At 60.3% G+C, this 56,799-nt stretch carries 53 protein-coding genes and 1 pseudogene (1 of these 54 running past the window's edge); 29 read left to right on the forward strand and 25 right to left on the reverse strand.

What is annotated here, in order from left to right:
- Positions 1–19: 19 nt before the first annotated feature.
- Positions 20–670, reverse strand: a complete 651-nt coding sequence (locus BT204_RS03115) for a dual specificity protein phosphatase family protein (RefSeq protein WP_072445698.1) — start codon at positions 668–670, stop codon at positions 20–22.
- Positions 671–945: 275 nt separating this feature from the next.
- Between BT204_RS03115 and BT204_RS03120 the strand changes: the two genes are divergently transcribed.
- The 6 genes from BT204_RS03120 (at position 946) to BT204_RS03145 (ending at position 8,524) form a co-directional block, all read left to right on the forward strand.
- Positions 946–1,698 carry a gluconate 2-dehydrogenase subunit 3 family protein gene (locus tag BT204_RS03120; RefSeq protein ID WP_072445699.1) on the forward strand — a complete coding sequence of 251 codons (753 nt, stop codon included), beginning with the start codon at positions 946–948 and terminating at the stop codon, positions 1,696–1,698.
- Positions 1,699–1,700: 2 nt separating this feature from the next.
- Positions 1,701–3,485, forward strand: a complete 1,785-nt coding sequence (locus tag BT204_RS03125) for a GMC family oxidoreductase (RefSeq protein WP_032894333.1) — start codon at positions 1,701–1,703, stop codon at positions 3,483–3,485.
- A gap of 12 nt (positions 3,486–3,497) precedes the next feature.
- Positions 3,498–4,796: a cytochrome c gene (locus tag BT204_RS03130; RefSeq protein WP_072445700.1), complete on the forward strand. Its 1,299-nt coding sequence runs from the start codon at positions 3,498–3,500 to the stop codon at positions 4,794–4,796.
- Positions 4,797–4,878: 82 nt separating this feature from the next.
- Positions 4,879–5,937, forward strand: coding sequence for a PA0069 family radical SAM protein (locus tag BT204_RS03135; protein ID WP_034129221.1), 1,059 nt, complete (start codon positions 4,879–4,881; stop codon positions 5,935–5,937).
- Between the two features lie 228 nt (positions 5,938–6,165).
- Positions 6,166–6,897 (forward strand): carbonic anhydrase, encoded by a 732-nt coding sequence (locus tag BT204_RS03140; protein ID WP_003187331.1) that lies wholly within the window; start codon positions 6,166–6,168, stop codon positions 6,895–6,897.
- A gap of 85 nt (positions 6,898–6,982) precedes the next feature.
- The gene (locus tag BT204_RS03145; RefSeq protein ID WP_034129222.1) at positions 6,983–8,524 is read left to right on the forward strand and encodes a SulP family inorganic anion transporter; all 1,542 of its coding nucleotides are present in this window, start codon (positions 6,983–6,985) and stop codon (positions 8,522–8,524) included.
- Positions 8,525–8,654: 130 nt separating this feature from the next.
- Here BT204_RS03145 and BT204_RS03150 read toward each other — a convergent pair whose 3' ends face one another.
- Positions 8,655–9,302 (reverse strand): hypothetical protein, encoded by a 648-nt coding sequence (locus BT204_RS03150; RefSeq protein ID WP_003187334.1) that lies wholly within the window; start codon positions 9,300–9,302, stop codon positions 8,655–8,657.
- Positions 9,303–9,671: 369 nt separating this feature from the next.
- On the opposite strand from BT204_RS03150, the gene coxB reads away from it, so the two are divergent.
- The 4 genes from coxB (at position 9,672) to BT204_RS03170 (ending at position 14,051) form a co-directional block, all read left to right on the forward strand.
- Positions 9,672–10,799, forward strand: coding sequence for a cytochrome c oxidase subunit II (gene coxB / locus BT204_RS03155; RefSeq protein WP_032894328.1), 1,128 nt, complete (start codon positions 9,672–9,674; stop codon positions 10,797–10,799).
- A gap of 58 nt (positions 10,800–10,857) precedes the next feature.
- Positions 10,858–12,441 (forward strand): cytochrome c oxidase subunit I, encoded by a 1,584-nt coding sequence (gene ctaD / locus BT204_RS03160; protein WP_003187339.1) that lies wholly within the window; start codon positions 10,858–10,860, stop codon positions 12,439–12,441.
- Positions 12,442–12,576: 135 nt separating this feature from the next.
- A complete protein-coding gene (locus BT204_RS03165; RefSeq protein ID WP_054897242.1) occupies positions 12,577–13,128 on the forward strand; it encodes a cytochrome c oxidase assembly protein in 552 nt (183 codons plus the stop codon).
- A gap of 35 nt (positions 13,129–13,163) precedes the next feature.
- Entirely contained in the window at positions 13,164–14,051 is an 888-nt protein-coding gene (locus BT204_RS03170) for a cytochrome c oxidase subunit 3 (RefSeq protein ID WP_003187344.1), read from the forward strand.
- A gap of 6 nt (positions 14,052–14,057) precedes the next feature.
- Here the strand turns inward: BT204_RS03170 and BT204_RS03175 are convergent, their stop codons facing one another.
- Positions 14,058–14,261, reverse strand: coding sequence for a twin transmembrane helix small protein (locus BT204_RS03175; protein ID WP_003187345.1), 204 nt, complete (start codon positions 14,259–14,261; stop codon positions 14,058–14,060).
- A gap of 31 nt (positions 14,262–14,292) precedes the next feature.
- Here BT204_RS03175 and BT204_RS03180 point away from each other — a divergent pair, with 31 nt between their 5' ends.
- Genes BT204_RS03180 through BT204_RS03200 form a run of 5 tightly spaced genes read left to right on the forward strand, consistent with a single transcriptional unit; the run spans position 14,293 to position 18,216 of the window.
- Positions 14,293–15,057: an SURF1 family protein gene (locus BT204_RS03180; RefSeq protein WP_072445701.1), complete on the forward strand. Its 765-nt coding sequence runs from the start codon at positions 14,293–14,295 to the stop codon at positions 15,055–15,057.
- Positions 15,023–15,607, forward strand: coding sequence for a hypothetical protein (locus BT204_RS03185; RefSeq protein WP_034129225.1), 585 nt, complete (start codon positions 15,023–15,025; stop codon positions 15,605–15,607). The genes BT204_RS03180 and BT204_RS03185 overlap by 35 nt, the downstream gene beginning before the upstream one ends.
- Before the next feature lie 10 nt (positions 15,608–15,617).
- Positions 15,618–16,697, forward strand: a complete 1,080-nt coding sequence (locus tag BT204_RS03190) for a COX15/CtaA family protein (RefSeq protein ID WP_054897239.1) — start codon at positions 15,618–15,620, stop codon at positions 16,695–16,697.
- Complete coding sequence (cyoE, locus tag BT204_RS03195) at positions 16,685–17,584, forward strand: heme o synthase (protein WP_054920928.1); 900 nt, start codon at positions 16,685–16,687, stop codon at positions 17,582–17,584. The genes BT204_RS03190 and cyoE overlap by 13 nt, the downstream gene beginning before the upstream one ends.
- On the forward strand, positions 17,581–18,216 hold the full coding sequence (locus BT204_RS03200) for an SCO family protein (protein WP_054897237.1): 636 nt from the start codon (positions 17,581–17,583) through the stop codon (positions 18,214–18,216). Before cyoE ends, BT204_RS03200 begins: the two co-directional genes overlap by 4 nt.
- 129 nt (positions 18,217–18,345) lie before the next feature.
- On the opposite strand, the gene BT204_RS03205 is transcribed toward BT204_RS03200, so the two are convergent.
- Genes BT204_RS03205 through BT204_RS03215 form a run of 3 tightly spaced genes read right to left on the reverse strand, consistent with a single transcriptional unit; the run spans position 18,346 to position 20,849 of the window.
- On the reverse strand, positions 18,346–19,116 hold the full coding sequence (locus tag BT204_RS03205; RefSeq protein WP_003187353.1) for a MetQ/NlpA family ABC transporter substrate-binding protein: 771 nt from the start codon (positions 19,114–19,116) through the stop codon (positions 18,346–18,348).
- A gap of 51 nt (positions 19,117–19,167) precedes the next feature.
- Positions 19,168–19,842 (reverse strand): methionine ABC transporter permease, encoded by a 675-nt coding sequence (locus BT204_RS03210; RefSeq protein WP_003187354.1) that lies wholly within the window; start codon positions 19,840–19,842, stop codon positions 19,168–19,170.
- Positions 19,842–20,849 (reverse strand): methionine ABC transporter ATP-binding protein, encoded by a 1,008-nt coding sequence (locus tag BT204_RS03215; RefSeq protein ID WP_034129230.1) that lies wholly within the window; start codon positions 20,847–20,849, stop codon positions 19,842–19,844. The genes BT204_RS03210 and BT204_RS03215 overlap by 1 nt, the downstream gene beginning before the upstream one ends.
- A gap of 265 nt (positions 20,850–21,114) precedes the next feature.
- On the opposite strand from BT204_RS03215, the gene katE reads away from it, so the two are divergent.
- Complete coding sequence (katE, locus tag BT204_RS03220) at positions 21,115–23,256, forward strand: catalase HPII (RefSeq protein ID WP_054897236.1); 2,142 nt, start codon at positions 21,115–21,117, stop codon at positions 23,254–23,256.
- An 86-nt stretch (positions 23,257–23,342) separates the two neighbouring features.
- Here katE and BT204_RS03225 read toward each other — a convergent pair whose 3' ends face one another.
- From BT204_RS03225 to BT204_RS03240, 4 genes are read right to left on the reverse strand one after another with little or no spacing between them, the layout of a single operon-like run.
- A complete protein-coding gene (locus BT204_RS03225; RefSeq protein ID WP_014716334.1) occupies positions 23,343–24,062 on the reverse strand; it encodes a PA5502 family lipoprotein in 720 nt (239 codons plus the stop codon).
- A gap of 37 nt (positions 24,063–24,099) precedes the next feature.
- Positions 24,100–24,888, reverse strand: a complete 789-nt coding sequence (gene znuB, locus BT204_RS03230) for a zinc ABC transporter permease subunit ZnuB (protein ID WP_034129232.1) — start codon at positions 24,886–24,888, stop codon at positions 24,100–24,102.
- Positions 24,881–25,651, reverse strand: a complete 771-nt coding sequence (gene znuC, locus BT204_RS03235; protein WP_003187361.1) for a zinc ABC transporter ATP-binding protein ZnuC — start codon at positions 25,649–25,651, stop codon at positions 24,881–24,883. The genes znuB and znuC overlap by 8 nt, the downstream gene beginning before the upstream one ends.
- Positions 25,651–26,145, reverse strand: a complete 495-nt coding sequence (locus BT204_RS03240) for a Fur family transcriptional regulator (RefSeq protein ID WP_169921969.1) — start codon at positions 26,143–26,145, stop codon at positions 25,651–25,653. Before BT204_RS03240 ends, znuC begins: the two co-directional genes overlap by 1 nt.
- A 46-nt stretch (positions 26,146–26,191) precedes the next feature.
- Between BT204_RS03240 and BT204_RS03245 the strand changes: the two genes are divergently transcribed.
- Positions 26,192–27,121 carry a zinc ABC transporter substrate-binding protein gene (locus BT204_RS03245; RefSeq protein ID WP_034129234.1) on the forward strand — a complete coding sequence of 310 codons (930 nt, stop codon included), beginning with the start codon at positions 26,192–26,194 and terminating at the stop codon, positions 27,119–27,121.
- A 107-nt stretch (positions 27,122–27,228) separates the two neighbouring features.
- Here BT204_RS03245 and BT204_RS03250 read toward each other — a convergent pair whose 3' ends face one another.
- A complete protein-coding gene (locus BT204_RS03250) occupies positions 27,229–28,182 on the reverse strand; it encodes a homoserine kinase (protein ID WP_054920916.1) in 954 nt (317 codons plus the stop codon).
- Positions 28,183–28,238: 56 nt separating this feature from the next.
- Positions 28,239–28,529, reverse strand: coding sequence for a DUF2782 domain-containing protein (locus tag BT204_RS03255; protein ID WP_016978788.1), 291 nt, complete (start codon positions 28,527–28,529; stop codon positions 28,239–28,241).
- Between the two features lie 74 nt (positions 28,530–28,603).
- Between BT204_RS03255 and polA the strand changes: the two genes are divergently transcribed.
- Entirely contained in the window at positions 28,604–31,399 is a 2,796-nt protein-coding gene (gene polA / locus BT204_RS03260; RefSeq protein WP_072445702.1) for a DNA polymerase I, read from the forward strand.
- A gap of 271 nt (positions 31,400–31,670) precedes the next feature.
- Here polA and yihA read toward each other — a convergent pair whose 3' ends face one another.
- Positions 31,671–32,312 (reverse strand): ribosome biogenesis GTP-binding protein YihA/YsxC, encoded by a 642-nt coding sequence (gene yihA / locus BT204_RS03265; protein WP_003187369.1) that lies wholly within the window; start codon positions 32,310–32,312, stop codon positions 31,671–31,673.
- Positions 32,313–32,504: 192 nt separating this feature from the next.
- Here yihA and BT204_RS28035 point away from each other — a divergent pair.
- The 6 genes and pseudogenes from BT204_RS28035 to BT204_RS03295 all read left to right on the forward strand — a co-directional run bounded on the left by BT204_RS28035 (position 32,505) and on the right by BT204_RS03295 (position 37,984).
- Positions 32,505–32,712: pseudogene (locus BT204_RS28035) on the forward strand (cytochrome).
- 33 nt (positions 32,713–32,745) lie between these two features.
- Positions 32,746–33,372, forward strand: coding sequence for a c-type cytochrome (locus BT204_RS03275; RefSeq protein WP_014716340.1), 627 nt, complete (start codon positions 32,746–32,748; stop codon positions 33,370–33,372).
- A 167-nt stretch (positions 33,373–33,539) separates the two neighbouring features.
- Positions 33,540–34,175, forward strand: a complete 636-nt coding sequence (gene dsbA / locus BT204_RS03280) for a thiol:disulfide interchange protein DsbA (RefSeq protein ID WP_003187375.1) — start codon at positions 33,540–33,542, stop codon at positions 34,173–34,175.
- Positions 34,176–34,185: 10 nt separating this feature from the next.
- Entirely contained in the window at positions 34,186–35,064 is an 879-nt protein-coding gene (locus tag BT204_RS03285) for an endonuclease/exonuclease/phosphatase family protein (RefSeq protein WP_003187377.1), read from the forward strand.
- On the forward strand, positions 35,061–37,118 hold the full coding sequence (locus tag BT204_RS03290) for a GGDEF domain-containing protein (protein WP_072445704.1): 2,058 nt from the start codon (positions 35,061–35,063) through the stop codon (positions 37,116–37,118). Before BT204_RS03285 ends, BT204_RS03290 begins: the two co-directional genes overlap by 4 nt.
- 89 nt (positions 37,119–37,207) lie before the next feature.
- On the forward strand, positions 37,208–37,984 hold the full coding sequence (locus BT204_RS03295; RefSeq protein WP_072445705.1) for an N-acetylmuramoyl-L-alanine amidase: 777 nt from the start codon (positions 37,208–37,210) through the stop codon (positions 37,982–37,984).
- Between the two features lie 32 nt (positions 37,985–38,016).
- On the opposite strand, the gene BT204_RS03300 is transcribed toward BT204_RS03295, so the two are convergent.
- Both BT204_RS03300 and algB read right to left on the reverse strand, forming a co-directional pair.
- Complete coding sequence (locus BT204_RS03300) at positions 38,017–39,804, reverse strand: ATP-binding protein (RefSeq protein WP_054897229.1); 1,788 nt, start codon at positions 39,802–39,804, stop codon at positions 38,017–38,019.
- A gap of 10 nt (positions 39,805–39,814) precedes the next feature.
- A complete protein-coding gene (algB, locus tag BT204_RS03305) occupies positions 39,815–41,161 on the reverse strand; it encodes a sigma-54-dependent response regulator transcription factor AlgB (RefSeq protein WP_034129241.1) in 1,347 nt (448 codons plus the stop codon).
- A gap of 389 nt (positions 41,162–41,550) precedes the next feature.
- Here algB and BT204_RS03310 point away from each other — a divergent pair, with 389 nt between their 5' ends.
- From BT204_RS03310 to BT204_RS03330, 5 genes are all read left to right on the forward strand, one after another.
- Positions 41,551–41,835 carry a hypothetical protein gene (locus BT204_RS03310; RefSeq protein ID WP_020301400.1) on the forward strand — a complete coding sequence of 95 codons (285 nt, stop codon included), beginning with the start codon at positions 41,551–41,553 and terminating at the stop codon, positions 41,833–41,835.
- Between the two features lie 77 nt (positions 41,836–41,912).
- Complete coding sequence (locus BT204_RS03315; protein WP_003187386.1) at positions 41,913–42,077, forward strand: DUF1328 domain-containing protein; 165 nt, start codon at positions 41,913–41,915, stop codon at positions 42,075–42,077.
- 2 nt (positions 42,078–42,079) lie between these two features.
- Complete coding sequence (locus tag BT204_RS03320) at positions 42,080–42,547, forward strand: inhibitor of vertebrate lysozyme family protein (protein WP_054897228.1); 468 nt, start codon at positions 42,080–42,082, stop codon at positions 42,545–42,547.
- A 713-nt stretch (positions 42,548–43,260) separates the two neighbouring features.
- Entirely contained in the window at positions 43,261–44,592 is a 1,332-nt protein-coding gene (gltP, locus tag BT204_RS03325; RefSeq protein ID WP_003187390.1) for a glutamate/aspartate:proton symporter GltP, read from the forward strand.
- 97 nt (positions 44,593–44,689) lie between these two features.
- Positions 44,690–45,919 (forward strand): nucleoside recognition domain-containing protein, encoded by a 1,230-nt coding sequence (locus BT204_RS03330; protein WP_054897227.1) that lies wholly within the window; start codon positions 44,690–44,692, stop codon positions 45,917–45,919.
- Positions 45,920–46,011: 92 nt separating this feature from the next.
- Here the strand turns inward: BT204_RS03330 and lptE are convergent, their stop codons facing one another.
- The 10 genes from lptE to BT204_RS03385 all read right to left on the reverse strand — a co-directional run.
- Positions 46,012–46,623, reverse strand: coding sequence for an ABC-type transport auxiliary lipoprotein family protein (lptE, locus tag BT204_RS03335; RefSeq protein ID WP_070415401.1), 612 nt, complete (start codon positions 46,621–46,623; stop codon positions 46,012–46,014).
- The gene (locus BT204_RS03340) at positions 46,620–47,558 is read right to left on the reverse strand and encodes an MlaD family protein (RefSeq protein ID WP_003187394.1); all 939 of its coding nucleotides are present in this window, start codon (positions 47,556–47,558) and stop codon (positions 46,620–46,622) included. Before BT204_RS03340 ends, lptE begins: the two co-directional genes overlap by 4 nt.
- 1 nt (position 47,559) lies before the next feature.
- Positions 47,560–48,363 carry an ABC transporter ATP-binding protein gene (locus tag BT204_RS03345; RefSeq protein ID WP_014716351.1) on the reverse strand — a complete coding sequence of 268 codons (804 nt, stop codon included), beginning with the start codon at positions 48,361–48,363 and terminating at the stop codon, positions 47,560–47,562.
- A complete protein-coding gene (locus tag BT204_RS03350; protein ID WP_072445706.1) occupies positions 48,360–49,508 on the reverse strand; it encodes an ABC transporter permease in 1,149 nt (382 codons plus the stop codon). Before BT204_RS03350 ends, BT204_RS03345 begins: the two co-directional genes overlap by 4 nt.
- 54 nt (positions 49,509–49,562) lie before the next feature.
- On the reverse strand, positions 49,563–50,594 hold the full coding sequence (locus tag BT204_RS03355) for a DUF5924 family protein (RefSeq protein WP_003187399.1): 1,032 nt from the start codon (positions 50,592–50,594) through the stop codon (positions 49,563–49,565).
- A gap of 68 nt (positions 50,595–50,662) precedes the next feature.
- Positions 50,663–52,045 carry a M16 family metallopeptidase gene (locus tag BT204_RS03360; protein ID WP_072445707.1) on the reverse strand — a complete coding sequence of 461 codons (1,383 nt, stop codon included), beginning with the start codon at positions 52,043–52,045 and terminating at the stop codon, positions 50,663–50,665.
- Between the two features lie 58 nt (positions 52,046–52,103).
- Complete coding sequence (locus BT204_RS03365) at positions 52,104–53,762, reverse strand: Na/Pi cotransporter family protein (protein WP_003187402.1); 1,659 nt, start codon at positions 53,760–53,762, stop codon at positions 52,104–52,106.
- A gap of 272 nt (positions 53,763–54,034) precedes the next feature.
- A complete protein-coding gene (locus tag BT204_RS03370; RefSeq protein WP_003187403.1) occupies positions 54,035–54,802 on the reverse strand; it encodes a TerC family protein in 768 nt (255 codons plus the stop codon).
- Positions 54,803–54,869: 67 nt separating this feature from the next.
- Positions 54,870–56,177, reverse strand: coding sequence for a CitMHS family transporter (locus BT204_RS03375; protein WP_003187405.1), 1,308 nt, complete (start codon positions 56,175–56,177; stop codon positions 54,870–54,872).
- A 379-nt stretch (positions 56,178–56,556) separates the two neighbouring features.
- Positions 56,557–56,799 carry the 3' end of a DUF7844 domain-containing protein gene (locus BT204_RS03385; protein WP_057975168.1) on the reverse strand. Its footprint extends 1,719 nt past the window's final position, so only the last 243 of its 1,962 coding nucleotides appear in the window; the start codon falls outside the window, past its right edge; its stop codon occupies positions 56,557–56,559.

The raw sequence follows: 56,799 nt of genomic DNA on the forward strand, positions 1-56,799 counted from the left end.
TTCGCGAGCAAGCTCGCTCCTACAATTTTTTTTCTTCCTTACCCGTTGTGGTGATCCAGCCTTTCATTGAGCACAACGCAAAGGCGCTGGTGCTGCAATCCCCATTCGCCAAAGCTGTGCGCAACTTGTCGACATCGGCTTTCATCATGTAGCGAACGCCATCCTTTAAACCATTGCTGCTGCCAAAGCCGCCCAAGGTCATTTCGTTCAGCGCGTCCTCCTTGCTCCACCCTTGAACCACCACCCGATACATCGCTGCCATCAGGCCGGTGCGGTCGGCGCCGTGCTTGCAATGCATCAACACAGGGCCATCGGCCTCTGCTGCCTGAATCGCTCTGATTGCCGCCAGCACGTCGGCATCGTCGACGTGGTTGGTTCGATAGCTCAACTGCACCTGTTTGATATCAGAGGACTGGAGCCACTGCGTATCAGATTCTGGCAAGAAGTTGATGACCGTAACGATCTTGAGTTTTTGCAATAACGGCAGCGCATGTCCATCCGGCAATGCGCTGCGATAGAGCGTGGGTGTCATCTGGTGCAGGTTGTATTGGTTACCCACCGGCTGGGCCCACTCCGGCGAGCGGATCGACGCAGCCTCATCGGCTTGTACGGTGCTGAACAGGCTCGTGAGCGCCAGGCCGAGAACGAGGAGTAAGCGTGTGTTGAACATGAACGTTGTGACCGAGCTAGGAAGTGGCTGATGGGCCGCAGATTCACTCAAAGCGGGTCAATACGGCGTGAGGTCCGTGTCAAAGAATCGTGATGCCTGGGATCTGATCCGGTGTTTTTGTCACCGAATCGACGCCTCTGAATTCTTAGCCTGCTATCATTTGTAACTAATGTTTGCCATTGTGCTGTGTCTGCTTGGATCCAATTAGCGGCAAAGCCTTCACGCTGCTCCCAGAAGCGGCGGATAAACCCGTGACCACATGATGAGGTGTACCTATGTCTGATCAAGATCAAGACAACCCCCGGCGTGACTTTTTACGCAAATCCTTGACCTTGATCCCGGTGGTCACGGTTGCCAGCAGCGGCCTTGGCGGTTCGATGTTGATGGCCACGCCGGAACCGGCCCAGGCCGAGCCGGCCAAACCCGCGGTCAGCGACAAAGCCTACGAGCCAAGTTATTTCACGGCCGAGGAATGGGCGTTTATCAACGCCGCCGTCGAGCGCTTGATTCCCGCTGACGCCCAAGGCCCAGGTGCCTTGGAAGCTGGCGCGCCGGAATACATCGACCGCCAGATGAACACCCCTTACGCCAGTGGCGCCCTGTGGTTCATGCAAGGCCCGTTCAACGCTGATGCGGCGCCGGAGATGGGCTGGCAAAGTAAATTGGTACCCAAGGAGATCTATCGCCTCGGCATTGCTGCTACGGATGCGTGGTCGAAAGCGTTCAACGGTAAGGCTTTTGCTGCGCAAGACAGCGCTACCCGAGACGATATGCTGCGACGCCTGGAGGCTGGCGGCAGTGAAGTCGCTGCGCACTTCGACGCGGTGCCGCCCAAGATGTTCTTCAACCTTTTGCTGCAAAACACCAAGGAAGGCTTCTTCTGCGACCCTATCCACGGCGGTAATAAAGGCATGGTCGGCTGGACCATGATCGGCTTCCCCGGCGCCCGCGCCGATTTCATGGATTGGGTGGAACGCAACGAGCAATACCCCTTCCCGGCTGTTTCCATTCGCGGCGAGAGGGCGTAAACGTGGCGACCATCATGAAGAAAGTGGATGCTGTGATTGTGGGCTTCGGCTGGACGGGCGCGATCATGGCCAAAGAGCTGACAGAAGCGGGCCTCAACGTGGTAGCGCTGGAGCGCGGCCCGATGCAGGACACTTATCCAGACGGCAACTATCCCCAGGTCATCGACGAATTGACCTACAGCGTGCGTAAGAAGCTGTTCCAAGACATCTCCAAAGAAACGGTGACAATTCGCCACAGCGTGAATGACGTCGCCCTGCCCAATCGTCAGTTGGGCGCGTTCTTGCCGGGCAATGGCGTTGGTGGTGCGGGGCTGCACTGGTCCGGCGTGCATTTTCGCGTTGATCCAATTGAGCTGCGCATGCGCAGCCATTACGAAGAGCGCTACGGGAAGAACTTCATTCCCAAGGACATGACCATCCAGGACTTCGGCGTCAGCTACGAAGAGCTGGAGCCGTTTTTCGACTATGCGGAAAAAGTCTTTGGCACCTCCGGCCAAGCCTGGACGGTCAAGGGCCAACTGGTCGGTGAAGGCCGTGGCGGCAACCCCTACGCGCCGGATCGCTCCAACCCGTTCCCGCTGGAGGCGCAGAAAAATACCGTCTCCGCCCAGCTGTTTCAGAAAGCGGCGACCGACGTAGGTTACAAACCTTACAACCTGCCTTCGGCCAACACGTCGGGGCCGTACACCAACCCCTACGGTGCGCAGATGGGCCCGTGCAACTTCTGCGGCTTTTGCAGTGGCTACGTGTGCTACATGTATTCCAAAGCCTCGCCGAACGTGAACATCCTGCCGGCCTTGCGCCAGGTGCCCAACTTCGAGCTGCGGCCCAATTCCCACGTGCTCAAGGTCAACCTCGACAGCACCAAGAAGAAAGCCACCGGCGTGACCTACATCGACGCCCAGGGCCGCGAGTGTGAACAACCGGCCGACCTGGTGATTCTTGGCGCCTTCCAGTTCCATAACGTGCGCCTGATGCTGCTGTCCGGCATCGGCAAACCCTACGACCCGATTACCAACGAGGGTGTGGTAGGCCGCAACTTCGCCTACCAGAACATGGGCACCATCAAGGCGTTCTTCGACAAGGACACCCACACCAACAACTTTATCGGCGCGGGCGGCAATGGCGTGGCCATCGACGACTTCAACGCCGACAACTTTGACCATGGCCCCCACGGCTTCGTGGGTGGTTCGCCGATGTGGGTCAACCAGGCGGGCAGCCGGCCGATTGCCGGTACGTCCAACCCGCCGGGTACGCCAGCCTGGGGCAGTGCCTGGAAGCGCGCCACCGCCGACTACTACACCCATCAGGTCTCAATGGATTCTCACGGTGCCCATCAATCCTACCGGAGCAACTACCTGGATCTGGACCCGGTTTACCGCGATGCCTACGGCCTGCCGCTGCTGCGCATGACCTTCGACTGGCAAGAAAACGACATCAAGATGAACCGCTTCATGATGGAAAAAATGGGCAAAGTGGCCCAGGCCATGAACCCCAAGGCCATCGCCGTGCTGGGTAAAAAAGTTGGTGAGCATTTCAATACCGCCTCCTACCAGACCACCCACCTCAACGGCGGCGCGATCATGGGCACCGACCCGAAAACCAGTGCGTTGAACCGCTACTTGCAGAGCTGGGATGTGCACAACGTCTTTGTCCCTGGTGCTTCCGCTTTCCCACAAGGCTTGGGCTACAACCCTACCGGCCTGGTGGCAGCGTTGACCTACTGGTCGGCTCGCGCGATTCGCGAGCAGTACCTCAAAAACCCCGGCCCGCTGGTTCAGGCATAAGGAGCGATGACCATGAAAGCACTCGTTATCGCCTCCCTGGCGCTGTTCAGCAGCTGCTCGATCAGCGCCGCCGAAACCGATCTGATCAAGCAGGGTGAATACCTGGCACGTGCCGGCGACTGCGTCGCCTGCCATACCGCCAAGGGTGGCAAGCCCTTCGCTGGCGGCCTGCCGATGGAAACGCCCATTGGCGTGATCTACTCCACCAATATCACCCCGGACAAGACCGGCCTGGGCGACTACAGCTTCGAGGATTTCGACAAGGCCGTGCGCCATGGTGTCGCCAAGAACGGTAGTACGCTTTACCCGGCGATGCCTTACCCGTCTTATGCACGTGTCAGCGACAGCGATATGCAAGCGCTGTATGCGTACTTCATGAAGGGGGTCGAACCGGTTGCCCAGGAAAACAAGGACAGCGATATTCCCTGGCCCCTGAGCATGCGTTGGCCGTTGGCGGCCTGGCGTTGGATGTTTGCCCCGGCAGTCGAGGCGCATCAGCCGCAAGCCGCTGCCGACCCGGTGATCGATCGCGGTGCCTACCTGGTGGAAGGTCTCGGACATTGCGGCGCCTGCCATACGCCGCGTGCCCTGACCATGCAGGAAAAAGCCCTGAGTGCCACGGACGGCAGCGCCTTCCTCTCTGGCAGTGCGCCGTTGGAAGGCTGGATTGCCAAAAGCCTGCGCGGCGATCACAAGGATGGCCTCGGCAGCTGGAGCGAAGAGCAGCTGGTGCAGTTCCTAAAGACCGGTCGTAGCGACCGCAGTGCGGTGTTCGGCGGTATGAGCGATGTGGTCGTCCATAGCATGCAGTACATGTCCGAAGATGACCTGACCGCTATCGCGCGATACCTCAAGAGCCTGCCGGCAGTCGATCCGAAGGACCAGCCGCACCAGTACGACAAACAGGTAGCGCAAGCGTTGTGGAAGGGTGATGACAGCAAGCCGGGCGCCTCGGTGTATATCGACAACTGCGCGGCCTGCCACCGTACCGACGGCCATGGCTATACGCGGGTATTCCCGGCGCTGGCGGGCAACCCGGTGTTGCAGACGGCAGATGCCACGTCGTTGATCAACATTGTGTTGAACGGCGGCACCTTGCCGGCCACCCATGCGGCGCCATCAACCTTCACTATGCCGGCGTTCGCCTGGCGTCTGTCGGACCAGGAAGTGGCGGATGTGGTCAGTTTTATCCGTGGCAGCTGGGGCAACCAGGGCGCGCCGGTCAAGGCGAGCGATGTGGCGGACCTGCGCAAAAACGATCTGCACACCACCTCGGGCGATGACCTGGGGCAGGTGACGCAAAAGCACTGATAAGTTCGCTGGCCGCCCAACGGCACTGGTCAGAAACCTCGCGCCTCGATACTGTATATAAAAACAGTATAGAGGCGTTTTCATGTCTACTGCGCTGCCGCCCCGTGGCCGGGGTACGGCCACCAATCTGCATAATCGCTTTGCGCCCACCGTCAGCGTGGCCGAGGACGACGGTTGGTACCAGGAAGTGCCGCCGACCCAAGGCACCGAAGTGCGTATCGAAACGGCCAAGACCATCATCACCCGCAACAACTCGCCGGACTTGCCCTTTGATCGGTCGATCAACCCGTATCGTGGTTGTGAACATGGTTGCATCTACTGCTATGCGCGGCCCAGCCATGCCTATTGGGACATGTCGCCCGGGCTGGACTTTGAAACCAGATTGATTGCCAAGAGCAATGCGGCCGATGTGCTGGAACAGCAGCTGTCCAAGCCGGGCTACGTGTGTGCGCCGATCAACCTGGGCTCCAATACCGATCCGTACCAGCCAATCGAGCGCGAATACCGGATCACCCGGCAAACCCTTGAAGTACTGCTGCGCTACCGCCACCCAGTGACGATCATCACCAAGGGCTCGCTGATCCTGCGCGACCTCGACCTGCTGACCGAGTTGGCCCGCCAGCGCCTGGTGGGGGTGATGATCAGCCTCACCAGCCTGGACGACGAACTCAAGCGCATCCTGGAACCGCGCACGGCGGCCCCCAAGGCACGGCTGCGGGCGATTCGGGTAATGCGCGACGCAGGCATCCCGGTGGGCGTGCTTTGTTCGCCAATGATCCCGATGATCAACGACAGCGAGCTGGAGAGCCTGCTTACCGAAGCTCACGCGGCCGGCGCACAAAGCGCGGCGTATATGATGCTGCGCCTGCCGTTGGAGGTGGCGCCGTTGTTCGAGGAGTGGCTGGCGGCCCATTACCCCCAGCGAGCAACCCATGTGATGAGCCTGGTGCGTCAAGTACGCGGGGGTGAGGTGTATGACAGCCGGTTTGGCGTGCGTATGCGTGGTGAAGGGCCGTTTGCCGATTTGCTGGCGCAGCGTTTCAGCAAGGCGATCAAGCGTCTGGGGCTGAATCGGCGGGAAGGGTTCAACCTTGATTGCACGGCGTTTTGCCCACCGGGCAGGCAGATGGCTTTGTTGTAGACTGAGGGAGAGACGTGCACCTTTGCTGTAGGAATAGTCGCGTTTTGACATCACTGAAACCCGCGTTCTAGAGCGGTTCATTCAGTTTGAGTTAAGTTTCGACGGTTACCTTGTTCAGCGAGTGACTGATGAGTCGGCGGCCTGGGCGGTGCTTGTTTTACAACTATTTCACCGCCATGGCGTCGAACTGACCTGAACCCTCCCCTGCATTGATCAAGAGGATGAATCATGAGTGACAAGGATAAACAGCCGTTGGCTGCGTCGGCTTCAGCCCCTCAGGTGGCGGAATCCGCCGATGCAGCGCTGCAGCATATCGTTGACGGCTTTTTGCATTTCCATCACGACGTCTTCCCCCAGCAGGAAGAACTCTTCAAGAAACTCGCCACCGCCCAGAGCCCACGGGCGATGTTCATCACCTGCGCCGACTCGCGCATCGTGCCCGAGCTGATCACCCAGAGCTCCCCAGGCGACCTGTTCGTGACCCGTAACGTCGGTAACGTGGTGCCGCCCTACGGCCAGATGAACGGCGGTGTTTCCACGGCTATTGAATACGCTGTGCTCGCCCTTGGCGTACAGCACATCATCGTGTGCGGGCATTCGGACTGCGGCGCCATGCGTGCCGTGCTCAACCCCGACAGTCTGGAAAAGATGCCGACGGTCAAGGCCTGGTTGCGTCACGCCGAGGTCGCCAAGACCATGGTCCATGACAACTGCGACTGCGCCAACGAAGGCGAGAGCATGGCGGTGCTGACCGAAGAAAACGTCATCGCCCAACTGCAACATTTGCGTACCCACCCTTCCGTGGCTTCGCGCATGGCCAATGGTCATTTGTTTATCCATGGTTGGATCTACAACATCGAGACCAGCGAAATTCGGGCCTACGATGCGGACAAAGCGGCGTTCCGACCGCTGAACGGCACCGAGCCGATCCCTTCAGCGACGCCTAAAGCGCGCTTCTAAAACACTTCCCTGCCGGGTAATGCGGTGGCTGCCATGGATGCAGCCAGGCTTTACCGCGCCCGGCGAATGCCTCGGGAGAGTCATCATGCGTGCTGCTCAATTGAAAGCTGTATTGCCACGGGAGCTGCTCGCCTCGGTGGTTGTTTTTCTGGTCGCCTTGCCACTGTGCATGGGCATCGCGATTGCGTCCGGCATGCCGCCGGCCAAGGGCCTGATCACTGGCATCATCGGCGGCCTGGTGGTGGGCTGGTTGGCCGGCTCGCCGCTGCAAGTCAGCGGCCCGGCGGCGGGTCTGGCAGTGCTGGTGTTCGAGCTGGTGCGCCAGCACGGCATGCTGATGCTGGGGCCGATCCTGTTGCTGGCCGGCTTCCTGCAATTGGTTGCCGGGCGTTTGCGCCTGGGCTGCTGGTTTCGCGTCACCGCGCCGGCGGTGGTCTACGGCATGTTGGCCGGGATTGGCGTGTTGATCGTGCTGTCGCAGGTTCATGTGATGCTCGACGGCGCGCCCAAGCCTTCAGGGCTGGATAACCTGGCCGGCTTCCCGGCAGCGCTGGCTGCAGCAATTCCTACCTTCGGCGGCGGGCTCGGCTGGCAGGCTGGCGTACTTGGTTTGTCGACGATGTTGGTGATGTACCTGTGGGACAAATTCCGCCCGCAACAACTGCGGTTTGTACCTGGCGCGTTGCTTGGCGTGGGCCTGGCGACTGTTGCCAGCCTGGTGCTGGCGTTGCAGGTCAAGCGCGTGGAAGTCCCGGAAAACCTTGCGGACGCTATCGACTGGCTGCGCCCCAGCGACTTGCTGAACCTGGCGGATCCACAGTTGCTGATCGCGGCATTCGCCGTGGCGTTTATTGCCAGTGCCGAAACCCTGCTGTCTGCCGCAGCGGTGGACCGCATGCACAGTGGTCAACGTTCGGATTTCGATAAGGAATTGTCGGCCCAAGGGGTGGGCAACATGCTCTGCGGTCTGGTTGGCGCTTTGCCAATGACCGGCGTGATCGTGCGCAGCTCGGCTAACGTCCAGGCCGGGGCAACCACGCGTCTGTCGGCGATGTTCCATGGCCTATGGCTGCTGGGTTTCGTGCTCTTGCTGTCGAGCGTGCTGCAGAGCATTCCGGTCGCGAGCCTGGCGGGTGTGCTGGTGTACACCGGCATCAAGTTGGTAGACATCAAGGCGTTCAAGGCGCTAGGCCGCTATGGGCGGATGCCGATGTTCACCTATGCGGCCACGGCACTGGCAATCATCTTCACCGATTTGCTGACCGGTGTGCTGGTGGGGTTTGGGCTTACATTGGTGAAGCTGGCGTTCAAGGCGTCGCGCCTGAAAGTCAGCCTGATCGACCTGCCCCAGGAAGGTGAGATGGAGCTGCGTTTGACGGGGGCGGCGACCTTTCTGAAGGTGCCGGCGTTGACTCAAGTGTTGTCGGCGGTACCTGCGGGGACCACCCTGCATGTGCCGTTGAGCAACTTGAGTTACATCGACCACTCTTGCCTGGAGTTGCTGGAAGAATGGGGCCGGGCGAATGCGGCCAAGGGCTCGACGTTGGTGATCGAGGCTCGCGGTTTGAAGCGTCGGCTGGAAGGTCGGGTGAGAACGACAGTGGGGATCGGCTCAGCGCCTGCCTGACCTCTCAAAAAACTGTGGGAGCCGGGCTTGCCCGCGATGGCGGTGGTTCAGTCAACTAATCTGTTGGCTGATACTCCGCCAATCGCGGGCAAGCCCGGCTCCCACAGTTGATCTTTGTAAGCCGGACGATTTACGCAGGTTGATCCAGCGACAGCTCAACCCCAAGCTGGCGCGACAGGCATGGCCAGCGCTTCCAGGACGCTTCGGTCTGCGGGCTCTTGAGCTGTTCGCGATAGGCCTCGACCGATTCCAGCGCAAAGCTTTCCTCGTTAAGCATCTCATCCACCGCCAGGTGCACGGCTTCATCCAATTGGTTGGCGAAGTCTTCACCGATCAGTTGATGGGCGATCACGTTGGCCACGGTGGTATCCGCTGGAATCAGCGGCTGGCCAAAATGCTTGATATACAGATCGTTCACTTCTTCGACCAGGCGATGCGCCAGGTAGGCCTCATCCAGCAGGCCATCAAGGCCGTCGTGTCCGGCCAGAATCGCTGGCGGCTGCAGGAAAAAATGTTCAGCGATTTTCAGTACCGGTTTGATCTGGCTTTCAATCCCGGCCTCACGGGCCACGTCATTGGCGGCGTCGAGCAAATCAGGAACCAGATCGATGTAAGCGGTCACAAAACGGGTCATGACCATATTGCGATCACCGTCAGCCAAGGCGATGGACGAATGCAGGTGCGGCACTTGTTTCTTCAGCTGGCTGACGAGCTGGCCGGTGCTGGCTTCGTGTTGATGGGCACGGGAAATCTGCTCGCGCAATGCGGCGGTGTTCATGAAGGCTCCAGTGAAGCAGGCGTAGGAAAAGGGAGAAGATAAGGTAGTTCGTTTATACGAGCGCCTAAGACGCATTTGTCATAATTATTTCATGGTTATAGGCAGGGGTTATATCGAAATGCCATCGTTCGTCGGATAAACGATTCCGCCGCCCATTTTACGGGCTCCGTCTGTCTGTTTCTATTGATTTGCCCCCACACATTGCGGGGTTGCTACGGCTGTCTATACTCGGTTTTGTACGCAATTAGCTGATGACGCCCAACTGCATGACGCAGGCAAGGCTTGGCGGTTGTAAGCAGTATGGAAGCCGCTCCCTTCGCCGCAGGTGCAAACCGGCGGGATAACAAGAAACATAAAGGGGAACCCGCAATGACGCGACATCCACACGTTTGGATGGGCCTCCTGTTGTGGTCGGTATTCGGCCAGGCGCACGCCGCCTGGACTACGAATATGGCGCCAGGGGCTACTGAAGTCAGCCACGCTGTGTTTGACCTGCACATGACCATTTTCTGGATCTGTGTGGTGATCGGCATCGTCGTGTTTGGCGCGATGTTCTGGTCGATGATCCTGCACCGCCGGTCTACGGGCCAGGTAGCGGCGAAGTTCCACGAAAGTACCACCGTGGAAATCCTCTGGACCGTGGTGCCCTTGCTGATCCTGGTGGCCATGGCCATTCCGGCCACCAAGACCCTGATCAACATCTACGACAGCAGTGAGTCGGATATCGATATCCAGGTCACCGGCTATCAGTGGAAGTGGCACTACAAATACCTGGGCCAGGATGTGGAGTTCTTCAGCAACCTGGCCACACCCGCCGAGCAGATCCATAACCAGGCCACCAAGGGCGAGCACTACCTGTTGGAAGTCGACCAGCCGCTGGTATTGCCGGTGGGCGCCAAGGTGCGCTTTCTGGTGACCGCCGCCGATGTGATCCACTCCTGGTGGGTGCCGGCCTTTGCGGTCAAGCGCGATGCTATCCCTGGCTTCGTCAACGAAGCCTGGACCCGCGTCGAGAAGCCCGGCATCTACCGTGGTCAGTGCGCCGAACTGTGTGGCAAGGACCATGGCTTCATGCCCATCGTGGTGGAGGTCAAGTCCAAGGCCGACTACGACACCTGGCTGGGCGAGCGCAAGGAGGAGGCCGCCAAGCTCAAGGAGTTGACCTCCAAGGAGTGGACGCTGGACGAACTGGTGGCGCGTGGCGACAAGGTCTATCACACCACTTGCGTGGCCTGTCACCAGGCTGAGGGCCAAGGCTTGCCACCGATGTTCCCGGCGCTCAAGGGTTCGAAAATCGCCACCGGGCCGGCCAAAGACCATCTGAGCATCGTGTATCACGGCAAGCCCGGCACCGCGATGGCAGCTTTCGGCAAGCAGCTCTCGGAAGTGGATATCGCCGCTGTGGTGACCTATGAGCGTAACGCCTGGGGCAATAACAAAGGCGACATGGTCACGCCCAAAGACGTGCTGGCTCTGAAACAGGCGGAAAGCAAATGACGACTTTCATTGCCAATGCCCTGAATCGTCCCGCTCACTCGCTTGCAGGAGAACGGCCATGAGCACCGTGATCGACCATGGTCATGCCGACCACGCACACGGCCCCGCCAAGGGCCTGATGCGCTGGGTGCTGACCACCAACCACAAAGACATCGGCACCATGTACCTGTGGTTCGCCTTCACCATGTTCCTGCTCGGCGGCTCGTTCGCCATGGTGATCCGCGCCGAGTTGTTCCAGCCGGGCCTGCAGATCGTGCAGCCGGCGTTCTTCAACCAGATGACCACCATGCACGGCCTGATCATGGTATTCGGCGCGGTGATGCCGGCGTTTGTCGGCCTGGCCAATTGGATGATCCCGTTGATGATCGGCGCGCCGGACATGGCCCTGCCGCGCATGAACAATTTCAGCTTCTGGCTGCTGCCGGCGGCGTTCCTGCTGCTGGTGTCCACCTTGTTCACGCCCGGCGGCGGGCCGAATTTCGGTTGGACCTTCTACGCCCCGCTCTCGACCACCTATGCCCCGGAAAGCGTGACGTTCTTTATCTTTGCCATCCACCTGATGGGCATCAGTTCGATCATGGGCGCGATCAACGTGGTCGCCACCATCCTTAACCTGCGTGCGCCGGGCATGACCCTGATGAAAATGCCGCTGTTCGTGTGGACCTGGCTGATCACCGCGTTCCTGCTGATCGCGGTGATGCCGGTACTGGCGGGCTGCGTGACCATGATGCTGATGGATATCCACTTCGGCACCAGCTTCTTCAGCGCGGCCGGTGGTGGCGATCCCGTGCTGTTCCAGCATGTGTTCTGGTTCTTCGGGCATCCCGAGGTGTACATCATGATCCTGCCGGCCTTTGGCGCGGTCAGCTCGATCATCCCCACCTTCTCGCGCAAGCCGCTGTTCGGCTACACCTCGATGGTCTACGCCACCGCGAGCATCGCGTTCCTGTCGTTCATCGTGTGGGCGCACCACATGTTTGTGGTGGGCATTCCGCTGGTGGGTGAGCTGTTCTTCATGTACGCCACCTTGCTGATCGCCGTGCCTACGGGCGTGAAGGTGTTCAACTGGGTCAGCACCATGTGGCAAGGCTCACTGACGTTCGAGACGCCGATGTTGTTTGCGGTGGCCTTTGTGATCCTGTTCACCATCGGCGGCTTCTCCGGGCTGATGCTGGCGATTGCCCCGGCGGACTTCCAGTACCACGACACCTACTTTGTGGTGGCGCATTTCCATTACGTACTGGTGCCCGGCGCGATCTTCGGGATCTTCGCTTCGGCCTACTACTGGCTGCCTAAATGGACCGGCCACATGTACGACGAAACCTTGGGCAAGCTGCACTTCTGGTTGTCTTTCGTGGGCATGAACATGGCGTTCTTCCCCATGCACTTTGTGGGGCTGGCCGGTATGCCGCGCCGAGTGCCGGACTACAACCTGCAGTTCGCTGACTTCAATATGGTCTCGTCCATTGGTGCCTTCATGTTCGGCGCCACGCAGATCTTCTTCCTGTTCATTGTCATCAAGTGCATCCGTGGCGGCCCGCCTGCGCCGGCCAAACCGTGGGATGGCGCCGAAGGCCTGGAGTGGAGCGTGCCCTCGCCGGCGCCGTATCACACCTTCACCACGCCGCCGGAGGTCAAATGAAGCCCTCCCTATACTCCCCCTGTGGGAGCGGGCTTGCCCGCGATGGCGGTAGGTCAGGCACTGAATCTACCAGCCCTCAGGCCCTCATCGCAGGCAAGCCAGCTCCCACAGAAAGTCCAAAGCCAGGTGGGCGCTATGGCTGAGTCCGTACCGCTCAAGCGCCTGGTCACCCGCCTGCTGATCCTGGTGCTGGCAATGTTCGCCTTCGGCTTCGCCCTCGTGCCGATCTACGACGTGATGTGCAAGGCGTTCGGCATCAACGGCAAGACCGCCGGGCAGTACGAGGGTGAGCAAATGGTTGACCCCTCGCGCCAAGTGCGGGTGCAGTTTCTGTCCACCAACGCCATCGACATGGTCTGGGAATTTCACTCCAAGGCCGATGAGATTGTGGTCAACCCCGGAGCAGTCAACGAGATGCTGTTCGTGGCCTACAACCCCACTGATAAGCCGATGACCGCCCAGGCGATACCCAGTATTTCCCCGGCCGAAGCGGCGATGTACTTCCACAAGACCGAATGCTTTTGCTTCACCCAGCAAGTGTTGCAGCCCGGTGAGCGCATTGAGATGCCCGTACGTTTCATCGTCGACCGAGCGATGCCCACGGATGTGAAGCATTTGACCCTGGCGTACACGCTGTTCGATATCACTGCGCGCCAGCCGCCCGTGGCCGTCAGGACCGGGGGCTAGCTACTGTTTGCCCCCTCAATCAGGAGAGCGAATACATGTCGACTCATGATACGTACTACGTACCAGCGCAAAGCAAATGGCCAATAATTGCCACGATTGGCCTGCTGGTCACCGTGTATGGCCTGGCCGTGTGGTTCAACGACTTGAAGGCCGCGCGCCCTGAATCCCACGGGCCGTGGATCTTTTTCGTCGGCGGTTTGCTGCTGGCCTACATGCTGTTTGGCTGGTTTGGCGCGGTGATCAAGGAAAGTCGTGCTGGGCTGTACAGCGCCCAGATGGACCGCTCGTTCCGCTGGGGCATGACCTGGTTCATCTTTTCGGAGGTGATGTTCTTCATCGCCTTTTTTGGTGCGCTGTTCTACGTGCGCGTCTGGGCTGGGCCTTGGTTGGCGGGCGAGGGGCCCAAGGGCATTGCGCACATGCTGTGGCCGAACTTCGAGTTTGCCTGGCCCCTGCTGAACAACCCCGACCCCAAGCTCTACCCTGCGCCCAAAGGCACCATCAGCCCCTGGGGCCTACCATTGGTCAATACCATCCTGCTGGTGAGTTCCAGCGTGACCATCACCATTGCCCACCATGCCCTGCGCAAAGGCCATCGTGGCGCACTGAAACTCTGGCTGGCGATCACCGTGCTGCTGGGCTTGGCGTTTCTTGGATTCCAGGCCGAGGAATACATCCACGCCTACAAAGAGTTGGGCCTAACCCTGGGTTCAGGCGTGTACGGCGCGACGTTCTTCATGCTCACGGGCTTTCACGGCGCCCACGTGACCATCGGCACCATCATTCTGTTTGTGATGCTGATGCGCATCCTGCGCGGGCATTTCAATGCCGAGCACCAGTTCGGTTTCGAGGCGGCCAGTTGGTATTGGCACTTTGTGGACGTGGTGTGGATCGGGCTGTTTTTCTTTGTCTATGTGCTGTGACGCCGTTTACCACGGCGCATGAGAGACCAATTGGCCGCTGAAAAAGCCCCAGGCGATCAAGCCCACGGTGATCACGGCCAGCGTGACACGCACGGTCAAGGCAGTGACGAGGCGGTTGGAGTTGCCCTCGTCCTTGACCAGGAAGAACAAGCCACTGAACAGGCTCACGACGGTCGCGATTAGCATCAGGGCAATGGCGGCTTTGAGCATGGTCTGGCTCCGGGCTAATTGGGGAGGGGCGATGAGATCGAGTATAGCCAGTGCCATGCAACGCTTTCGTCCGGGCATCGCGCCGACGCTGGTGGTACTGGTGTTGCTGCCATTGATGGTGGGCCTGGGGTTTTGGCAATTGTCCCGCGGGCACGAAAAGCAACTGTTGGTAGACCGTTATGCCGAGCGCCGCGCCGCCGAGCCGGTCAGCAGTGCTCAGCTCAATGACATGGCTGATCCAGCCTTCCGTCGCGTTCACCTTCGCGGGCAACTGGATGGTGCACACAGCGTATTGCTGGATAACCGCATGCGTGACGGCAAGGCCGGTGTCGAGTTGCTGCAACCCTTTCATGACCAGGCCAGCGGCCTGTGGCTGTTGCTCAATCGCGGCTGGCTGCCCTGGCCGGACCGGCGTATCGCGCCCGCCTTTACTACTCCTGAACAGACGCTGAACCTCGACGCCTGGGTGTACGTCGCCCCAGGCGAGACCTTCCAACTGCATGCCGACCCGGCCAGCACGCAATGGCCGCGCCTGCTTACCGCACTGCACCCCGCCGCCCTGTGGGACGAACTGGGGCGCAGCGGTTTTGACTATGAACTGCGCGCCGAAGCGGGCCCCGGTACCTACGAAACCAGCTGGCCCGTCGTCGCCATGGGCCCGGAAAAACACCTGGCCTACGCTGTGCAATGGTTCGCCATGGCCATGGCGTTGCTAGCGCTTTACCTCTACCTCGGATGGCATAACAAAAAGGAGAAGCCCCATGGGAGCGGCCATGAATCCACCCAGCACATCTGACACGCCTGATCGGCGCAAGGGGCGCTGGCAGCTGATTTTGATCCTGATGATGGTGATCGGCCCGATGGTGCTGGCCACCTTCATGTACAAATTGCAGTTCTGGGTGCCGGACAGCCGCAGCTATCACGGCGAACTGATTGGCAACGGCCAGACCCGCGCCGACATCGGCGTGCAGGCCGATGAACAGCGCTGGCAACTGCTGGTCACCGCCCCCACCGCCTGTGCTGCCAATTGCCAGCAACTGGTCTACCTGGCGCGCCAGCTGCAGATCAGCCTTGGCCGTGATGCATCCCGTGCCAGCCATGCCCTGGCGGGTGCGCAACCGTTGAGCGGCGAATACGAGGCCAAGCTCAAAGCCGAATATCCACAGCTGCAGCGCTACCCGCTGGATGTGTCGTCCTTTACCAGGAACGCTGCCGCGCCCGGCGATGCGCAACTGTGGATCGTCGACCCCCACGGCAATCTGGTGCTGCGCTACGACGCCAAGGTCAAGGGCAAGGACTTGCTCAACGATCTGCGCTTGCTGCTGAAACTGTCGAACATCGGATAAGGGCACCCTCATGGCCAAGCCTGGATTTCGCCTCGCGCTGTTTGCCACGTTACTGGCGTTGTTTGTCGTGCTGCTCGGTGCCTATACCCGCCTGACCCACGCCGGCCTCGGCTGTCCGGACTGGCCGGGCTGCTATGGCTTTATCAGCGTGCCGCAAAGCGAAGCCCAACTGGCCCATGCCGAGTTGCACTTTCCCGACACGCCGGTGGAGGCCGACAAAGGCTGGGCCGAGATGACCCATCGCTACTTCGCGGGCAGCCTGGGCCTGTTGATCGCGCTGCTGGCGGCGCGTTCGTGGCGTCATCGACGTGATCCGGGCCAGCCCGTGAAGCTTCCGCTGTTCCTGCTGGCGGTGGTGTTCGCCCAAGCGGCGTTTGGCATGTGGACCGTGACCTTGAAGCTCTGGCCGCAAGTGGTCACAGGGCACCTTTTGGGCGGCTTTGCGACCTTGAGCCTGCTGTTTCTGCTGACCCTGCGGCTGTCCGGCGTACTACCGGCGCTGGTCGTGCCCAAGCGCCTGCAATATTGGGCGACGGCGGGCCTGGTGCTGGTGATCGGGCAGATCGCCCTGGGCGGCTGGGTCAGTTCCAACTACGCGGCGGTGGCCTGTATCGATTTGCCCACCTGTCATGGCCAATGGTGGCCGACGGCAGACTTCGCCAATGGTTTTCACCTGACCCAGCACATCGGCCCCAATTACCTGGGCGGGCAACTCGACAGCGAGGCGCGCACTGCTATCCACCTGACGCATCGCATCGGCGCAGTGCTGGTCACGCTGGTGTTGCTCGGCTTGGCCTGGCAACTGCGAGCAGTAGGGATGACGCGCCTGGCCGGCCTGCTGTTGATCGCCCTGGCTGCGCAGATCTGCCTGGGGGTGAGCAATGTGGCGTTCGGCTTGCCCCTGCCGGTGGCGGTCGCACACAACGCCGGCGGGGCAGCGTTGTTGTTGACGCTGGTGCTGGTCAATTATCACGCGCGCACCAGCCTGGTTCGGGTGCGTCACCCGCGCCTGTTCGGCTGGCGTTTTATCCCGCGCAAACAGGTGTCGGGCCTTATCACCCTTAAAGGAGAGCTGCCATGGCGACCGTGATCGGCGCACGTCGCGACCGGGCGATCTGGCGTGACTATTTGGAGCTGACCAAGCCCAAAGTAGTGGTGCTGATGCTGATTACTTCGCTGGTGGGCATGTTCCTTGCCACCCGCGCCGGGGTGCCCTGGACAGTGCTGGTGTTCGGCAACCTCGGCATTGCCCTGTGTGCCGGCGGCGCGGCGGCGGTGAACCATGTGGTCGATCGACGGATTGATGCCGTGATGGCGCGCACTCACAAGCGGCCGATGGCTGAGGGGCGTGTCTCGCCGATGGCGGCGTTAGCGTTTGCGTTGTTCCTGGCTATTGCAGGATTAGCCCTGCTGCTCGCGTACACCAACCCGCTGGCGGCCTGGCTGACCTTGGCTTCGCTGCTGGGTTATGCGGTGATCTATACCGGCTTTCTCAAGCGAGCAACGCCGCAGAATATCGTCATCGGCGGTCTGGCCGGTGCGGCGCCGCCGCTGTTGGGTTGGGTGGCTGTTACTGGGCATGTGAGTGCCGAACCCTTGCTGCTGGTGCTGATCATCTTCGCCTGGACTCCGCCACATTTCTGGGCCCTGGCCATTCACCGCAAAGAGGAATACGCCAAGGCCGACATCCCGATGCTGCCGGTCACCCATGGCGAACACTACACCAAGGTGCATATCCTGCTGTATACCTTCGCCCTGCTGGCGGTGAGCCTGATGCCCTACGTTATCCACATGAGCGGGCTGCTCTACCTGGGCTGTGCGCTGGTATTGGGTGCGCGCTTTCTGCAATGGGCCTGGGTGTTGTACCGTGGCAGCCAGCCGCACGCGGCGATCAACACGTTCAAGTACTCTATCTGGTACTTGCTGCTGCTGTTTATCGCCCTGCTCGTAGACCACTACTTATTGTTGAACCTATGACTCGAACTCAAAAAACCGTCTTCATCCTCGTGGCCCTGGTGGCGTTGATCATGGGCCTGACCGTCAACAAAGTGCTCTCGGGCAAAGGCCAGGGCGATCCCACTGCGCTGATCGACGCCGGCATCATTCTGCTGCCGCAAAGCCGCCAGTTGCCAACGGTGACCATGACCGACCAGGAAGGCCAGCCGGTGGTGGTCAATGAGTTGAAGGGCAAGTGGAGCCTGCTGTTTTTCGGTTACACCTTCTGCCCGGATATCTGCCCGACCACCCTCGCCCAGCTTCGCCAGATCAAGAGTGAGCTGCCCAAAGAGGCTGTGGACAAGTTGCAGGTGATCCTGGTCAGCGTCGATCCACACCGCGATACCCCGGCGCAGCTCAAGCAGTACCTGGGTTACTTCGACCCACAGTTCCAAGGCCTGACTGGCGCTAACGTGGAGGATGTGCAGAAGGTCTCGAATGCGGTGAGCATTCCCTTCATTCCGGCGGATACCAGCAAGCCGAACTATACAGTCGACCACAGCGGTAACCTGGCACTGATCGGCCCGGATGGTACTCAGCGTGGGTTTATTCGTGCGCCGTTGAACAACCAGAAGCTGGTGGCGCAGTTGCCGGGGTTGCTACAGCGCAAGTGAGCACCTGATGATCGTTCCCACGCTCTGCGTGGGAATGCAGCTAGGGACGCTCTGCGTCCCCAAGCGTGACGCAGAGCGTCACAAGAGGCGTTCCCACGCGGAGCGTGGGAACGATCAGGTCAGGAGAGATCAGAACGCTGGCTTGATCGCGCCTTTGTACTTCTCTTCGATGAATTTCTTCACTTCAGGCGTGTGCAGGGCTGCAACCAGCTTCTTCACCGCGTCCGCATCCTTGTTGTCTTCGCGGGTCACCAGGATGTTCACGTAAGGCGAGTCGCTGCCTTCGATCACCAGGGCATCCTTGGATGGGTCCAGCTTGGCTTCTAGGGCGTAGTTGGTGTTGATCAGCGCCAGGTCGACCTGGGTCAGCACGCGCGGCAGGGTGGCGGCTTCCAGTTCGCGGAATTTCAGGTTTTTATCGTTGCCGGTGATGTCCTTGATGGTCGACAGGATGTTGGTCGGGTCCTTCAGGGTGATCAGGCCGTTCTTGGCCAGCAGCAACAGCGCACGGCCGCCGTTGGTGGCGTCGTTCGGGATCACCACGTTGGCGCCGTCAGGCAGGTCGGCCAGTTTTTTGTACTTGCTGGAGTAAGCGCCCAGAGGTTCCAGGTGCACAGCGCCGACGCTCACCAGGTGAGTGCCTTTGGCCTTGTTGAATTCATCCAGGTACGGCTGGTGCTGGAAGAAGTTGGCATCCAGGCGCTTTTCAGCCACCTGTACGTTCGGCTGCACGTAGTCGGTGAAGACTTTGACCTTCAGGTCCACGCCTTCTTTGGCCAGGGCAGGCTTCACGAATTCGAGGATTTCGGCGTGAGGCACCGGCGAAGCAGCGACCGTAATAGTCTCGGCGTGGGCGGAAAACGCAGCCACGGCGGCGAAAGCAACCAGTAGTTTTTTCATCCAGCAAGCTCCTTGTTCGGGCATCTGCCGGCTATGTGCCGGCAATGGCCGTTATTTACGAGAAAAATGCACCACCAGCCGGTCGCCGACGGTTTGCAGAATTTGCACCAGAATCAACAGCATCACCACAGTGACCACCATCACATCGGTCTGGAAACGCTGGTAGCCAAAACGGATTGCCAGGTCGCCCAGGCCGCCAGCCCCGACCACACCAGCCATCGCGGTGTAGGAAACCAGTGTAATCGCCGTCACCGTAATCGCCGCGAAGATGCCAGGGCGGGCCTCGGGCAATAGGGCATTGGTGATGATCTGGCGGGTGGTGGCGCCCATGGCCTGGGTGGCTTCGATGATGCCACGGTCCACTTCGCGCAGGGCGGTTTCCACCAGGCGAGCAAAGAATGGCGTGGCACCGACGACCAGTGGTGGGATCGCGCCGGCGACACCCAGCGACGTGCCGGTGATCAGTACCGTGAACGGAATCATCACGATCAGCAGGATGATGAACGGCAGCGAGCGCAAGATATTCACGATCAGCGACAACAGCGCGTACAGGCCTTTTTGTTCGAATAGCTGGCGCGGGCTGGTCAGGAACAACAGCACGCCCAGAGGCAGCCCCAGTAGCACGGTGAAGAACAGCGAGCCGAACAGCATGGTCATGGTGTCGCCGGTGGCGAGCCAGATTTCAGACCAGTCGATATTGGCGAAGAAACTCAGGAAAACGTCCATCAGCGCAGGACCTCCATGTGAACGTCGGCGGCGGTGAAGCGTGCGAACGCGGCTTCCATGTCACCGCCGGTGACGGCGAGGGTCAGTTGCCCGTAAGGGATGTCTTTGATGCGGTCGATACGACCGGCAAGAATGCTGTAGTCCACACCGGTTTCCCGTGCGACGGTACCCAGCAGTGGCGCATAGGTCGCGTCCCCTTGGAACGTCAGGCGCACGATACGGCCTGGCACATGGGCAAAGTCGTCGCGCTGCTCGCCTTCGTCCACCTGTTCGGCTTCTTGTACGAAGCGCTTGGTGGTCGGGTGCTTGGGGTGCAGGAACACGTCGGCCACCGAGCCTTGCTCGACGATTACCCCGGCGTCCATGACGGCGACCTGGTCGCATACGCGGCGGATCACGTCCATTTCATGGGTGATCAACACGATGGTCAGGTTCAACTCGCGGTTGATCTCGGCCAGCAGTTGCAGGACCGACGCCGTGGTTTGCGGGTCGAGGGCGCTGGTGGCTTCGTCACAAAGCAGGATTTTTGGCTTGGTCGCCAGGGCTCGGGCGATGCCGACGCGCTGTTTCTGGCCGCCGGACAACTGCGCCGGGTACTTCTTGGCGTGGTCCGACAAGCCGACGCGGGCGAGCAGCTCAGCCACACGCTGGTCGATTTCCTTGCGCGACAGTTCACCGGCGAGCGTCAGCGGCAGCGCGACGTTGTCGGCCACGGTCTTGGACGCCAGCAAGTTGAAGTGCTGGAAGATCATCCCGACCTGCTGGCGAAAGCGCCGCAGGCCGTTGGCGTCCAGCGCAGTGACTTCTTCGCCATCCACCTTGATCTGGCCGCCACTGGGCTCTTCCAGACGGTTGATCAGGCGCAACAGGGTGCTTTTACCGGCACCCGAGTGGCCAATCAGGCCAAACACCTGGCCGTTCTCGACGCGCAGGCTGGTGGGGTGCAGGGCGGGGATATCCTTACCGGCGACGCGGTAGGTTTTATGGACGTTTTGAAACTCGATCACGTAGCGAACCTTGTGGGGCGCATTGAAAAGGGATCAGCGGTTAGCCGGGCGCGCATTTTAGCCTGTCCGTATAGCGTTTCTTAGCATTTATTTCGTATTCATCCAGTCATTTGGCAATAACGCGATCAAAGGTCATAAAAAAGGAACGGTGCAAAACCAAGTCAGTCACTACTTAAGCAACTCGATTTCCCAGGTGCCGTGCCTGGGGTTTTGCTCAAACGAGCCGGGGACCGCTCTGGCCACTTTGAATAAGGAGTTTTGACTGATGAGTACCAAGAAGCCAGCCACCCCGCCGAAGAGTGAACTCGCGGGCACTGATACCCTGGACCGTGGCAACACCAACGCCAAGCTGCAGGCGTTGGAAGAATTCCGTTCCGACGCGACCGGCCAGGCCCTGCGCACCAACCAGGGCGTGAAGATTTCCGACAACCAAAACAGCCTGAAAGTCGGCGCCCGCGGCCCTTCGCTGCTGGAAGACTTCATCATGCGTGAAAAGATCACGCACTTTGACCATGAGCGTATCCCCGAGCGCATCGTGCATGCCCGTGGTACGGGGGCCCATGGCTATTTCCAGAGTTACGGCGACCATTCGGCGCTGACCAAGGCAGGTTTCCTGCGCACGCCTGAGCATAAAACCCCGGTGTTCGCACGTTTTTCCACGGTGCAGGGCCCGCGTGGTTCCGGCGACACCGTGCGTGACGTGCGCGGTTTTGCCGTGAAGTTCTTCACCGACGAAGGCAACTTCGACCTGGTGGGCAACAACATGCCGGTGTTCTTCATCCAGGATGCGATCAAATTTCCTGACTTCGTCCACGCGGTGAAACCCGAGCCTCATAACGAGATTCCTACCGGCGGTTCGGCCCACGATACGTTCTGGGACTTTGTTTCGCTGCAACCGGAATCCGCGCACATGGTGATCTGGGCCATGTCCGACCGCGCCATTCCAAAAAGCCTGCGCGCCATGCAGGGCTTTGGGGTACACACCTTCCGTTTGATCAATACCGAAGGTAAGTCCAGCTTCGTGAAGTTCCACTGGCGTCCAACAGTCGGCACCTGCTCGCTGGTATGGGATGAGGCGCAAAAGCTGGCCGGTAAAGATACGGACTACCACCGTCGTGACCTGTGGGAAGCGATTGAAAGCGGCGATTACCCTGAGTGGGAGCTGGGCGTACAGATCGTGGCCGAAGAAGACGAGCACAAGTTTGATTTCGACTTGCTCGACCCGACCAAGATCATTCCAGAAGAACTGGTACCGATCACGCCGCTGGGCAAAATGGTGCTCAACCGTAACCCGGACAACTTCTTCGCTGAAGTCGAGCAGGTTGCGTTCTGCCCGGGTCACATCGTGCCGGGCATCGACTTCACCAACGACCCATTGCTGCAGGGCCGTCTGTTTTCCTACACCGATACCCAGATCAGCCGACTGGGCGGGCCGAACTTTCATGAGATTCCAATCAACCGGCCTGTCGTGCCTTTTCATAACGGCCAGCGCGACGCTCAGCATCGCACCGTGATTGATAAGGGTCGTGCGTCCTACGAGCCAAACTCTATTGATGGTGGTTGGCCGAAAGAAACCCCTGCTGGTCCTACCGATGGTGGCTTTGAGTCCTACTACGAGCGCGTCGATGCCAACAAAGTACGTGAGCGCAGCGAATCCTTCGGTGACCATTTCTCCCAGGCGACGCTGTTCTACAACAGCATGAGCCACCACGAGAAAGAGCACATTATCGCGGCCTACAGTTTTGAGCTGGGCAAGGTGGAGCGCGAGTTCATCCGTGCGCGCCAGGTCAACGAGATCCTGGCCAATATCGACCTGGAGCTGGCCAAGCGCGTTGCGCAGAACCTGGGCTTGCCGGCGCCGACCAAGGGCACCGTGCCTGCCCGTGAAACGTCGTTGAAAGAATCGCCAGCCTTGAGCCAGGTGAACTTGCTGTCGGGCGATATCAAAACGCGCAAAGTGGCGATTCTGGCAGCCAACGGCGTTGATGGTGCGGCCATTGACGCGTTAAAAGCCGCGCTTGAAGCTGAAGGCGCCCATGCCAAGTTGCTGGGGCCTACTTCGGCGCCGGTGACCACCGCGCAGGGCAAGACGCTGCCGGTCGACGCCTCGATGGAAGGCATGCCGTCCATTGCCTTCGACGCAGTGTTTATCCCGGGTGGCAAAGAGTCCGTGAAGGCGCTGAGCGGTGATGGCGTGGCGTTGCATTACGTACTGGAAGCCTACAAACACCTGAAGGCGATTGCGGTAGCCAGCGATGTGAAGCCGTTGCTGGACCTGCTGAAACTGGAGGAGGATGCGGGGTTGATCGTGGGCGCGGATGCCAAGGCGTTCAAGGCCTTCTTTGCGGCGATTGCCCAGCATCGAGTGTGGGCGCGTGAGCCGAAATCCAAGGCGATTCCGGCTTAACTTATCGGTTGTTTGTTAGATCGTCATCGCAGGCAAGCCAGCTCCCACACTGTTCAAATGTGCGAGCTGGCTTGCCTGCGATGCTTTTAATCCGCCTTGCGCGGAATCAGCACAACCTGCGCCGGAATATGTTTCAGGATTTGCCGGTGAATTTTCAGGTCATACCCCGAATCAATTCGCTTCACCCGCTTGGTCAATAACGTGGCCAGCCACGGGTAATCCTGGGTGCGTGGCACCTGGATGCTGACGTCGCACTGGTAATTCACCACATCGGTGGCGATGGCGTCCAACTGATGGCGCATGTCTTCAACATCCGCAAGGTTCAGCGCCACGGTGGTGCTCGGCGCTGCCGGGTCGATGACCTTGGCGGCAGGCTTGGCCTCAGCGGCTTTCAACGCAGCTTCTGCCTGGTCCAATTCGGCTTTGCGCGCATGGCTGATGGCGCTGTTGACGCCACCGGTCAGCGCAGGGGCCTTGGGCATCAAAGCGCGGGCACGGCTCAGGGCCGTGGCGGCCGCGTTGACGTCGCCTTTTTGCAGCACGATCTGGCTGCGCTGCAGGTAGGCTTCGGCCAATTGACGCTGGTAGGCCTCAAGTGCCGGGTCGTTGGGCGATTGGGCCTGCAATGCAGCCAGTTGGTCTTCGGCGGTGGCCAATTCGCTGCTGGCCAGGTTTTGTTCCAGCTGCGCGATGGCCGCAGCCCGCGGATCCGGAGCCTGGGGGGCAGCGGGCGGCGTACTTTGGCAGGCGCCCAGCAGCAGTGAAAATGCGGCAAGGAGCAGATAACGGGAGGTGAACGGCTTCATTCCTGCGACTCTCTATTTGCGCAAAAAGCGAGCAAGTCTACACCCCTCGACGGGGCAGGACAAAACTCAGCAGAAACAGGGCGGCCGCCGTAACCACAATCGACGGCCCGGCCGGTGTGTCCTTGAACCAGGACAGCGCCAGGCCACCACACACTGCAAGCATCCCCAGGAGGCTGGCGCCAATTGCCATCTGCTCCGGAGAGCGAGCGTGGCGCTGGGCAGCGGCGGCTGGAATGATCAGCAGCGACGTGATCAACAATACGCCGACAATCTTCATCGCGACAGCAATCACCACGGCGATGAGCAACATCAAGGCCATACGCAGGCCTGCGACGGGCAAGCCTTCTACCTTGGCCAGTTCTTCATGCACGGTGATCGCCAGCAACGGGCGCCACAGGGCCACCAGCAACACCAGCACCGCAGCGCTGCCGCCGAGGATCCAGGCCAGGTCGGTCGGGCTGATCGCCAGCAGGTCACCGAACAGGTAGGCCATCAGGTCGATGCGCACTTCATGCATGAAGCTCAGCACCACCAGGCCCAGGGACAAGGTGCTGGGTGCGAGGATGCCCAGCAGGGTGTCGGAGGCCAGTGGCTGGCGTTGCTGCAGGGTCACCAGCAGCACGGCTAGCAGCAGGCAGCCGACGGTCACGGCGATGGCCGGGCTTACATCCAGCAGAAAACCCATGGCCACGCCCAGCAAGGCGGCATGGGACAAGGTGTCGCCGAAATAGGCCATGCGTCGCCAGACCACGAACGAGCCCAATGGGCCCGCCACCAGTGCCAAAGCCAAGCCTGCCAGCAGGGCGTAGAGCAGAAAATCAGCCATGCTTGCAGCTATCTCCATGAACGTGGGGGGTATCGACGACGGCGCCATGCAGGTCATGGGCGTGGTCATGGTGGTGATGGTAGATCGCCAGGCTCTGGGCGTTCTTGCCGAACAGCTCCACGAACGCCGGGTCGCCACTGACCTGTTCCGGGTGGCCGGAGCAGCACACGTGGCGGTTGAGACAGACCACTTGGTCGGTGGTGCTCATGACCAGGTGCAAGTCGTGGGAGACCATCAGTACGCCGCAACCATGGCGGTCGCGCAGGCGGGTGATCAGGCTGTACAGCTCGGCCTGGCCGGCGACATCGACGCCTTGCACGGGCTCATCGAGTACCAGCAGCTCGGGCTCGCGCAGCAAGGCACGGGCCAGCAGCACGCGCTGCATTTCGCCGCCGGAAATACTTTGCACCGGGTTGTCGATGACGTGTTCGGCGCCGACTTCCTTAAGCGCGGCCTGGGCGCGGGCGCGGTCTACGCCAGGCACCAGGCGCAGGAAGCGCAATACGGAGAGCGGCAATGTCGGGTCCACGTGCAGCTTTTGCGGCATATAGCCCACGCGCAGCTTGGGCTTGCGCCAAACCGTGCCGCTGTGGGGCTTGAGCAGCCCGAGCACGGCGCGCACCAAGGTTGTCTTGCCCGCGCCGTTGGGGCCGATCAGGGTGACGATTTGCCCCGGTTCCACGCTCAGTGCGATGTTCTCCAGCACGTTTTGCCCGGCGAACGTGACCCCGACCTGCTCCAGGCGGATTAACGCATTGCTCATCAAACCCCCTGGCAGCCTGCGCACAGGCCGACCACTTCGACCGTTTGCCCTTCGACCTTGAAGCCGACGTCGGCAGAGCTTTTGATTATGGCGTCGCTGATGCTTTTTTGTTCAAGCTCAATGGCGGCGTGGCACTCGCGGCAGATCAGGAACTGGCCCTGATGCGCGTGCTCCGGGTGGTTGCAACCGACAAAGGCGTTAAGCGAGGCGATACGGTGCACCAGGCCGTTTTCCAGCAGGAAATCCAACGCACGGTAAACGGTGGGCGGCGCGGCGCGGCGGCCGTCCTGCTCGCTGAGGACGCCCAGAATGTCGTACGCGCCCAAAGGCTTGTGGCTCTGCCACACCAGCTCCAGCACCCGGCGACGCAAGGCGGTCAGGCGCAAGCCTTTCTTTGCGCACAGGGTGTCGGCCTCTGACAATGCGGTGTGCACGCAGTGAGAGTGGTCGTGGGGACGGCTGGCAAGCGGTGTTTTAGGCATGAGCGGCGACAGATATTTGATAGAGACGTTATTATGTTACCCGTTCCTACGCCATCGAGTGGTCATCGTGTCCCGACTTTTTCCCGTTTTTGTCGTATTTGTCACCAGTTTGTTCGTTGCCGGTGCCGCTCAGGCCGAGGTCAAGGTGCTGACAAGCATCAAGCCGTTGCAGCTGATTGCAGCTGCCGTGCAGGACGGCGTGGCCGTTCCAGAGGTGTTGCTGCCGCCGGGGGCGTCGCCGCACAACTTCGCTTTGCGCCCATCCGACGTACGGCGTGTGCAGTCGGTGGACCTGCTGTACTGGATCGGGCCGGACATGGAAACGTTTTTGCCGCGTGTGCTCAAAGGCCGTACGGCGCCAACGGTGGCCGTGCAGGACCTGCCAGGCATGAAACTGCGCGTCTTCGGCGAAGATAGCCACTCTCATGCCGATGAAGCCGACGAACATGATCACGATCACCGCCCAGGCAGTGTGGATGCGCACCTGTGGCTGTCCACGGTCAATGCACGTGTGATCGCCGCTCGGATGGCGGCCGATCTGAGCGCTGCCGACCCAGCCAATGCCGAGCGTTATCAGAGCAATGCGAAGGCCTTCGAAGAACGCCTGAACGCGCTGGATGCGCGCCTGAAGCAGCGTTTGGCGGGCGTTGATGGCAAACCTTATTTCGTGTTCCACGAAGCCTTTGATTACTTCGAAGAGGCGTACGGTTTGAAGCATGCTGGCGTGTTCAGCGTGGCCGCCGAAGTGCAGCCGGGCGCGCAGCACGTAGCGGCGATGCGCGCTCGTTTGCAGGAAGTGGGCAAGACTTGCGTGTTCAGCGAGCCGCCGTTGCGACCTCGCTTGGCCGAAACCCTGGTGGCCGGGTTGCCGGTGAAGTTGGCGGAGTTGGATGCGTTGGGTGGCTATACGCCAGCTACCGCGCAGGGTTATGAGCAGGTACTGGAAAAGCTTGGCAATGACCTGGCCGGTTGCCTGGAGTCGCTCTAACACGCAACACAAAACCCCTGTGGGAGTGGGCTTGCCCGCGATAGCGCAGTGTCAGTCGATACTGCTATTGCAGGCAAGCCAGCTCCCACATTGACCGAGTCGGTCTTTTAAAGTGCGAACGGCAGGTGGACCGTGACCTGTTGACGCTGCGCCAAGCGGTGCTCGAACTCAGCCGGGTCATGAATCAACACATCCTGCCCTGCAAATGATTCGGCCGCGATCAGCCGGGACAGCCAGAACCGTACGCACGCCACGCGCAGCATGGTCGGCCATAGCTCGGCTTCCTTCGCGGTAAACGCCCGTAGCCCCGCGTAAGCGCCCAGCAGCGCCCGGGCACGGTGACCGTCAATCACGCCATCGGCATCCGAGCACCAATCATTCAAGGCGATTGCCACGTCGTAGAGCATCGGCCCCGAACAGGCGTTGTAGAAGTCGATCAGGCCTGTCAGGTGCGTGCCTTCAAACATCGCGTTATCGCGAAACAGATCGGCGTGCACATTCGCCCGCGGCAGGCCGAGGATGTCGGCCTTGTGGGCGTCGATCTCGGCCAGCGCATCGCGCAACAGGCGTTGCTGGGCCTCGTTCAGGTGCGAAATGAGTTGCGCGCCCTCGCAGAGCATCCAATCCAGGCCGCGGTCGGTCTTGCGTTCAAGTACCTTTTCGCCCTGGGTGGCCAAGTGCAGGTGGCCGAGCAGTTCGCCAACCTGGGTGCAATGCTGTGCATTGGCCTCCTTGATGTGCTTGCCCGCCAGGCGCGGTTGCAGCAAGGCCGGTTTGCCCTTGAGTTCGCGCAAAGCGATGCCGTCGGTGGTACGCAGGGCGTACGGCACAGGCAGGTCGGCGTCATGGAGCACGTCGAGCAGTTCGATGAAGAACGGCATTTCTGCCACCGGGCCACGCTCAACCAGGGTCAGGACGAACTCGCCCTGCTCCAGGCTGATAAAGAAATTGGTGTTTTCGCTGCCGGCGGCAATCCCCTGGAAATCAAGCAGGCGGCCGAGCCCATAAGGGGCGAGAAAGGTTTCCAGCTCAGGCCGAGCCAGGGGGGTGAACACAGACATGGTTAAAACTGCCGTTACGGGCGCTGCGGTGGGCAGCGCCGGTTAAAATTAAGAAATCATTTCCATTCGAAGATCTTCCATGACGGGATCAGCATATCCGGCTGGTCAGAGCGGATGAAGTTCGCGTCGGTGCCGTCCGCACGTACCAGAAAGTACGGTGGTGCCCCCTTCGGGGTGACCTTGATCGCATACAGAAAGCCGTTTTGGCGGTATTCCTGGATGGTTTTGTCGCCTTCCGTGCGAATGGTAACTTCCGGATCACCTCCAGGGGCACTGTCTGCCGCCATGGCAGCCATCGGAGCGAGTGCAATCAAACCGGTCAACAGCAGGCGATTGAATGTACGCATGATAACCTTGTCCCTTTGTTTTCATTGGTCCGGCTATTCTAGCGCCTGACCCGCCGAAAAGGTTGATCCTGCTCATGAGCCAAGCGCCCCTCGTCCTGGTGGACGGTTCTTCTTATCTTTATCGCGCCTTCCACGCGCTGCCACCGCTGACCACCTCCAAAGGCCTGCCCACCGGTGCGGTCAAGGGCGTGTTGAACATGCTCAAAAGCCTGCGCAAGCAGTACCCGGACAGCCCATTTGCGGTGGTTTTCGACGCCAAGGGTGGGACGTTTCGCGATGAGATGTACGCCGAATACAAAGCCAACCGCCCGAGCATGCCTGATGACATGCGCCTGCAGATCGAGCCGCTGCATCAAAGCGTGATCGCTCTTGGCTTCCCGTTGCTGTGCGTCGAGGGCGTCGAGGCCGATGACGTGATCGGCACCCTGGCTCGCAGCAGCGCGGCCGCCAGCCGCCCGGTGGTGATCTCGACCGGTGACAAAGACATGGCGCAGCTGGTGGACGGCCACATTACCTTGGTCAACACCATGACCGGTAGCTCGATGGACATCGAGGGCGTTAAGGAGAAATTCGGCGTCGCTCCGGAGCAGATCATCGACTATCTGGCGTTGATGGGGGATTCGTCCGACAACATTCCCGGCGTTCCGGGCATTGGCCCCAAGACCGCCTCCGGCTTGCTGGTGGGAGTCAATGGCGGCCTCAAAGAGCTTTATGAGCAGCTGGATATTGTGCCGACCCTGCCTATCCGTGGGGCCAAGACCCTGCCGGCCAAGCTGGAGGAGCACAAGGAGATGGCATTCCTGTCCTATCAGTTGGCGACGATCAAGATCGATGTGCCGCTGGATATCGGGTTGGATGATTTGCACCTGATCGAACCGGATCGCGAAAAGCTGCTGGAGCTGTACACGCTGCTTGAGTTCAAGAGCTGGCACGACGAGATTCAGCGCGATGCCAAGCGTGTCGAGCTCAAATCGGCGAGCGAGGTTGCGCCGGCCGCCGAAATGCCGGTCGAGGCTGTTATATCAGTACCGGTAGAGGCGGTTTACACCACTATTCTGGACCGGGCTACCTTCGACGTGTGGCTGAAAAAACTCCACGATGCGCCGTTGTTTGCTTTCGACACCGAAACCACCGGCATCGACGCCCAGCAGGCGCAATTGGTTGGGGTCTCGTTTGCTGTGCAGCCCCATGAAGCCGCCTACATCCCGCTGACCCATTCCTATATCGGCGCTCCGGATCAATTGGATCGCGACACCGTGCTGCTGGCCTTGAAGCCGCTGCTGGAAGATCCGACCAAGCTCAAGGTGGGCCAGCACGCCAAGTTCGACATGAACATCCTGGCCAACTGCGCCATTGGTGGCGACCCTGCCCAGGGCATTACCGTGCGCGGCATCGCCTTCGACACCATGCTCGAATCCTACGTGCTCAATTCCACCGCGACCCGGCACGATATGGACAGTCTGGCGAAGAAGTACCTGGACCACGACACGGTCAGCTTCCAGGACATCGCCGGCAAAGGGGCCAAGCAACTCACGTTCGATCAGATCGCCCTTGAGCAAGCCGGCCCCTATGCGGCCGAAGATGCCGACGTGACCTTGCGCCTGCATCAGCACTTGTACGCGCAACTGGCGGCGATCCCGAGCCTGGCCAGTGTGCTGACGGACATCGAGATCCCGCTGGTGCCGGTGCTGGCACGCATCGAGCGCCAGGGCGCACTGGTAGACAAGGACCTGCTCGGCATTCAGAGCATCGAGCTGGGTAACAAGATGGTCGAGCTGGAGCGCCAGGCGTACGAGATCGCCGGTGAAGAATTCAACCTGGGCTCGCCCAAGCAGCTCGGGGCGATCCTGTACGAGAAGCTCGGCATGCCGGTGCTGAAAAAAACCGGCAAGGGCCAGGCATCCACCGCTGAGGAAGTGTTGGCCAAACTGGCCGAAGATGATTTTCCGTTGCCCAAGGTACTGATGCAGTACCGCAGCATGAGCAAGCTCAAAAGTACCTATACCGACCGCCTGCCGGAACAGATCAACCCGCGTACCGGGCGTATTCATACGTCTTACCACCAGGCCGTCGCGGCGACCGGGCGCTTGTCCTCCAGCGATCCGAACCTGCAGAACATCCCGGTGCGCACCGCCGAGGGGCGGCGCATTCGCCAGGCGTTTGTCGCGCCCAAGGGCTACAAACTGCTGGCGGCGGACTATTCGCAGATCGAGCTGCGGATCATGGCGCATTTGTCCAAGGACGAAGGCCTGATGAACGCCTTCCGCAATGACCTGGACGTGCACACGGCCACGGCGGCCGAAGTGTTCAAGGTCGAGTTGAATGAGGTCACGTCCAACCAGCGCCGCAGCGCCAAGGCGATCAACTTTGGCCTGATTTACGGCATGGGCGCCCAGAAGCTGGGCAAGGACATCGGCGTCGATACCAAGACCGCCAAGGCTTACATCGATGTGTACTTCGCTCGCTATCCAGGGGTGCGCGAATATATGGAGCGAACCCGCGCCCAGGCGGCGGATCAGGGGTATGTCGAAACCTTCTTCGGGCGGCGCCTGTACTTGCCGGATATCAACTCCAACAAGCCCCAGGAGCGCGCGGCGGCCGAGCGCACAGCGATCAACGCGCCGATGCAGGGTACGGCGGCGGACATCATCAAGAAAGCCATGGTGCAGGTGGATAACTGGCTGACCGAGTCGGGCCTGGATGCCAAGGTCATCCTTCAAGTGCACGACGAATTGGTGCTGGAGGTGCGTGAAGACCTGGTCGCGCAGGTCAGCGAGAAGATTCGCGAGCATATGAGCGCGGCGGCTCAGTTGGACGTGCCTTTGGTGGTGGACGTAGGCGTAGGCGATAACTGGGACGAGGCGCACTGATTCCGCGGCTTTGCCATCACCGTCAGTGGTGGCGAAGCGGTTTAGATCGGAAACCGTCGTCAGTTATTTCCAATAGTTTTTTGAGCCTGTCGGAACTTAACCTGTGAACTGCCACTCAGAGTTACTGAATGGGTGGTGAAGCCCTTCAATGCTCCTATGTTGTGTTAAGTGTTGGCAGATAATTCCAGACCCCGCCCTAGCGGTCCGGAACTTGAACCCCGAACTTCCCCTCCCCAAAAGAAGTCCGGGGTTTTTTTTGCCCGTAGAAAAGTTACTCGGCGATTTCTGCGCCCTTGTCCGCCAATTCCATCCAGCCGGCCAGTACGGTGTAGGCCTCTTCAAGGCCCATGCGCTTGGGGGCGGAGAACAGCTGAATCGTGATGGTATCGCCCCAGCCCTTACGGATTTCGGACTGCACTTTGAGCAGGGTGTTCTTGGCTGCGCCGTAGGTGAGCTTGTCGGCCTTGGTCAGCAAAATGTGCATCGGCATGCCGCTGGCGACAGCCCAGTCGAGCATCAGCAAGTCGAAGTCGGTCATTGGATGGCGGATGTCCATCATCAGGATCAAACCCTTCAAACTCTCGCGACCGCCCAGGTAAGCCTCAAGGTGACGCTGCCAGTGCAGCTTCAGCGGGATAGGTACTTTTGCATAACCGTAGCCCGGCAGGTCGACCAGACGCCGATCATCGTCTAGCTTGAAGAAATTGAGTAGTTGCGTGCGGCCCGGGGTTTTCGAGGTGCGCGCCAGGCTGGCGTGAGTCAGGGTGTTCAGTGCGCTGGATTTACCGGCGTTGGAACGGCCGGCAAAGGCGACTTCAAAGCCCTCGTCATCGGGGCATTGGTCCACTTTGGCGGCGCTGAGCATGAAGGTGGACTGTTGGCACAGGCCGAGGATGGGGTTCTTGAGTTGCATGAGATTTCCGATGTGGGCGGTGCCGAGAAAGGGTGCGGCAAGCGGTGTCGTTTCCGTTTCAGTAGCGCCAGTATATAATGCCGCAGATTTTGTGTGTGCTTTGTCCCAGCGAAGGATGAGGTTCACGGGAGCGAAAGACCTTTATTGCGCATTAGAACGCAAAACGCTCTCAAACCCTGAATAGGTCGATGTATGGACCGACGGTTGCTCGCTTCTGCTGCCCTGATTCCGCTTTACGGCGCTCAGGCTACACAGGATCAACCGAGTTTGCATGGTCAGGCTGAAGCAGTGCGTGACCCAGGGTTTCAAGGCAATGCCGCCGCGTGGTTTGTGCATGGACTGCAGTACTGAGGATTACCAGGCCGTCATTGATTTGATGGTGAGTAAACCCGGTAGATAACTCTTAAACCCTTAGCCGTAGTTGGATTAGCTGATGAACAAACTGATCGTGAGTCTGCTGTTGACCTTGGGCATCACAGGCGCTGCCGTCGCTGCAGAGGGCCCCGTCAAAGGTGATGCCACTGCCGGTCAAGCGAAGGCCGCCGTGTGTGGTGCCTGCCACGGGCCGGATGGTAACAGCCCGGCGCCGAACTTCCCCAAACTGGCCGGCCAGGGTGAACGCTACCTGAGCAAGCAGATGCACGACATCAAGGACGGCAAGCGCACGGTGCTGGAAATGACCGGCCTGCTGACCAATCTCAACGATCAGGACCTGGCGGACCTCGCGGCGTATTTTGCCAGCCAGAAGGGTAGCGTGGGAGCTGCCGATCCTAAATTGGTCGCCCGCGGAGAGCAGTTGTTCCGTGGCGGTAACCTGGAAAAAGGCTTGCCCGCCTGCACCGGTTGCCACTCGCCCAATGGCGCAGGCAACGCTGCCGCAGGCTTCCCGCACCTGAGCGGCCAGCATGCCACCTACATCGCCAAACAGTTGACCGACTTCCGCAAAGAAGAAGCCGGCCGGGCCAACGATGGGGACGCCATGACCATGCGCACCATCGCTCGCAAGCTGAGCGACGAAGACATCGCAGCCCTCTCCAGTTATATCCAGGGCCTGCACTGACGGGGCTGGGCGTTAACGCTCGATTAATCCCGCGATGCAAGCATAAAAAGGGTGGCTCAGGCCGCCCTTTTTTGTGGCCGCTGCCGTTACACTAACGAACTCATGTCCGCGTAGACCTGTCACAACAAAGGTCGCGTGAGGCGACTTTATTTGTCCAGGAGTAAAGCATGCGTAATCTGATCCTCAGCGCCGCTCTCGTCACTGCCAGCCTCTTCGGCATGACCGCTCAAGCTGCCGATGTGCCGCTTGAAGCCGGTAAAACCTATGTTGAACTGGCTAACCCGGTTCCGGTTGCGGTACCCGGCAAGATCGAGGTGGTGGAGCTGTTCTGGTACGGCTGCCCGCATTGCTACGCCTTCGAGCCGACTATCAACCCATGGGCTGAAAAGCTGCCCAAGGATGTTAACTTCCGTCGCATTCCTGCCATGTTCGGTGGCCCATGGGACGCCCACGGCCAACTGTTCCTGACGCTGGAAGCCATGGGTGTTGAGCACAAGGTCCACAACGCTGTCTTCGAAGCGATCCAGAAACAAGGCAAGCGCCTGACCAAACCGGACGAAATGGCTGACTTCGTTGCTACTCAAGGTGTCGACAAGGACAAGTTCCTGGCGACCTTTAACTCCTTCGCTATCCAGGGCCAAATCAAACAGGCCAAGGAACTCGCGCAGAAGTACGGCGTGCAAGGCGTTCCAACTCTGATCGTCAACGGCAAATACCGTTTCGACCTGGGCAGCACCGGTGGTCCTGAAGCGACCCTGAACGTTGCCGACCAACTGATTGCCAAAGAACGCGCTGCCAAGTAAGGGGCTCGCCATGCGCCGCTGGGGTACCGAGCGTGTCGTTGGCCTGCATGAACCGCAGGTCAACGAGCATCACCTGGAGTCCACAGGCCTGCCGGCAGACAGCCGCTTGCGCCTGCTCAGCTTCAATATCCAGGTGGGCAACAGTACCGAGAAGTATCGGCACTACCTCACGCGTGGCTGGCAGCACCTGCTGCCCCACAAGGGGCGTACCGGTAACCTGCAGAAAATCGGCGACCTGCTCAGCGACTTCGACTTGGTCGCCCTGCAGGAAGCCGACGGCGGCAGCCTGCGCTCCGGCTATATCAACCAGGTGGAACACCTGGCTCAGCTGGGCGCCTTCCCGTACTGGTATCAGCAACTCAACCGCAACCTGGGGCGCCTGGCGCAGCACAGCAATGGCGTACTCAGCCGCCTCAAACCCACGGCTATTGAAGATCATCCCTTGCCAGGCCCCAAAGGGCGCGGGGCGATCCTTGTGCGTTTTGGCGAAGGCCCGGAAGCCTTGGTGGTGGTGATGATGCACCTGGCCCTCGGGGGGCGTACGCGCAACCTGCAACTGGCCTACGTGCGTGAATTGATTGGTAACTACAAGCACCAGGTGCTCATGGGTGACATGAACACCCATGCCAACGACCTGCTGCAGAATTCTCCGCTGCGCGACCTGGGGTTACTGGCCCCGCAAGTCGAAGCCACGTTTCCCAGCTGGCGCCCGCAGCGCTGTCTTGACCATATCCTGCTCAGCCCAAGCCTCACACTGGAAAGTGTGCAGGTGCTAGCGCAGCCCATTTCCGATCACCTGCCGGTCGCGGTAGAGATTCGTCTGCCGGGTTCGCTCACGGCTGATGCATTACCCGCGTTGAGCCCAGGCCCTCGCGGACCCCTTGCATGAGCGACGACGCCCAGCGCTGGAAAGAGAAATACCTCCAGAGCATCGAGCAACAAGACAAACTCGAACGCCGCTGGGCTGCCCGCCTCGATTTGCTGCGCCGCGGGCTGGTGCGCAGCACGCTGGCCGCTGAAGGCACCGACCGCGCCGTCGATCAATGCATGAAGGAAATGCGCGATGTCGTGCGCACGGACGACATGGACGCTGCCCTCGCCGCTTTACTGCCACGCCTGGAAAAGGCCGTGCTGGATTCGGAGCAGCGCCGCGAAACCCGTGTCGACCAGATCAGCACCGCGCTCACCGCCTTGGTCACCCAGTTGCAAAAGCTGCCGTTGCCCCGCGAGGTGGCTCGCCCGCTGAAAACCTTCGCCAAGCAACTCGATGGTCGCGTGGCACAAGCGCGGGAGATACCCCTGCTACTCAGTGAGCTGAGCAGCCTGCAGGGGCAGGCGCTGAATAATCTGGAGCCTGAAGGCGATACCGCACGCCCAGGCCCGGGCCTGTTGCAACGCCTGTTCGGTAGTAAGGAGGCCGCCAGTGAAGCATTGCCGGTTGACGCTGAGCCACTGCCGGCAATGCAATTGGCAGCGCCAAAGCCTGCAGCGCCCAAACCCGCACCCGAACCGGAAGAACTTGCGCAATCGGAAGAGCTGACCCAAGCCTTGCGTGCCTTTGCACCGCTGTCACCCACACCCGTGGCCTTGAAGGCTGCGCCTGTTGCTGCGGCCGAAGGGCAAGAGGTCGCCAGAGAAACGCCGGTATTCGACGCTCCAGAGCTGCCGTCGATTGCGCCTGCGCAATTACCGGAGCCCGACGTGCAGGCGCCACCGGTTGCGGAGCCTGCTCACGAAAGCGCACTCGCTGCCTTTATCGAACCGCCGCCGGCTCCAGTCGAAACGCCGGATGAGACCACCATCGGCAGCCTGTCGCTGCCCCCCGTGCTGGAAAGCCCCGAGCCTGACGAGCTGCAACCGGACGGCACCTACGCCCTGCCCGATTCGCCTGAACCGTCCTACAGCTCGGTGGCCAAGCACATTGAAGGCACTTTGCTCGGCCTGCTGGAAGACCTTTCCCTGCCCGAACGTCACCAGCCCCAGGCCGAGGCGATGCGTGAGCGTCTCGCCCATGGTTTGAATTGGTACGAACTGCTGCCGATCCTGGATGACCTGGCCGTGCTGATGCTGGCGGTCACCGACAGTGGCCAGCATGAGTTCGAGGCTTATCTCAAGCAGCTCAACGAGCGTCTCGAGGCATTCCAAGGGCATTTGCAGGTCGCCAGCGAAGGCCACGCCGACAGCAGCCTGGCCGCGCGGGAGTTGGACACACAGATTCGCGAGCAGGTGGACGGCCTGCAAAGCAGCGTGCAGGACGCCGCCGACCTGGACAGCCTCAAGCAGGTGCTCGAAAGCCACCTTGAAGGCTTGCTCGGCACCATGGATGAACACCAGCAACAGCGTGACCTGCGGGAACAGGAAGTGGCCGCACGCCTCAAAGGCCTGGCTGAACGCGTGGCCCATATGGAGCAGGAGGCCCAGGGCTACCGCGAGCACCTGGAGGTGCAGCGCCAGAAGGCCTTGATCGATCCGCTCACCGGCCTGCCCAACCGTGCGGCGTGGAGCGAACGCCTCGATTACGAGGTCAACGCCTGGCATCAGCGTGGTAACAGCCTGTCGCTGGCCATGCTCGACCTGGACCACTTCAAGCGCATCAACGACGGCTACGGTCACCTGGCAGGGGACAAGGTCTTGAAGATTATCGCCAACGTGCTGAGCAAACGCCTGCGGCCGACTGACTTCATCGCGCGGTTTGGTGGTGAAGAGTTTGTGCTGCTCATGCCCGACTCAGCCCTGGCGGATGCCCTGGCCGTAGGTGAAGTATTGCGTGAGGCCATTGCAGCGTGCCCGTTCCACTTCAAGGGCGAGCCGGTAACGATCACGGTGTCCATGGGCGTGGCGCAGTTTCAGGCCGGCGAGCGCAGTGACCTGGCGCTCAAGCGTGCCGACGAGGCGCTCTACAGGGCAAAGGCTGCGGGACGTAATCAGGTGCAGGCGGCATAAAAGATGTTCCATTTTGTGATTTGACCGCCTAGCCATGAACCTTACGTTACACTGTTGCATTATCGTCTTTCAGTGTAATGCCTCTCGCCATGAAATCCTTGTATATCGCTTTAGCGTTTCTTCTGCTTGCCGGCTGCGCCAGCGGCCCGCGCCTGAACACCAGCCATCCTTCGGTCAACCACGACAACCGCGTGCAGTTCGTTGTGGTGCATTACACCTCGACCAACCTTGAACGTTCCCTGGCGCTGTTGACCCATGGCCAGGTCAGCAGCCATTACCTGATCGGCGACGACGCCTCCGGCACCATCTACAAGCTGGTGGATGAAAGCCAGCGCGCCTGGCACGCCGGGGAAAGCGAGTGGATGGGGCGCACCTGGCTCAATTCCAGCTCCATCGGCATCGAGATCGTCAACCCAGGGTTCAGTGATACGCCGACGGGGCGTGTGTGGTACCCGTATTCCGAAGCGCAGGTGCAGTCGCTGATCGTGCTGCTCAAGGACATCAGCAAGCGCAATGGCATCGAACCCAAGAACATCATCGGGCACAGCGACATTGCCCCACTGCGCAAGCTGGACCCAGGCCCGTTGTTCCCTTGGAAACGCTTGGCGGCAGAAGGTCTGGCCGTGTGGCCGGATGCCCAGGCAGTGGCCCGGTTCCAGGTGCAGTACGCCGCGCAGTTGCCGAGCATTACCTGGTTCCAGGAAGAGCTGGCGCGCCTGGGCTACCAGACGCCGCAGACCGGTGAGCTGGATGTGGCCACAAGGCACGTCATCGCTGCGTTCCAGATGCGCTTTCGCCCGTCATTGTTTGACGGCACCCCAGACGCTGAAAGCGCCGCGATCCTGAAGGCCTTGAATCACCGCTGATGGTGTACAGGTAGGAGCGAGCAAGCTCGCTCCTACAGGGGCAATGCCATATAGAACTGCGTACCCTGCCCTGGCCGCGAGTACACACCCATGCGGCCGCCGTGCAATTGCACGATTTCCTTGCACAGTGCCAAGCCCAGGCCCGCACCGCCCTTCTTGCGGCCCACCTGTACAAAGGGTTCGAAGATCCGCCCTTGCTGGCCGTAGGCAATGCCTTCGCCGTTGTCCTCGACGCTGATAATCACCCGCTCGCCATGCCGTCGTGCCTGCAGGCGAATCTGCCCGCCTTCGGCGGTGTGGCGCAGGGCATTGCCCAACAGGTTGTCGAGCACCCGCTCCAGTTGCACTTGGTCGGCATACAGCCTTGGCAACTCAGGTTGAGCTTCTACCAGCAACTCAATGTGCTGGGCGTTCGCAGGCTCAGCAAACCGAGCCCGTGCGTGCTCCAGCAAGTCGGTGACATCGCACGTGCCCAGGGTGAGTTTCTGCAGGCCGTTCTGGTAGCGCGAAAAGTTGAGCAGGTCGTTGATCAACTGCATCAGGCGCTGCATTTCTTCATTCACCGTATCCAGCAGGTCCGCCTCGCGGGAGTCCGGTGGGAACTTGGCCCGCTCTCGGAACAAGCCGAAGGCCATGTGCATGCCGGTAACCGGCGTGCGCAGCTCATGGGAGGCGCGCAATACGAACTCGCTGCGCACCCGTTCGAAGGCGCGCTGTTCAGTCACATCATGCAGCACCATCACGGCCCCGAGAATGTGCCCCTGTGTATGGCTAACCGGGGTCAGGCTGTAGGTCAGCAGGCGCAACTCACCCTCGACTTCCACCTCCAGATCGTCCGGGGCCCGCTCCAGGTTGCCGCCGCGCAGCACCAGTTGCAGCTGTTCATCCATTTCCGCACGACCCATGGCTTCACCAAGGCCTTGACCCAGCCGCTCCTCATCCCAGCCCAATTGGCGCTGCGCTACAGGGTTGAGGTGCTCCAGGCAGCCTTGGCGATCAATCATCAACAGGCCGTCATCGATACTGTCGAGCACCGCTTGCAGGCGCTGTTGGCCGGCCAGCAGTTCATCGATGTTAGTGGCCTGATGTTGGCGCAACGCTTCGGCCATGATGCCGAAACGGCGGGTCAGCAGGTTCATTTCCGCTGCGGAGGAGATCGGCAGCGTGACTTCAAAGTCGCCCTGCCCGATCTTGTCGGCGGCCTTGGCCAGGGCCTCGATGGGACCACCGAAACGCCGGGCGATGCCATGGGCCGTGACGAAACCGATGATCAGCACCGCGAGCCCTACCAGCCCGAGCAGGCCCGCTATCAACAGGGCGCGCTCACGGGATTTATGCTCACTGGTACTGATATTTTCCAGGGCCCGCTTGTGGTCGGCGATCAAGCCGTTGCGCAGTATGTTGAAGGTCTCGGTGAGCTTTTCCTTGCTGCCCGCAGGCGGTGATGTCTGCTGGGATTGGTCAAACGCCTTGAGCAGATTCTGGTAATCCGAGCGTGCCTGGCTGAAACCATGGTTTTTGCCGTCGACCTGCTCATGGGCGATGCCCTGATCCAACAGATCGAAATAATGCTGCTTGGAGGCTTGCAGGGCGTCTGGGTCGGGACGCTTCTCCAGCATCATGATCAACTGGTCGCCCAGGCTCTGACGCAATTTGAGCCCCAGGTCCAGGGTGATGAAATTACTGCGGATCAGCGATTCCTGGGTCTTGGCCATTTGCATGACGCTGACCAAGCCCAGGACCAACCCCAGCAAAGCCACGGTAATCAAGGCTGAGATGCTCAGGAATAACCGGGTGCGCAGTTTCATCGCGAGCTTCATAAGGTCCTGTTCAAAGGTTGTACTGCTTGCGTTTGCGGTACAGCGTCGACGCATCGATGCCGAGTGTGCGGGCCGCTTGGTCCAGTGTGTCGCTGGTCGCAAGTACGGCGCCGATATGGGCTTTCTCCAGCTCGTCAAGGCTCAAAGCCGACCCGATACGCGGTGCATTGTTGGCCGGTTGCTCAGCCATCCCCAGGTGGCTGATCTCAACCTTCTCCTGGGGGCAGATGATGCTGGCGCGTTCCACTACGTTGCGCAGTTCACGAATATTGCCGGGCCAGCGGTAGTTCAGTAGCGCTTCGCGGGCATTATCGCTGAAGCCGCGCGCCGGGCGTGCGTATTCCTTGACGAAGCGGGCAAGGAAGCGGTCAGCCAGGGTCAGGATGTCTTCACTGCGTTCGCGCAGCGGGGGCAGGTGCAAGGTGATGACATTCAGGCGGTAGAGCAAGTCTTCACGGAAACGGCCATCGCGCACCATGTCTTCCAGGTTCAGGTTGGTGGCTGCGAGGATGCGCACGTCAGCGCGGCGGGTGACCGGGTCGCCCACGCGCTCATACTCTTTGTCTTGGATAAACCTCAGCAACTTGGGTTGCAACGTGAGCGGGAAATCGCCGATCTCGTCGAGAAACAGCGTACCGCCGTCCGCCTGATTCACTCGGCCCAGGGTGCTTTCACTGGCGCCGGTGAATGCGCCGCGGCTATGGCCGAACAGTTCGCTTTCCATCAGTTCGGCGGTCAGTGACGGGCAGTTGATGGTCACGCAGGACTTCTTCGAGCGTTTGCTCCATCCGTGTATCGCCCGGGCCAACTCACCTTTACCGGTGCCGGACTCGCCGAGAATCAAGATATTGGCGTCCGTCCCGGCCACCTGCCGCGCGGTTTCCAGCACCACCATCATTGCCGGGCTATGGGAGTCCAGGCCGTCTTTGGGCTGGCGCACCTCGCCTTCCAGCGCTTCCAGCCGCGCAGAGAGCTGACGCACCTCCAGCTGTTTGGCCGTGGCCAGGCGCAGTTGGTCGGGGCTGCAAGGCTTGACCAGGTAGTCGGCGGCGCCAGCCTGGATGGCGTCCACGGCGGTATCCACGGCCGAATGGGCGGTCACAATCACCACGCGCATCCACGGAGCCTGCACGCGCATCTGGGCCAGCACGTCCAGGCCATTGTCCTCGCCCAGGCGCAGGTCGAGGAAGCACAGGTCGAACACCTGACGCTGCATCAGGGCATCGGCCTGGGCGGCGCTGTTCGCGGTGGCGACGGTGTAGCCCTCATCTTCCAGGCAATAGCGGAAGGTGCGCAGGATCGCGGATTCGTCATCCACTAAAAGAATGCGGCCTTGAAGTTCCTTGGCTGAATCCATCTGTCCCGCACTCCTTAACTATAAATGTGATGGTGTTTAGTCCCGGAATAATCGGGCAAGTTGCATGGTTTATTCTGATTCATAAAAGGCTTCTTCGTGCAGCTATCTGCGCGCCTTCCTACAGACGTGGTTTGCGGACATTTTCAGGACTTGTTGCTCTTCGATCCTTCGATGTGCGCGCCAGGTGTCTGGTTCCGCCCACTGGTCATCGTGCATTTCGCACGGCCTGCAAGGAGGCATCGTGCAGGATGCTAGGCGACGAATCTATCGAGCAAGTGTAAGTGCTTGATTTTATTGTGTTTTATTTTGCAATAAAGCTGGCATGCACTCTGCAATATCTCCCCCAAGAGCGTCATGAACGAATAATCAGAATGCGGGAGTAATGCAGCATGACTCGCCAAAGCCTCAGCCAATTGCGTGTATCGCCGCTGCGCTTGCAGCAGGGCCTGTTCGCCAGCCTGGCCTTGATGGTCACGTTGATTGCCGGCCAGCAGTTGCAGCATTGGCAGGAGCGTGCGCAGCCAGCCCCGCAATTTGAACGTCCTGTCATGACCCAGACCCATTTTCGTTCCATTGGCAGCGCCAGCGCCGATGTGACTGCCCCGCAATTGAGCCTGGTAGACCAGGGTTCCACTCTGGACGAACTGCCGGCCCATGACCGTTGGGTGTTCTAGGTAAAAAATGTCGCTCGTGTTGAGCGGCTGCACGGTATCACCGCTGTTACCCCTATAGAAGCATAAGGAGAATCACCATGTTGAGTTGGGCAATCACATTTCTGATCATCGCCATTGTGGCCGCAGTCCTGGGCTTCGGTGGTATCGCTGGCACCGCCACCGGCATCGCCAAGATCCTGTTTGTGGTCTTCCTGGTGATGTTTATCGCTTCGTTCTTCTTTGGTCGCAAAGGCCGAGGTTGAATATGGTCAGCCTGCCTTTTAAAGCCCTTGCTGCCGCCCTGCTGTTTGGCGGCAGCGGCCTGGCCATGGCCGCCAACGACGGCCAATCCCGGGCTAACGAATTGCTCAGCGCGGATCCGCAGTACCGTGAAACCTGGCAAGACGTGGTGAAGAAAGAGGAACGCCTGCCCGAATGGGTGATGAACCTGTCGGGCACGGCCGAGCAAATGAATGCCGTTGAGGAAGATGGCGACAAGTACTTGGTCGGGCCGCTTTGTGAAACCGCAGACACCTGCCTGAACAAGCGCCTGATCGTTGCCTTCAGCCTCGACAAGGAAGATGCCTACGCCATGTTGGTGGAAGTCCCGGCGGGTTTGCCAGCGGACAAGTCCCCGACACGGCACGCCGATTACCGTTTCCTCGGTAAGCCGGACGAGGGTATGCAAAAGCTGCTGATGGAACAGCTCAAGAAAGATCCGAATTGGTACTAGGTTCCGTCTGACGGAGCCGGCGTCCATAGAAGGAAGCCCTTGTGCTTCTTTCTGTTTGCATCGCTCCTTGAGTGATGCATGACCAGGGGGCCGGGTTGCTCTGATCGATCAGGATCGGCGTGACCTACGGGTACAGGGAGTACCTGCGCAAGGGCCGGGTCAGGCGAAAAGCTGCGACGCAAGTTCACAAGACCTCAAGCTTGCTGAACTTGCGGCGGGCTTATGACTCTCATTCCCGCGTTTCATGCCGCCTATAGCCGCAGTTTTGTTTTTTTGCGTCTGGCCAACCATTACTGGGTATGTCGGCGTGACCATCTATCGAGAATTTTTCAATCGCGCTATAGGATCTTTCCGGCCCTAGGTGATGGATTTCTCAGACATTTCTGTCAGCCAATCGAAGTCGTCCAGTATCTCTGCGCGAGCCTGATTTGGCTGCTTAACGGCATATTCACCCGCTCGAATGGCGGATACGAACTGACCGTTTGGACAAATATTTTCAAAAAAAGCCATGCCGATTCGGCATAGGGTAGGCGTTTACGGCATTAGACGTCGCTCCCTTGCATGGGAATAGTTGCGCCTTTTTTCGCCTGCCAGTAAGCCATTTCGGCCACGCTGCGGTGACCTTCCATGGAGGCAGATGCACACACTTTTTCGCTTTCGAGCGTTGCAGCTGGCGCATTTGCCGTAAGTCCACTTGAAGCAAGGGTAATGACATGAAGAAGGCAAAGCTAAGCCTCGCCTGGCAGATCCTCATCGGTTTGGTACTGGGCATTGCAATCGGTGCCGTGCTCAACCATTTCAGTGCTGAAAAGGCCTGGTGGATCAGCAATGTGTTGCAGCCGGCGGGCGATATCTTTATCCGCCTGATCAAGATGATCGTGATCCCGATTGTGATTTCTTCGCTGATCGTCGGCATTGCCGGTGTAGGCGACGCGAAAAAGCTCGGTCGTATCGGCGTCAAAACCATCCTCTACTTCGAAATCGTCACCACCATCGCCATCGTGGTGGGCCTGTTGCTCGCCAACCTGTTCCACCCAGGCGCTGGCATCGACATGAGTACCCTGGGTACCGTCGATATCTCCAAGTACCAGGCGACTGCCGCCGAAGTGCAGCATGAACATGCGTTCATCGAGACCATCCTCAACCTGATCCCCTCGAACATTTTCGCCGCTGTTGCCCGTGGCGAGATGCTGCCGATCATCTTCTTCTCGGTGTTGTTCGGCCTGGGCCTGTCGAGTCTCAAGCCTGAACTGCGCGAACCGCTGGTGACCATGTTCCAGGGCGTGTCCGAGAGCATGTTCAAAGTCACCCACATGATCATGAAGTACGCCCCTATCGGTGTATTCGCGCTGATCGCGGTGACGGTCGCCAACTTCGGCTTCGCCTCGCTGCTGCCGCTGGCCAAGCTGGTGATCCTGGTTTACGTCGCGATCCTGTTCTTCGCCTTCGCGGTCCTGGGTTTGATCGCACGCCTGTTTGGCTTCTCGATCCTCAAGCTGATCCGCATCTTCAAAGATGAGTTGGTATTGGCTTACTCCACCGCCAGCTCCGAAACCGTGCTGCCGCGTGTGATCGAGAAGATGGAAGCCTACGGCGCGCCGAAAGCGATCTGCAGCTTCGTGGTGCCGACCGGCTATTCGTTCAACCTCGACGGTTCGACCCTGTACCAGAGCATCGCGGCCATCTTCATTGCCCAGCTGTATGGCATCGACCTGTCGATCGGCCAGCAACTGATGCTGGTACTGACCCTGATGGTGACCTCCAAAGGTATCGCCGGCGTGCCGGGCGTGTCCTTCGTGGTGTTGTTGGCGACGCTGGGCAGCGTGGGCATCCCACTGGAAGGCTTGGCGTTTATCGCCGGTGTCGACCGTGTGATGGACATGGCGCGTACCGCCCTGAACGTGATCGGCAATGCCTTGGCCGTACTGGTTATCTCCCGTTGGGAAGGCATGTACGACGACGCCAAGGGCGAGCGCTACTGGAATTCCCTGCCGCACTGGCGCAGCAAGGAAGCCCTGCCTACGGCACAAGCCACCCGTAGCTGATTGCAGATTGATCGAAAACAAACCCCGGGAAATTCCGGGGTTTGTCGTTTCTGCCAGCCCCGTTATCATTCGCCCCATCTTTCGGGGGACTTATCTGATGCTCAATGGCCTGTGGCTTGGCTTCTTTGTCGTGGCAATGGTGTCAGCACTGGCGCAATGGCTGGTGGGCGGTAACGCCGGGATCTTCGCGGCGATGGTCGAAAGCATTTTCGCCATGGCCAAATTGTCGGTGGAAGTCATGGTGCTGCTGTTCGGTACCCTGACGTTATGGCTGGGCTTTCTGCGGATTGCCGAAAAAGCCGGGATCGTCGATTGGCTGGCCAAGGCCCTCGGCCCGCTGTTTCGCCGCCTGATGCCGGAAGTGCCCGCCGGGCACCCCGCGATCGGTTTGATCACCCTCAACTTTGCCGCCAACGGCCTGGGCCTGGACAACGCCGCCACGCCCATCGGCCTGAAAGCCATGAAGGCGCTGCAAGAGCTCAACCCCATCCCCAATACGGCGACCAACGCTCAGATCCTGTTCCTGGTGCTCAACGCGTCCTCGCTGACGCTGTTGCCGGTGACCATCTTCATGTACCGCGCCCAGCAAGGCGCTGCGGACCCGACGCTGGTGTTCCTGCCGATCCTGCTGGCCACCAGCGCCTCGACGCTGGTGGGCCTGCTGTCGGTGGCGGTGATGCAGCGCCTGCGTTTGTGGGACCCGGTGGTGCTGGCCTATCTGATCCCCGGCGCGCTGGTACTGGGCGGCTTCATGGCGCTGCTGGCGACCCTGTCTGCCACAGCGCTGGCCGGTTTGTCGTCGATCCTGGGCAACCTCACGCTGTTTGGCTTGATCATGCTGTTTCTGGTGATCGGCGCGTTGCGCAAGGTCAAGGTGTACGAGGCATTCGTCGAAGGCGCCAAGGAAGGCTTCGACGTAGCCAAGAACCTACTGCCCTATCTGGTGGCGATGCTGTGTGCGGTTGGCGTGTTGCGTGCCTCGGGCGCCTTGGAGTTCGGCCTGGAAGGGATTCGCCATGTGGTGGCCTGGACTGGCCTGGATACGCGCTTTGTCGACGCTCTGCCGACCGCAATGGTCAAGCCGTTCTCCGGCAGTGCGGCACGGGCGATGCTGATCGAGACCATGCAGACCCAGGGTGTGGACAGCTTTGCGGCGTTGGTGGCGGCGACGATACAGGGCAGTACTGAAACCACGTTTTATGTGCTGGCCGTGTACTTCGGCTCGGTAGGCATCCAGCGGGCGCGGCATGCGGTGGGATGTGCGTTGTTCGCGGAGTTTGCTGGTGTGGTCGCGGCTATTTCGGTGTGCTACTGGTTTTTTGGTTAAGGCCACAATCGTTATCGCAGGCAAGCCAGCTCCCACATTTGACTGTGTTCACAAATCAAACTGTGGGAGCTGGCTTGCCTGCGATGAGGTCCTCAAGGTTTCAGTGCTGTATTGCCCTGACTGACTACCCAATCCACCACCTGCTTATTCAACTGATCCCCAGCCTGGCCAAAAGCAGCCACCACCGCTGGCACCTTGGCGTCACTCACCGGCTGCCTCACTTCAAACCGGCGGCTGGCGATAATCCTTTGATCACGCCCACGCACCAATCGCGCGTCGAGGCGAATCACCACTTCCACCGCTTTGCCTCGATACTCACTCTGAAACGCCTGCAACTGCCCGCCCAGTTCATAGTCGGCTTGCAGGTTGGTCTCGTCGGTACTCAACAACGTCACGCGCCCGTCGCGCTGGAAGCCATCCAGCAGGCGATTACGCAGCAGCACAGGCGCCGGGTCGCTCCAGCGTGAATTCGCGTAGTTGCTGATCAAGTTGCCATCTGGCACTACGGCGATGCGCGGGCTATCGAGAAACTCGCTGGTCTGCGGCTTGGTCACGCGCAGCGACCAACTCACCGGCGTGCCTTGGCTGGCCGGTTGGGCGGACGCCAGGCGGTACACGTCCGATGGGTCCGGCTTGGGCAGGATCGAGCACGCGCTGACCAGTGCCAGGGCCATGGGGACGATCATGTGGTAAGCACGCTTCATGGCGTGAACTCCTTGTTCTTGTCACTGCCCAGCAGGTAACCGCTGGGGTTGGCTTCCAGGCGGCGAGAGATGGCGCGCAGCGAGCCGAGGGTTTCACGCAGCTCGCGCACGGCTGGCGCCAGCTCGTTAAGGCCCTGCATGCCGCTGTTCACCGAGTCTTGGTTATTGGTCAGCAAGGTATTGATGGTGGCGGTGCTTTGCTCCAGGGATTTCATCGCCTGCTCGGCGCTCCCGAAGGCTTGCTTGCCTTGTTCACTGAGCAAACCATTGGCGCTGCGCATCAGCACGGTGGTTTGCTCCAGCGCCGCGCCCGCCTGTTTGCTCACCTGCATCAATTGCTGCATCACCACCTTGATGTCGCCGCGTTGCTCGGCAATGGCGCCGGTGGTTTGTTGCAGGTTATCCAAGGTGTTGCTCAGGCGTTCGACGTTTTCCCGCGAGAACAGGTGGTTGGCGTTGTGCAGCAGCAGGTTGACGCTGGTCATCAGGTCGTTGCTGTTATTGAGCAGGCGTGCGATAGGCGATGGCGATGCGATGATTTCCGGCAGGTTGCCGTCCTTGCCCTTGAGCTCCGGGCTCTGCGGGGTGCCGCCACTGAGCTGGATGATCGAGGTGCCGGTGATACCGGTCAGGGCCAGTTTGGCCTGGGTGTCTTCCTTGATTGGCGTTTGCCCGGCCAGGCGGATGCGCGCCAAGACGCGGCGTGGGTCTTTGGGGTCCAGGCGCAGGCTGATCACGTCGCCCACCTTGATGCCGCTGTACTGCACCGCACTGCCCTGGGACAGGCCGCTGACCGCTTCGTTGAAGATCACTTCGTAATCCTGGAAGGCGGTATCGACGCTGGACTTGGCCAGCCACAGGCCAAACAGCATCGCGCCGACCACCACAATTACGCTGAACAGTCCGATCATCACATGATGGGCTCGGGTTTCCATGTCATACCTCGTTGAGCGATTGAGCGGCATCCAATGCCGCGCGGCCCCGGGGGCCGTGGAAATATTCGTGAATCCAGGCGTCGTCCGTTTCCGAAACGACATCGATGGCGTCGGCCACCAGCACTTTCTTCTGCGCCAGCACCGCCACACGGTCGGTGATGGTGTACAGCGTGTCGAGGTCGTGGGTGACCAGGAACACACTCAAGCCCAACGCATCGCGCAGGGTGAGGATCAGTTGGTCGAATTGCGCCGCGCCAATGGGGTCGAGACCGGCGGTGGGTTCGTCCAGGAACAGGATGTCCGGGTCCAAGGCCAGTGCGCGGGCCAGGGCGGCACGTTTGATCATGCCGCCGGATAACGAGGCCGGGTATTTGTCGGCCGCCGACAGCGGCAACCCCGCCAGGGCCAGCTTGACCGCCGCCAAGTGCTCGGCATCGGCGCGGCTGAGGCCGGCGTGCTCGATCAATGGCAGAGCCACGTTCTCGGTCACCGTCAGCGAGGAAAACAGCGCGCCCTTCTGGAACAGTACGCCAAAGCGGCGTTCTACCAGTGAGCGTTCATGTTCAGGCAGGCTCGGCAGGTTTTTGCCGAACACCCGTACCTCGCCTTCGCTGGGGCGCCGCAGGCCAACGATGCTGCGCAACAACACGGATTTACCGCTGCCAGAGCCCCCCACCACCGCCAGGATCTCGCCTTTGTACAAATCCAGGTCGAGGTTCTCATGCACGCTTTGGCTGCCAAAGCGATTGCACAAGCCACGCACTTCAATCACCGCCTCAGTGGGCGCACGGTGTAGACGACTCACCAGCCCATCTCCATGAAAAACATCGCCGCGACCGCATCCAGCACGATCACTACAAAGATCGATTGCACCACGCTCGATGTGGTGTGCGCGCCGACTGACTCGGCACTGCCGCTGACTTTGAAACCTTCCAGGCAGCCAATGGCCGCGATCAAAAAGGCAAAGATCGGCGCCTTCACCATGCCCACCAGAAAGTGCTGCACGCCAATGTCCGATTGCAGCAGCGAAAGAAACATCGCCGGCGAAATATCCAGGGCCACCGCACACACCACACCACCGCCGACGATCCCCGAGAGCATCGCCAGGAAGGTCAGCATCGGCAACGCCACCAGTAGCGCCAGCACGCGCGGCAATACCAACAGCTCGATGGGGTCCAGGCCCAGGGTACGGATGGCGTCGATTTCTTCGTTGGCTTTCATGGAGCCGATTTGCGCGGTGAATGCACTGGCGGTACGGCCGGCGATGAGGATTGCGGTGAGCAACACGCCGAATTCACGCAGGAAGGAGAACGCCACCAGGTCCACGGTAAAGATCGTCGCGCCGAAGCTCTTGAGCACGGTGGCGCCAAGGAAGGCCACGACGGCGCCGACCAGAAAGGTCAGCAGTGCGACGATAGGCGCCGCATCCAGACCCGTCTGTTCGATGTGGGCGACCATGGGCGTCAGGCGCCAGCGCTTGGGCCGCCAAATACCGCGGGCGAAGGTTTCGAGGATCAGGCCGATAAAGCCCAACAGCTTCATTGCGTCTTGCCAGACCGTGTCTACTGCGCGGCCGATGCGAGCCAACACTTGAATGCCGGCGGCCTCTTCCGGCTCTTTGATCGGTACGCAAAAGTCATTCAGGGAGCGGTAGACGGTCTTGAGCAGTGCACGGTCGGCGGCTGCCAGGGTGCAATCAGTCTGTTCGGCAGAATGTTCGATGCGTGCAGGACCCAGCAGCTCCACCAGCAGCGAGGCGCCGGCGGTATCCAGCGCACCGAGGCCGTTGAGGTCAATGCGGGCGCCGGCGTCGTATTGGCCGTCGAGTGTGGCCGACAGCTTCTTCAGGTGGGCGTAGTGGGCCAGCGTCCAGTCGCCGGTAATCCGTAGCGAAGGCGGGGTGCTGGACGTATCAAGATGGGCCGCGCCGGCCGTCGTGCGAGTGGTCATAAGCTCCGAGCTTGTTTGGCTATCCACAATTGCTACGTAATAGCACGATCCGGCTTACTTTGGGTTGTCCGCTTGTGCTGTGTCTATCACCTTGAAGCGCAGAACGCCGATGACCTGGCCGTCTTCGGTGAGCACCTGCACTTGCCAGCGCCCCACGGCGTCACCCGGGAAATTCTGCTTGTGGGTCCAGGCGCGATAGCCCTCCTTGCGCCCACCATGGATGTCCAGGGCAATGCGGTCGACTTCCTGGCCGTTGAATTTCCACACATGGTAGATCCGCTCATCCAGCCCGCGTGGTGCGTTGATGGCGGTGTACGCATACAGCCCACCGCTGCGTAATTGGGCGGCGGTGACTTGCTTGAGGTCGTCGCCCGGCGTGCGGTCTTGCAGTTGGGTGCTGATGGCGACTTCGGTCATCCACAGGGTGGCAGGCGGTACCCAGCTGCGCAGGAACCAGCCGGCGCAGCCGATGGCGGCCGTTACCCCCAGCAGCATCGCCCAGCCCTTGAGGCTACGCAGCGGCAGGCTGACGGCCAGGCTCGGGATCGACAGGACCATGGCCACGCCCAACGCCAGTTTGTAACTCTGGGCGGTGGTCAGGTGCATGATGATCGGCAGCGCGGTCAGCAACGCGGCGAATAGGGTCAGGGTGTGCAGGGCCAGGAACAGCGAGCGTTTGGGCGCCAGCCATTTGTAATACAGCGGGTCGATGATCGACACCAGCGCCGCTGCGCCGAGCAGGCCAGTGAACAACGATTGGCCGCTGTTCCAGGCGGTGGTGACGAAAAAGAACGGCAGGACGAAAAACAGACTTTCCTGGTGGATCATCTGGGTGGCGTAGCGCAGCAGCGGTTCAGGGATCTCGCGATTGAAGACTTTGGTGAACAGTTGCGTAAAGCTGTTCTCCAGCATCAGCCACAACCAGCTCACCAGCATGATCACCGCGATCCAGCTGGCCATGCCCTGCTGGCGGTCTACCAGGATGAAGCTGCCCACCCCCGAGATGAAACCGCCGAGTGCAATCACCCCTGGGTAGCGCTTGATCAGTTCTATAACGCGCTGGATGAGGGGCGGCAAGTTCGGCATGGGCGGTTCACTGGTTGTGGGAAAAATCTCAGACAGAATAACGCCTTGGCCCGATATTCTGTGCCTCATTACTCAACAGGTTTGCGATAAAGCCTCAGGCCGATCAAACCAAGGATGATCAGGCCCAGTACGCCCGCACCGATCCAGGTCAAGGCGTCATAACTCAACAGCGGTTTTTCGATGCGCCAGTAGCCCGGCTGCTGGAACGCTTCGCGCATGGCCTGGTTGGTTTGTGCCAGGCTCACGGCCTTGATGCGTTTGACCGGGTCGCTGAAACGTCCATTGGAGTAGTCGCCGGCCGCACTCCAGTAATAGTCGGCCAGTGCGCTGTTGCCTTGCACTGCCCACGCTTGGCGGGCAATGGCGGCTTGTTGCAGGCGTGTGAATACCGTTGGGTCGAGGCCATCCTTGAGCAACTGGGCCTTGAGGTCTTGCAAGACCTGCTCGGCTTCAGGAAGGTTTTCTCGCTCAAGGTCGGCATTCAGGCTGAGGAACCCAACGCCGCCGAGCACTTCGCGTTCCACCCATGGGCCGTAGGACAAACCGTGCTTGAGGCGCAGTTGCCGGTACAGCGCCCAGTCGAGGTAGTCCTTGAGCAGGTTGTAGGTTTCATCGTGCTGGTCGTCCAGCACAGGCTCTGGGAACAGCCAGTGCAGCTTGGCGCCATCGCCCACCCAGCCGCGGATCAGGTCGCGGTGGCTGGCGGCGGTATGCTGGATTTCCGGGAGGGGGCGATGTTCGCTCGGCTCCACTGGGTCGAGTTGACCATAGGTGCGTTCCAGGTAGGCGGGCAGCAGTTTGTCGAGATCGCCGACGACGATCAGGGTCATGTTATTCGGCGCGTACCATTCTTTGCGCAGCTTCTCCAACTGGTCGCGGGTGAGGTGGCTGACCTCGGCGCGTTCGGCGCACTTGAGGCCCAACTCCACGGCCAGTTGGTTGCTGGCGCTGTGACCGAGGTCCTGGCGATCCAGCAGGCGTTGCAAGTGTGAATAATGGCCACCGTCTTCGCGCTCCACCACTTGCTTGGCGGCATTGATATGGGCGTCGGTCAGTTGCGTGCGCGTGAGGATTGCCAGCAGCAGGTCCAGCACCTTGCGTTGGTTCTGCGCGGGCGCCTCGATCACGAAGGTGGTGTCGGCGTTGCTGGTGTAGGCGTTCCACTCGCCGCCCAGGGCTTGCATGCGGTCTTCGAGGTCGCCTTCGCCGCCGCCGTCGATACCGCTGAACAGCAAGTGCTCGAACAAGTGCGGCAGCTCTTTTTCTTCGCAACCGAAGTCGTCCAGGCCCACACCAACCACCAGGCGAATAGCGACATGCCCACGCTCGGTGCCCGGTTTGAGCAGCAGTTGCAGGCCGTTGGGCAAGGTGTAGCCCTCGACTTGCAGGCGGTCAAAGGCAAAGGCGTGTACCGAGCCCAAGAGCAGGCAGGCGAGTAACAGGCGACGCATAACAAGCTTCCTGGCGAATGAGGTCCACTGTTAACTGACTTCGCTCGCGGGCGTACGTTCAGGGCGAATGGGTAATGTCGGCAATACTTTCAGCCGAGAGCGCGCCAGTGTCGGACGTTTCCAACACTACATAAGCACTGCTGCAAAACAACGAGTTCAAGCGTTTCATGTCGGCAATCAGTTCCAAGTGCAGGGAACTGGTTTCCAGGCTCTGCACGATCTTGCGCTGCAGGCGGCTGACATGGGCGTGGGCCAGGCGGCGTTCCTGGGCGCGGAAGCGGCGCTTTTCGCGCAGTAATTGGCGGGCGCTTTCCGGGTCGCCGCTGAGAAACACCGACAGGCCCAGGCGCAGGTTGGCGATCAACTGGCTGTGCAGCCCGCTGAGTTCTTCCAGGCCCACTTCGGAAAATTGCCGGCGCTGCGAGGTCTTCTGTTGCTGGACCTTGCGCAGCATGCGTTCGATCAGGTCACCGGCCAATTTCAAGTTGATCGACAGCTCGATGATTTCGGCCCAGCGGCGGTTGTCCTGTTCACTCAGGTCTTCACGGGGCATTTGCGCCAGGTAGAGTTTGATCGCGCTGTAGAGCGCTTCGACGTCATCGCTCAGGCTGCGCATTTCTTGGGTAACGGCGGTTTGATTGCCGCGCAGCACTTCCTGCATCGAAGTGAGCATATTGTCGATCAAGTCACCCAGGCGCAGGGTTTCGCGGGCGGCGTTCGCCAGGGCCAGGCTTGGGGTATTCAATGAGGCCAGGTCCAGATGGCGTGGCTTGGCCTTGCCATTGGTTTCGGGGCGTTCCGGCAGCAGCCATTCGCACAGGCGTGCCATGGGCCCGATGGTGGGTAACAGGATCAGGCAGCGGCTGACGTTGTAGAGCAGGTGGAAGGTGATGACCATGCCCTGGACGCTGTAGTCCAGGCCGTCCATCCAGCCGACGAGCGGGTCGAGCACCGGAATGATCAGCAACAGACCGATCAATTTGTACAACAGGCTGCCCAGGGCCACTTGACGACCGGCAGTGTTTTGCATGCTGGTGCTGAGAAAAGCCAGTACACCGCTGCCGATGTTGGCGCCGATCACCAAGCCGATGGCCACGTGCAAGCCGATCACGCCGGCACCGGCCAGTGTGGCCGTGAGCAACACCGCAGCAAGGCTGGAGTAGGAAATCATGGCGAACAGCGCGCCGACCAGGGCGTCCAGCAAGATATCGCCGGTCAGCGAAGCGAAGATGACTTTGACGCCCTGGGCATGGGTAATTGGCCCGGCGGCTTCGACGATCAATTGCAGCGCGAGGATGATCAGGCCCAGGCCGATCCCGACCCGGCCCAACTGCCCTGCCCGCGTCTGCTTGCGCGACAGGAAGAAAATCACCCCGAGGAATATCAGCAGCGGCGACAGCCAGGACAAATCGAACGTCAGCACCCGCGCCATCAAGGCCGTACCGACGTCGGCGCCAAGCATGGTGGCCAAGGCCGGCGTGAGGCTCATCAGCCCCTGGCCGACGAACGAAGTCACCAGCATCGCGGTGGCGTTACTACTTTGCACCATGGCCGTCACCAGGATACCGGCGACAAATGCCAGCCAGCGCTTGGACATGTTCTGCCCGATGACTTGGCGCAAATTGGAACCGTAGACCCGCAGGATGCCGGTTCGGACGATATGCGTGCCCCAGATAAGCAGGGTCACGGCGGAAAGCAGATTGAGCAAGGTCAGCATGCTCGGCCCCCCGTGTGGGTGCGCTCCAGCAGGAGCGAAGGAAAGTTACCGCGTGCCGCTCTACGTCTTGTACCTAAGCTGTAGTTGGCGAATGGGCTCTGCGCCAGCATCGCATAGCTAAACTCGGGATTGAAACAAAACTGTCATGAAGATCGTTCCCCACGCTCGGCGTGGGAACGCATCCTGTGACGCTCTGCGTCACTTTGCGGACGCGGAGCGTCCGAGAGGGCATTCCCACGCGGAGCGTGGGAACGATCACTCGCGGGTCAAATTTACTGACCCGGAATGTCCTTGCGCAGTTTCACCGGGTCCTGCTGTTTCTTCTTTTTCGCGATGGCGGTACGCATCTTGATGTTCACCGCTTCCACCGCCAGCGAGAACGCCATGGCGAAGTAGACGTAGCCTTTTGGCACGTGTACGTCGAAAGATTCAGCGATCAGCACGGTACCCACGACCAGCAGGAACGACAGCGCCAGCATTTTCAGCGACGGGTGCTTGTCGATGAACTCGCTGATAGTGCCGGCAGCCAGCATCATCACCAATACCGCAACGACGATGGCGGCAACCATCACCGGCACGTGGGAAACCATGCCGACGGCGGTAATCACCGAGTCCAGGGAGAACACGATGTCGATGATGGCGATCTGGATAATGGTGTAGATGAACTTGCCACCGGCGCCTTTGGGCTCGTCTTGGGTTTCATCTTCACCTTCCAGCGCGTGGTACATCTCCTGGGAGCTTTTCCACAGCAGGAACAGGCCACCGAAGAACAGGATCAGGTCACGACCGGAGATGCCCTGGCCAAACACCACGAACAGGTCGGCGGTCAGTTGCATGACCCAGGTGATCGACAGCAGCAACAGGATGCGCGTGACCATGGCCAACGCCAGGCCGAAGATCCGAGTGCGTGCCTGCATATGCTTGGGCATGCGGCTGACCAGGATCGAAATCATGATGATGTTATCGATGCCCAGGACGATCTCAAGGGCCGTCAGGGTGAAGAAGGCAATCCAGATTTCCGGATTGGTCAGCCATTCCATGTGTATTCCTTTGAGCAAGTGTTAACCGCGCAAGCTGTAGCGCCGCGCGGTGAGTGAGTCGGTACGATTATAGAGTGCTGAACAGCGGAAAAATCCCCATCAGCAATGCGGCGAACATTATGCACAGGCACACCAACACTGCCCACTTGAGCGTGAAGCGCTGGTGATCGCCGAATTCGATACCCGCCAGAGCAACCAGCAAGTACGTCGAGGGTACCAGTGGGCTGAGCAAATGCACGGGTTGCCCGACGATCGACGCCCGCGCCATTTCCACCGCGGTGATACCGTAATGGCTGGCAGCTTCGGCCAGTACCGGCAGTACGCCGTAGTAGAACGCATCGTTGGACATGAAGAAGGTGAACGGCATGCTAACCAGCGCGGTGATCACCGCCAGGTAAGGGCCCATCGCCTCTGGGATGACCGCCAACAGGCTCTTGGACATGGCGTCGACCATGCCGGTGCCCGACAGGATGCCTGTGAAGATACCGGCGGCGAAGATCAAGCCCACCACCGCCAATACGCTACCGGCGTGAGCCGCGACGCGGTCTTTCTGCTGCTGCAGGCATGGGTAGTTGACGATCATGGCGATACTGAACGCCACCATGAACAGCACCGGCAGCGGCAACAGGCCGGCAATCAGGGTGCACATCAACGCCAGGGTCAGGGCGCCGTTGAACCAGATCAGTTTCGGACGGCGAGCGTCGGGGAATTGCGACACGCTGATTTCGCTGTGGTCAATCTCGTCGCCCTGCAGGTGCAATTCACCCAGGCGCGCACGTTCGCGCTTGCCGTACATGTAGGCAATCACCAGGATCGCCACCACACCGGCGGCCATGGCCGGGATCATCGGTACGAAGATGTCCGACGGGTCTACATGCAGCGCACTGGCGGCGCGTGCCGTCGGGCCGCCCCAGGGGGTCATGTTCATGACGCCACCGGCGAGAATGATCAGGCCGGCCATGATCCTTGGGCTCATGCCGATGCGCTGGTACAGCGGCAGCATGGCCGCGACGCAGATCATGTAGGTGGTGGCACCGTCACCGTCCAGGGATACCACCAGGGCCAGTACCGCGGTGCCGACCGACACCTTGAGCGGGTCGCCCTTGACCATCTTGAGGATCTTGCGCACGGCCGGGTCGAACAGGCCGGAGTCGATCATCAAGGCAAAATAGAGAATGGCGAACATCAGCATCACGCCGGTCGGCGCAAGCTTGGTGATGCCTTCGAGCATCATCGGGCCGATCTTCGGTGCGAAACCGCCGAACAGCGCGAACAGGATCGGCACGATGATCAAGGCGATCAGCGCGGACAGGCGCTTGGTCATGATCAGGAACATGAACGTGATGACCATGGCAAAGCCAAGGAAAGTCAGCATAGGAATACTCCAGGCGTAGCGCGGCTAGGGAATGGCGGACCGAGTGGCGGTCAGCGCAGAACGAAAGGCACGAGGCGTACGGGTGGAGTTGGAGCGAACAGGCGGGTACGAGCGGACATCGGGAATCACCATTGTTGTTGTTAACAGCCGGTCTGTTGCCGGCAGTGAGGGCGATCCTAGACGGGGAAGCTTTCAGCCAGCTTTCGCTGAGAAAACAGCTGATGAAGGGCAGGCATCATTCTTCAGTTTGGTGCAGAACAAAATGTGGGGGCTGGCTTGCCTGCGATGGCGGTGTATCAGCCAACATCTCTTATGGCTGTGACACCGCCATCGCAGGCAAGCCAGCTCCCACATTTGGATAGTGGTCGCTGCCAGACTATCAGGGTAGTTCCAGGCCGCCGGCGGCTTTGTGCAAGGCCCGCAAATGCTCACCCACCTGCTTGAGGTTGGCTTCACAGGCGGCAATCTCGGCGGCGCGGGATGGATCGAGCAGCGCCCTCACCTCTTTATCCAGCTCGCCGGTCAACGACTGCAACTGCTTCTGGCGTTCGGCGCTCTCCGATTCCAGGCGCTTGGCTTCCGAAGGTTGCGGCAGGCCATAACCCCCACTGTCCAGCAACTC

Origin of the sequence: Pseudomonas sp. NFPP02, assembly GCF_900119355.1 — a bacterium.
GTDB classification, from domain to species: domain Bacteria; phylum Pseudomonadota; class Gammaproteobacteria; order Pseudomonadales; family Pseudomonadaceae; genus Aquipseudomonas; species Aquipseudomonas paracarnis.

Excerpts from the sequence above, each read along its gene's own strand:
- BT204_RS03115 (WP_072445698.1), bottom strand. The coding sequence starts at position 670 with ATGTTCAACACACGCTTACTCCTCGTTCTCGGCCTGGCGCTCACGAGC.
- BT204_RS03120 (WP_072445699.1), top strand. The coding sequence starts at position 946 with ATGTCTGATCAAGATCAAGACAACCCCCGGCGTGACTTTTTACGCAAA.
- BT204_RS03130 (WP_072445700.1), top strand. The coding sequence starts at position 3,498 with ATGAAAGCACTCGTTATCGCCTCCCTGGCGCTGTTCAGCAGCTGCTCG.
- BT204_RS03135 (WP_034129221.1), top strand. The coding sequence starts at position 4,879 with ATGTCTACTGCGCTGCCGCCCCGTGGCCGGGGTACGGCCACCAATCTG.
- BT204_RS03140 (WP_003187331.1), top strand. The coding sequence starts at position 6,166 with ATGAGTGACAAGGATAAACAGCCGTTGGCTGCGTCGGCTTCAGCCCCT.
- BT204_RS03145 (WP_034129222.1), top strand. The coding sequence starts at position 6,983 with ATGCGTGCTGCTCAATTGAAAGCTGTATTGCCACGGGAGCTGCTCGCC.
- BT204_RS03150 (WP_003187334.1), bottom strand. The coding sequence starts at position 9,302 with ATGAACACCGCCGCATTGCGCGAGCAGATTTCCCGTGCCCATCAACAC.
- coxB (WP_032894328.1), top strand. The coding sequence starts at position 9,672 with ATGACGCGACATCCACACGTTTGGATGGGCCTCCTGTTGTGGTCGGTA.
- ctaD (WP_003187339.1), top strand. The coding sequence starts at position 10,858 with ATGAGCACCGTGATCGACCATGGTCATGCCGACCACGCACACGGCCCC.
- BT204_RS03165 (WP_054897242.1), top strand. The coding sequence starts at position 12,577 with ATGGCTGAGTCCGTACCGCTCAAGCGCCTGGTCACCCGCCTGCTGATC.
- BT204_RS03170 (WP_003187344.1), top strand. The coding sequence starts at position 13,164 with ATGTCGACTCATGATACGTACTACGTACCAGCGCAAAGCAAATGGCCA.
- BT204_RS03175 (WP_003187345.1), bottom strand. The coding sequence starts at position 14,261 with ATGCTCAAAGCCGCCATTGCCCTGATGCTAATCGCGACCGTCGTGAGC.
- BT204_RS03180 (WP_072445701.1), top strand. The coding sequence starts at position 14,293 with ATGAGATCGAGTATAGCCAGTGCCATGCAACGCTTTCGTCCGGGCATC.
- BT204_RS03185 (WP_034129225.1), top strand. The coding sequence starts at position 15,023 with ATGGGAGCGGCCATGAATCCACCCAGCACATCTGACACGCCTGATCGG.
- BT204_RS03190 (WP_054897239.1), top strand. The coding sequence starts at position 15,618 with ATGGCCAAGCCTGGATTTCGCCTCGCGCTGTTTGCCACGTTACTGGCG.
- cyoE (WP_054920928.1), top strand. The coding sequence starts at position 16,685 with ATGGCGACCGTGATCGGCGCACGTCGCGACCGGGCGATCTGGCGTGAC.
- BT204_RS03200 (WP_054897237.1), top strand. The coding sequence starts at position 17,581 with ATGACTCGAACTCAAAAAACCGTCTTCATCCTCGTGGCCCTGGTGGCG.
- BT204_RS03205 (WP_003187353.1), bottom strand. The coding sequence starts at position 19,116 with ATGAAAAAACTACTGGTTGCTTTCGCCGCCGTGGCTGCGTTTTCCGCC.
- BT204_RS03210 (WP_003187354.1), bottom strand. The coding sequence starts at position 19,842 with ATGGACGTTTTCCTGAGTTTCTTCGCCAATATCGACTGGTCTGAAATC.
- katE (WP_054897236.1), top strand. The coding sequence starts at position 21,115 with ATGAGTACCAAGAAGCCAGCCACCCCGCCGAAGAGTGAACTCGCGGGC.
- BT204_RS03225 (WP_014716334.1), bottom strand. The coding sequence starts at position 24,062 with ATGAAGCCGTTCACCTCCCGTTATCTGCTCCTTGCCGCATTTTCACTG.
- znuB (WP_034129232.1), bottom strand. The coding sequence starts at position 24,888 with ATGGCTGATTTTCTGCTCTACGCCCTGCTGGCAGGCTTGGCTTTGGCA.
- znuC (WP_003187361.1), bottom strand. The coding sequence starts at position 25,651 with ATGAGCAATGCGTTAATCCGCCTGGAGCAGGTCGGGGTCACGTTCGCC.
- BT204_RS03250 (WP_054920916.1), bottom strand. The coding sequence starts at position 28,182 with ATGTCTGTGTTCACCCCCCTGGCTCGGCCTGAGCTGGAAACCTTTCTC.
- BT204_RS03255 (WP_016978788.1), bottom strand. The coding sequence starts at position 28,529 with ATGCGTACATTCAATCGCCTGCTGTTGACCGGTTTGATTGCACTCGCT.
- polA (WP_072445702.1), top strand. The coding sequence starts at position 28,604 with ATGAGCCAAGCGCCCCTCGTCCTGGTGGACGGTTCTTCTTATCTTTAT.
- yihA (WP_003187369.1), bottom strand. The coding sequence starts at position 32,312 with ATGCAACTCAAGAACCCCATCCTCGGCCTGTGCCAACAGTCCACCTTC.
- BT204_RS03275 (WP_014716340.1), top strand. The coding sequence starts at position 32,746 with ATGAACAAACTGATCGTGAGTCTGCTGTTGACCTTGGGCATCACAGGC.
- dsbA (WP_003187375.1), top strand. The coding sequence starts at position 33,540 with ATGCGTAATCTGATCCTCAGCGCCGCTCTCGTCACTGCCAGCCTCTTC.
- BT204_RS03285 (WP_003187377.1), top strand. The coding sequence starts at position 34,186 with ATGCGCCGCTGGGGTACCGAGCGTGTCGTTGGCCTGCATGAACCGCAG.
- BT204_RS03290 (WP_072445704.1), top strand. The coding sequence starts at position 35,061 with ATGAGCGACGACGCCCAGCGCTGGAAAGAGAAATACCTCCAGAGCATC.
- BT204_RS03295 (WP_072445705.1), top strand. The coding sequence starts at position 37,208 with ATGAAATCCTTGTATATCGCTTTAGCGTTTCTTCTGCTTGCCGGCTGC.
- BT204_RS03300 (WP_054897229.1), bottom strand. The coding sequence starts at position 39,804 with ATGAAGCTCGCGATGAAACTGCGCACCCGGTTATTCCTGAGCATCTCA.
- algB (WP_034129241.1), bottom strand. The coding sequence starts at position 41,161 with ATGGATTCAGCCAAGGAACTTCAAGGCCGCATTCTTTTAGTGGATGAC.
- BT204_RS03310 (WP_020301400.1), top strand. The coding sequence starts at position 41,551 with ATGACTCGCCAAAGCCTCAGCCAATTGCGTGTATCGCCGCTGCGCTTG.
- BT204_RS03315 (WP_003187386.1), top strand. The coding sequence starts at position 41,913 with ATGTTGAGTTGGGCAATCACATTTCTGATCATCGCCATTGTGGCCGCA.
- BT204_RS03320 (WP_054897228.1), top strand. The coding sequence starts at position 42,080 with ATGGTCAGCCTGCCTTTTAAAGCCCTTGCTGCCGCCCTGCTGTTTGGC.
- gltP (WP_003187390.1), top strand. The coding sequence starts at position 43,261 with ATGAAGAAGGCAAAGCTAAGCCTCGCCTGGCAGATCCTCATCGGTTTG.
- BT204_RS03330 (WP_054897227.1), top strand. The coding sequence starts at position 44,690 with ATGCTCAATGGCCTGTGGCTTGGCTTCTTTGTCGTGGCAATGGTGTCA.
- lptE (WP_070415401.1), bottom strand. The coding sequence starts at position 46,623 with ATGAAGCGTGCTTACCACATGATCGTCCCCATGGCCCTGGCACTGGTC.
- BT204_RS03340 (WP_003187394.1), bottom strand. The coding sequence starts at position 47,558 with ATGGAAACCCGAGCCCATCATGTGATGATCGGACTGTTCAGCGTAATT.
- BT204_RS03350 (WP_072445706.1), bottom strand. The coding sequence starts at position 49,508 with ATGACCACTCGCACGACGGCCGGCGCGGCCCATCTTGATACGTCCAGC.
- BT204_RS03355 (WP_003187399.1), bottom strand. The coding sequence starts at position 50,594 with ATGCCGAACTTGCCGCCCCTCATCCAGCGCGTTATAGAACTGATCAAG.
- BT204_RS03360 (WP_072445707.1), bottom strand. The coding sequence starts at position 52,045 with ATGCGTCGCCTGTTACTCGCCTGCCTGCTCTTGGGCTCGGTACACGCC.
- BT204_RS03365 (WP_003187402.1), bottom strand. The coding sequence starts at position 53,762 with ATGCTGACCTTGCTCAATCTGCTTTCCGCCGTGACCCTGCTTATCTGG.
- BT204_RS03370 (WP_003187403.1), bottom strand. The coding sequence starts at position 54,802 with ATGGAATGGCTGACCAATCCGGAAATCTGGATTGCCTTCTTCACCCTG.
- BT204_RS03375 (WP_003187405.1), bottom strand. The coding sequence starts at position 56,177 with ATGCTGACTTTCCTTGGCTTTGCCATGGTCATCACGTTCATGTTCCTG.